54 protein-coding genes (2 of these 54 cut by a window edge) are annotated in these 57,671 nt (G+C 44.3%); 10 read left to right on the forward strand and 44 right to left on the reverse strand.

Annotated elements, in window-relative coordinates; all coding sequences use genetic code 11:
- A protein-coding gene (locus BLT91_RS09560; protein ID WP_090820134.1) for an alpha/beta hydrolase crosses the window boundary here: on the forward strand, positions 1 to 368 show its 3' portion. 364 nt of this gene lie to the left of the window's left edge; the window shows 368 of its 732 coding nt (coding positions 365–732); the start codon falls outside the window, past its left edge; the stop codon is at positions 366 to 368.
- A gap of 57 nt (positions 369 to 425) precedes the next feature.
- On the opposite strand, the gene BLT91_RS09565 is transcribed toward BLT91_RS09560, so the two are convergent.
- Positions 426 to 1,253 carry a lipoate--protein ligase family protein gene (locus tag BLT91_RS09565; protein ID WP_090820138.1) on the reverse strand — a complete coding sequence of 276 codons (828 nt, stop codon included), beginning with the start codon at positions 1,251 to 1,253 and terminating at the stop codon, positions 426 to 428.
- A 194-nt stretch (positions 1,254 to 1,447) separates the two neighbouring features.
- Between BLT91_RS09565 and BLT91_RS09570 the strand changes: the two genes are divergently transcribed.
- Entirely contained in the window at positions 1,448 to 2,716 is a 1,269-nt protein-coding gene (locus tag BLT91_RS09570; RefSeq protein ID WP_090820141.1) for an ATP-binding protein, read from the forward strand.
- Here BLT91_RS09570 and BLT91_RS09575 read toward each other — a convergent pair.
- The 15 genes from BLT91_RS09575 to BLT91_RS09645 form a co-directional block, all read right to left on the reverse strand.
- Complete coding sequence (locus BLT91_RS09575; protein WP_090820144.1) at positions 2,702 to 4,516, reverse strand: peptidoglycan D,D-transpeptidase FtsI family protein; 1,815 nt, start codon at positions 4,514 to 4,516, stop codon at positions 2,702 to 2,704. The two genes, BLT91_RS09570 and BLT91_RS09575, sit on opposite strands and share 15 nt — an antisense overlap.
- A gap of 142 nt (positions 4,517 to 4,658) precedes the next feature.
- On the reverse strand, positions 4,659 to 6,812 hold the full coding sequence (locus BLT91_RS09580) for a methyl-accepting chemotaxis protein (RefSeq protein ID WP_254776863.1): 2,154 nt from the start codon (positions 6,810 to 6,812) through the stop codon (positions 4,659 to 4,661).
- A gap of 191 nt (positions 6,813 to 7,003) precedes the next feature.
- On the reverse strand, positions 7,004 to 8,287 hold the full coding sequence (locus tag BLT91_RS09585; RefSeq protein ID WP_090820147.1) for a peptidase U32 family protein: 1,284 nt from the start codon (positions 8,285 to 8,287) through the stop codon (positions 7,004 to 7,006).
- A 25-nt stretch (positions 8,288 to 8,312) separates the two neighbouring features.
- Entirely contained in the window at positions 8,313 to 9,242 is a 930-nt protein-coding gene (locus BLT91_RS09590; protein WP_090820149.1) for a peptidase U32 family protein, read from the reverse strand.
- Positions 9,243 to 9,280: 38 nt separating this feature from the next.
- A complete protein-coding gene (gene mltG, locus BLT91_RS09595) occupies positions 9,281 to 10,378 on the reverse strand; it encodes an endolytic transglycosylase MltG (protein ID WP_090820563.1) in 1,098 nt (365 codons plus the stop codon).
- 127 nt (positions 10,379 to 10,505) lie between these two features.
- Positions 10,506 to 10,802, reverse strand: a complete 297-nt coding sequence (locus BLT91_RS09600) for a DUF1292 domain-containing protein (RefSeq protein WP_090820150.1) — start codon at positions 10,800 to 10,802, stop codon at positions 10,506 to 10,508.
- Positions 10,799 to 11,107, reverse strand: coding sequence for a DUF1292 domain-containing protein (locus tag BLT91_RS09605; RefSeq protein ID WP_056610485.1), 309 nt, complete (start codon positions 11,105 to 11,107; stop codon positions 10,799 to 10,801). Before BLT91_RS09605 ends, BLT91_RS09600 begins: the two co-directional genes overlap by 4 nt.
- Positions 11,108 to 11,113: 6 nt before the next feature.
- On the reverse strand, positions 11,114 to 11,530 hold the full coding sequence (gene ruvX, locus BLT91_RS09610) for a Holliday junction resolvase RuvX (RefSeq protein ID WP_090820151.1): 417 nt from the start codon (positions 11,528 to 11,530) through the stop codon (positions 11,114 to 11,116).
- Between the two features lie 18 nt (positions 11,531 to 11,548).
- On the reverse strand, positions 11,549 to 11,809 hold the full coding sequence (locus tag BLT91_RS09615; RefSeq protein WP_028555746.1) for an IreB family regulatory phosphoprotein: 261 nt from the start codon (positions 11,807 to 11,809) through the stop codon (positions 11,549 to 11,551).
- A gap of 112 nt (positions 11,810 to 11,921) precedes the next feature.
- Positions 11,922 to 14,549, reverse strand: coding sequence for an alanine--tRNA ligase (alaS, locus tag BLT91_RS09620; protein WP_090820153.1), 2,628 nt, complete (start codon positions 14,547 to 14,549; stop codon positions 11,922 to 11,924).
- Positions 14,550 to 15,269: 720 nt separating this feature from the next.
- On the reverse strand, positions 15,270 to 16,340 hold the full coding sequence (locus tag BLT91_RS09625; protein ID WP_090820564.1) for an AI-2E family transporter: 1,071 nt from the start codon (positions 16,338 to 16,340) through the stop codon (positions 15,270 to 15,272).
- Positions 16,341 to 16,494: 154 nt separating this feature from the next.
- Complete coding sequence (locus BLT91_RS09630) at positions 16,495 to 16,695, reverse strand: hypothetical protein (protein ID WP_090820155.1); 201 nt, start codon at positions 16,693 to 16,695, stop codon at positions 16,495 to 16,497.
- Between the two features lie 10 nt (positions 16,696 to 16,705).
- Complete coding sequence (locus tag BLT91_RS09635; RefSeq protein WP_090820157.1) at positions 16,706 to 17,227, reverse strand: PRC-barrel domain-containing protein; 522 nt, start codon at positions 17,225 to 17,227, stop codon at positions 16,706 to 16,708.
- Positions 17,228 to 17,255: 28 nt separating this feature from the next.
- On the reverse strand, positions 17,256 to 18,404 hold the full coding sequence (locus tag BLT91_RS09640) for a cysteine desulfurase family protein (protein WP_090820159.1): 1,149 nt from the start codon (positions 18,402 to 18,404) through the stop codon (positions 17,256 to 17,258).
- A 9-nt stretch (positions 18,405 to 18,413) separates the two neighbouring features.
- Complete coding sequence (locus BLT91_RS09645; protein WP_090820161.1) at positions 18,414 to 18,833, reverse strand: cysteine metabolism transcriptional regulator CymR; 420 nt, start codon at positions 18,831 to 18,833, stop codon at positions 18,414 to 18,416.
- A 313-nt stretch (positions 18,834 to 19,146) separates the two neighbouring features.
- On the opposite strand from BLT91_RS09645, the gene mnmA reads away from it, so the two are divergent.
- The 3 genes from mnmA to BLT91_RS09660 all read left to right on the forward strand — a co-directional run bounded on the left by mnmA (position 19,147) and on the right by BLT91_RS09660 (position 21,488).
- Positions 19,147 to 20,235: a tRNA 2-thiouridine(34) synthase MnmA gene (gene mnmA, locus BLT91_RS09650; RefSeq protein ID WP_090820163.1), complete on the forward strand. Its 1,089-nt coding sequence runs from the start codon at positions 19,147 to 19,149 to the stop codon at positions 20,233 to 20,235.
- 40 nt (positions 20,236 to 20,275) lie between these two features.
- Positions 20,276 to 20,968: an AlkZ-related protein gene (locus tag BLT91_RS09655; protein ID WP_090820165.1), complete on the forward strand. Its 693-nt coding sequence runs from the start codon at positions 20,276 to 20,278 to the stop codon at positions 20,966 to 20,968.
- Positions 20,969 to 21,125: 157 nt separating this feature from the next.
- On the forward strand, positions 21,126 to 21,488 hold the full coding sequence (locus BLT91_RS09660; RefSeq protein WP_175532205.1) for a DUF3889 domain-containing protein: 363 nt from the start codon (positions 21,126 to 21,128) through the stop codon (positions 21,486 to 21,488).
- Here BLT91_RS09660 and BLT91_RS09665 read toward each other — a convergent pair.
- The 6 genes from BLT91_RS09665 to BLT91_RS09690 form a co-directional block, all read right to left on the reverse strand.
- Positions 21,483 to 22,802 carry a replication-associated recombination protein A gene (locus BLT91_RS09665; RefSeq protein WP_090820169.1) on the reverse strand — a complete coding sequence of 440 codons (1,320 nt, stop codon included), beginning with the start codon at positions 22,800 to 22,802 and terminating at the stop codon, positions 21,483 to 21,485. The genes BLT91_RS09660 and BLT91_RS09665 overlap by 6 nt on opposite strands.
- Positions 22,803 to 23,435: 633 nt before the next feature.
- Positions 23,436 to 24,191 (reverse strand): tRNA threonylcarbamoyladenosine dehydratase, encoded by a 756-nt coding sequence (locus tag BLT91_RS09670; protein ID WP_090820171.1) that lies wholly within the window; start codon positions 24,189 to 24,191, stop codon positions 23,436 to 23,438.
- Between the two features lie 25 nt (positions 24,192 to 24,216).
- Complete coding sequence (aspS, locus tag BLT91_RS09675; protein WP_090820173.1) at positions 24,217 to 25,998, reverse strand: aspartate--tRNA ligase; 1,782 nt, start codon at positions 25,996 to 25,998, stop codon at positions 24,217 to 24,219.
- 185 nt (positions 25,999 to 26,183) lie between these two features.
- Positions 26,184 to 27,449: a histidine--tRNA ligase gene (gene hisS, locus BLT91_RS09680; RefSeq protein ID WP_090820176.1), complete on the reverse strand. Its 1,266-nt coding sequence runs from the start codon at positions 27,447 to 27,449 to the stop codon at positions 26,184 to 26,186.
- A gap of 68 nt (positions 27,450 to 27,517) precedes the next feature.
- Positions 27,518 to 27,724 carry a hypothetical protein gene (locus BLT91_RS09685; RefSeq protein ID WP_141224967.1) on the reverse strand — a complete coding sequence of 69 codons (207 nt, stop codon included), beginning with the start codon at positions 27,722 to 27,724 and terminating at the stop codon, positions 27,518 to 27,520.
- Between the two features lie 166 nt (positions 27,725 to 27,890).
- Positions 27,891 to 28,196, reverse strand: coding sequence for a winged helix-turn-helix transcriptional regulator (locus BLT91_RS09690; RefSeq protein WP_090820180.1), 306 nt, complete (start codon positions 28,194 to 28,196; stop codon positions 27,891 to 27,893).
- A gap of 495 nt (positions 28,197 to 28,691) precedes the next feature.
- Here BLT91_RS09690 and BLT91_RS09695 point away from each other — a divergent pair, with 495 nt between their 5' ends.
- Positions 28,692 to 28,973: a hypothetical protein gene (locus BLT91_RS09695; protein ID WP_090820183.1), complete on the forward strand. Its 282-nt coding sequence runs from the start codon at positions 28,692 to 28,694 to the stop codon at positions 28,971 to 28,973.
- A 96-nt stretch (positions 28,974 to 29,069) separates the two neighbouring features.
- Here BLT91_RS09695 and BLT91_RS09700 read toward each other — a convergent pair whose 3' ends face one another.
- From BLT91_RS09700 to BLT91_RS09740, 10 genes are all read right to left on the reverse strand, one after another.
- Positions 29,070 to 31,016 (reverse strand): FAD-dependent oxidoreductase, encoded by a 1,947-nt coding sequence (locus BLT91_RS09700; RefSeq protein WP_090820185.1) that lies wholly within the window; start codon positions 31,014 to 31,016, stop codon positions 29,070 to 29,072.
- A gap of 202 nt (positions 31,017 to 31,218) precedes the next feature.
- Positions 31,219 to 31,392: a hypothetical protein gene (locus tag BLT91_RS31445; protein ID WP_175532206.1), complete on the reverse strand. Its 174-nt coding sequence runs from the start codon at positions 31,390 to 31,392 to the stop codon at positions 31,219 to 31,221.
- An 85-nt stretch (positions 31,393 to 31,477) separates the two neighbouring features.
- The gene (gene dtd, locus BLT91_RS09705; protein WP_090820187.1) at positions 31,478 to 31,918 is read right to left on the reverse strand and encodes a D-aminoacyl-tRNA deacylase; all 441 of its coding nucleotides are present in this window, start codon (positions 31,916 to 31,918) and stop codon (positions 31,478 to 31,480) included.
- 35 nt (positions 31,919 to 31,953) lie between these two features.
- Positions 31,954 to 34,140 carry a RelA/SpoT family protein gene (locus tag BLT91_RS09710; RefSeq protein ID WP_090820190.1) on the reverse strand — a complete coding sequence of 729 codons (2,187 nt, stop codon included), beginning with the start codon at positions 34,138 to 34,140 and terminating at the stop codon, positions 31,954 to 31,956.
- Between the two features lie 200 nt (positions 34,141 to 34,340).
- On the reverse strand, positions 34,341 to 34,853 hold the full coding sequence (locus BLT91_RS09715; protein WP_090820191.1) for an adenine phosphoribosyltransferase: 513 nt from the start codon (positions 34,851 to 34,853) through the stop codon (positions 34,341 to 34,343).
- Entirely contained in the window at positions 34,850 to 37,297 is a 2,448-nt protein-coding gene (gene recJ / locus BLT91_RS09720) for a single-stranded-DNA-specific exonuclease RecJ (protein WP_090820193.1), read from the reverse strand. The genes BLT91_RS09715 and recJ overlap by 4 nt, the downstream gene beginning before the upstream one ends.
- 105 nt (positions 37,298 to 37,402) lie before the next feature.
- Positions 37,403 to 38,356 (reverse strand): cation diffusion facilitator family transporter, encoded by a 954-nt coding sequence (locus tag BLT91_RS09725; RefSeq protein WP_090820195.1) that lies wholly within the window; start codon positions 38,354 to 38,356, stop codon positions 37,403 to 37,405.
- Positions 38,357 to 38,421: 65 nt separating this feature from the next.
- Entirely contained in the window at positions 38,422 to 39,348 is a 927-nt protein-coding gene (secF, locus tag BLT91_RS09730; protein ID WP_090820197.1) for a protein translocase subunit SecF, read from the reverse strand.
- Complete coding sequence (gene secD, locus BLT91_RS09735; RefSeq protein WP_090820566.1) at positions 39,338 to 40,570, reverse strand: protein translocase subunit SecD; 1,233 nt, start codon at positions 40,568 to 40,570, stop codon at positions 39,338 to 39,340. Before secD ends, secF begins: the two co-directional genes overlap by 11 nt.
- Before the next feature lie 99 nt (positions 40,571 to 40,669).
- Complete coding sequence (locus tag BLT91_RS09740; RefSeq protein ID WP_090820199.1) at positions 40,670 to 41,020, reverse strand: post-transcriptional regulator; 351 nt, start codon at positions 41,018 to 41,020, stop codon at positions 40,670 to 40,672.
- A 164-nt stretch (positions 41,021 to 41,184) separates the two neighbouring features.
- On the opposite strand from BLT91_RS09740, the gene spoVB reads away from it, so the two are divergent.
- Positions 41,185 to 42,750: a stage V sporulation protein B gene (gene spoVB / locus BLT91_RS09745; protein ID WP_090820201.1), complete on the forward strand. Its 1,566-nt coding sequence runs from the start codon at positions 41,185 to 41,187 to the stop codon at positions 42,748 to 42,750.
- Between the two features lie 38 nt (positions 42,751 to 42,788).
- Here the strand turns inward: spoVB and BLT91_RS09750 are convergent, their stop codons facing one another.
- Both BLT91_RS09750 and BLT91_RS09755 read right to left on the reverse strand, forming a co-directional pair.
- The gene (locus tag BLT91_RS09750; RefSeq protein WP_090820203.1) at positions 42,789 to 43,481 is read right to left on the reverse strand and encodes a DUF421 domain-containing protein; all 693 of its coding nucleotides are present in this window, start codon (positions 43,479 to 43,481) and stop codon (positions 42,789 to 42,791) included.
- 105 nt (positions 43,482 to 43,586) lie between these two features.
- Entirely contained in the window at positions 43,587 to 44,927 is a 1,341-nt protein-coding gene (locus tag BLT91_RS09755) for an ArsB/NhaD family transporter (protein ID WP_090820205.1), read from the reverse strand.
- A gap of 109 nt (positions 44,928 to 45,036) precedes the next feature.
- Here BLT91_RS09755 and BLT91_RS09760 point away from each other — a divergent pair, with 109 nt between their 5' ends.
- Together BLT91_RS09760 and BLT91_RS09765 are read left to right on the forward strand one after the other, a co-directional pair.
- Positions 45,037 to 45,417, forward strand: coding sequence for a TIGR04086 family membrane protein (locus tag BLT91_RS09760; RefSeq protein WP_254776864.1), 381 nt, complete (start codon positions 45,037 to 45,039; stop codon positions 45,415 to 45,417).
- Positions 45,418 to 45,512: 95 nt separating this feature from the next.
- Positions 45,513 to 46,349, forward strand: coding sequence for a phosphatase PAP2 family protein (locus BLT91_RS09765; protein ID WP_090820207.1), 837 nt, complete (start codon positions 45,513 to 45,515; stop codon positions 46,347 to 46,349).
- 63 nt (positions 46,350 to 46,412) lie between these two features.
- Here the strand turns inward: BLT91_RS09765 and yajC are convergent, their stop codons facing one another.
- The 8 genes from yajC to BLT91_RS09805 form a co-directional block, all read right to left on the reverse strand.
- Positions 46,413 to 46,727 (reverse strand): preprotein translocase subunit YajC, encoded by a 315-nt coding sequence (yajC, locus tag BLT91_RS09770; RefSeq protein ID WP_090820209.1) that lies wholly within the window; start codon positions 46,725 to 46,727, stop codon positions 46,413 to 46,415.
- A gap of 15 nt (positions 46,728 to 46,742) precedes the next feature.
- Complete coding sequence (tgt, locus tag BLT91_RS09775) at positions 46,743 to 47,882, reverse strand: tRNA guanosine(34) transglycosylase Tgt (protein WP_090820211.1); 1,140 nt, start codon at positions 47,880 to 47,882, stop codon at positions 46,743 to 46,745.
- Between the two features lie 41 nt (positions 47,883 to 47,923).
- Positions 47,924 to 49,003, reverse strand: a complete 1,080-nt coding sequence (queA, locus tag BLT91_RS09780) for a tRNA preQ1(34) S-adenosylmethionine ribosyltransferase-isomerase QueA (RefSeq protein ID WP_090820213.1) — start codon at positions 49,001 to 49,003, stop codon at positions 47,924 to 47,926.
- A 10-nt stretch (positions 49,004 to 49,013) separates the two neighbouring features.
- Positions 49,014 to 51,212, reverse strand: a complete 2,199-nt coding sequence (locus BLT91_RS09785; protein WP_090820215.1) for a SpoIID/LytB domain-containing protein — start codon at positions 51,210 to 51,212, stop codon at positions 49,014 to 49,016.
- A gap of 199 nt (positions 51,213 to 51,411) precedes the next feature.
- A complete protein-coding gene (gene ruvB / locus BLT91_RS09790) occupies positions 51,412 to 52,419 on the reverse strand; it encodes a Holliday junction branch migration DNA helicase RuvB (protein ID WP_090820217.1) in 1,008 nt (335 codons plus the stop codon).
- Positions 52,420 to 52,532: 113 nt separating this feature from the next.
- Positions 52,533 to 53,165, reverse strand: coding sequence for a Holliday junction branch migration protein RuvA (gene ruvA / locus BLT91_RS09795; RefSeq protein WP_090820219.1), 633 nt, complete (start codon positions 53,163 to 53,165; stop codon positions 52,533 to 52,535).
- Positions 53,162 to 53,665, reverse strand: a complete 504-nt coding sequence (ruvC, locus tag BLT91_RS09800) for a crossover junction endodeoxyribonuclease RuvC (RefSeq protein WP_090820221.1) — start codon at positions 53,663 to 53,665, stop codon at positions 53,162 to 53,164. The genes ruvA and ruvC overlap by 4 nt, the downstream gene beginning before the upstream one ends.
- A gap of 121 nt (positions 53,666 to 53,786) precedes the next feature.
- A complete protein-coding gene (locus tag BLT91_RS09805; protein WP_254776865.1) occupies positions 53,787 to 54,461 on the reverse strand; it encodes a BofC C-terminal domain-containing protein in 675 nt (224 codons plus the stop codon).
- Positions 54,462 to 54,944: 483 nt separating this feature from the next.
- On the opposite strand from BLT91_RS09805, the gene sigW reads away from it, so the two are divergent.
- Entirely contained in the window at positions 54,945 to 55,556 is a 612-nt protein-coding gene (sigW, locus tag BLT91_RS09810) for an RNA polymerase sigma factor SigW (protein ID WP_090820223.1), read from the forward strand.
- 60 nt (positions 55,557 to 55,616) lie between these two features.
- Here the strand turns inward: sigW and BLT91_RS09815 are convergent, their stop codons facing one another.
- Together BLT91_RS09815 and pheA are read right to left on the reverse strand one after the other, a co-directional pair.
- Positions 55,617 to 56,885, reverse strand: a complete 1,269-nt coding sequence (locus BLT91_RS09815; RefSeq protein ID WP_090820225.1) for a LysM peptidoglycan-binding domain-containing protein — start codon at positions 56,883 to 56,885, stop codon at positions 55,617 to 55,619.
- Positions 56,886 to 57,111: 226 nt separating this feature from the next.
- Positions 57,112 to 57,671, reverse strand: partial view of a prephenate dehydratase gene (gene pheA, locus BLT91_RS09820; RefSeq protein ID WP_090820227.1) — the 3' portion only. Its footprint extends 304 nt past the window's final position; only the last 560 of its 864 coding nucleotides appear in the window; the start codon falls outside the window, past its right edge; the stop codon is at positions 57,112 to 57,114.

Raw genomic sequence — 57,671 nt, forward strand, 5'->3', positions numbered from 1 at the left:
AACGGACTGAGCGCGTTGTGGCAGGTGATTCCCTAGGGGGGACCGTATCCTTGCATCTCGCCTTAGATTATCCTAGCCTTTTTTGCCGTGTTATATCCTTATCGGGCGCATTTTTCGACATTACCAGAGAACGCATCAAAGCGGAGAACGATTTGTCATGGCTAGAGATGTACATGCTAATTGGTTTGGACGAAACAGATGTAAAAACGGAACGCGGAACTTTTGATTTCGTCAGAGAAAATCGCTTAGCCAAAGAGGAGCTAGTAAACAAAAATACCACCCTTCACTATATGGAGAAGCCAGGAAAGCATTTATGGGGATTCTGGCAAGGGGAACTGGACGCGGCTCTGCATTATTTTCTAGGATGAATCGATATAAAAAAAGCGGTCCACTTTCGTCTCATGACGAGATCTGGACCGCTTTGCTTACTGTATAATCGCGTAGCGATGCTTTAACAGCTCCATCATAGTGTGAATCTGCACTTCGTCCGGATACCCTAGGATATCCCTAGGGCTCTGCACTTGCAGCCCTCTGGCGCCCAGTATCTCTACTAAATTTTCAGTGAAACGCTCAGACGTTAACGGTAAATTTAAACACTCAGATAGGCTTGCCATACTTCCTGGAGCCACTATTGGATAATCGCTTGGCGATGCTGAGCCTGCCGCACGCTCGTAGAAACCTCTAGCTAATGATGCTTTCTCCTCACCTTGGCCCTCCACGATAATAAACGCTTGAACGGATAAAGCTAACTGCTGCCTGCGCTGCGCAATACCGCAAAACTTACGCCCATCGACACTTAGATCGAATTCCCCAGGACAAAATGAACCCATAACCTCACCCTGATCGATGCGATTGGTAAGTTTACTCATAACGTCACGTATTAACGCCACCATCAAATCAAAGTCCTTGCGGTGCTCCATATCACCAACTTCTTTAGGTAATAACAGCGAGACATTCACGACACCCAAATCCAGTGGAACTGCGGCCCCCCCAGAGTTTCTAACTGCCGTATCATAACCTTGCTTTAGTAACCATTCATTAGCTATGGCTGCTTCCGGGAGACGACTATCTCTTAATCCCATCACAAATGCTCGCGGATGCCTCCAGATGTGCAGGATCGGTGGTGCTATTTTACCAATTGCCCGGCAAAGGAGTTCTTCTAGTGCGAATGAATAAAGGATATGTTGCGATTCGGTTTCACCGGATCGATCAAGAATGACCATAGAAGAAAATGAAAGTGGTAACATTGTCATTTGCTTATTCTCCTGTGCTTACGATTTGAGTAGTCCATCTATAGAATTGTAAGCCATACAAGCTTAAGTCACAATGCTGAAATCGATATCATATGTCAAAAAACATCGAAATTTTGGAAAGAAATCAAAGGAGTTTCATACTTTCTGTCGAAATAAAAAGAAACACCAAATTTTTAATTAAGTAGGCGAGATCATTGAATGTATTTGACGATTTACTACTCAACATGCTTGTTTTAACCACACCCATCTTACTTTGTCATATCGTATGGCTGGATAGGCCAGGTCCCATTAACTTTAATGGTTTAGATCGAGCATTTATCGGGCTCATTTGTTCACTAATCGCCATATTTTGTATGTCACATCCCTTTTTTACGATAACAGGCAACCATTTTGATCTACGTATTATTCCCTTACTGGTCGCTTTCCTCTACAGCGGCATACGTTCAGGACTCGCAGTCTCCGCTATCATACTGGTCTACGCCTATTACATCGATGGTCCCGATTTCTTATGGATTGTTACCTTGTCCGCTCTTCTTGTGCCCTTCATCCTGGCTTTCATTGTTCTCAGCAATTGGAAGCACTTAACCCCAAAAGTAATGTTTCCGAGTCTACTTGCCTTCATTAGCGCTCTAGCTTCCTTCTGTATGACCATGCTTTATCGTATTGGTTCTTTTGTCTCTATAGATAGCACCTTTGTGCTTTACGGCTTGTTATTCTGTATCGTTCATATGCTCACAATGTGGTTGTTAAGTTATTTAATTGTTCGTATCCGTGAAAATATAGCGATGCGCCAAGAAGTCCAGCGCTCCGAGAAGCTTAATGTGTTAAGTGAGTTGGCTGCTTCTGTTGCCCACGAAATTCGTAACCCTATGACCGTTGCCCGCGGCTTTATGCAAATACTCAGCCAATCCCAAGTTACAGAGGACAAAAAGCTCGTCTATACGACCATGGTCATTGAAGAAATTGACCGAGCGCAAAATATTATTACCAACTATTTATCCTTCGCCAAACCACAAGCCGAGAAGCTCGAAGAGCTGGATGTATCCTCCTTATCTCTCAAATTAAGCAATCTCATTAAACCTTACGCGTCTATGAGAGGTGTTGAAATTAATTTCGACTTGGAGCCACTGCTTATGATCAAAGCCAACAACGAAAAAATGATTCAATGCTTAGTTAATTTAACAAAAAACGGCATTGAGGCAATGCCTAGTGGCGGCACTCTACAAATATCAGGCTTCAAAAAAAGCTCAAAGGTTATTTTGCAAATTAAAGATAATGGTATTGGCATGACTGCCGAAGAAGTAAATCGTCTCGGAACACCCTTTTACTCAACAAAAAATAAAGGCACGGGTCTTGGCATGATGGTCTCCTATAGAATCATCAAAACCTTCGGCGGCCTTATAGAGGTAACGAGCCAACCGGATCAAGGAACATGTTTTACAATTTCATTACCGTCCATTTGAATCGCTTGCTAGTATATCCATTATCCCTTTGAACAAAGGAATGGCCTTGTTGCTTTCGGAAGGATCGGTATTCTTAATAACGACAGATACGGCATATTTCGGAGAAGCAGCAGGTCCATATCCAATGAACCATTGATTAACCTTCTCCTGCTTTCCGATCTTTATTTGAGCTGTACCGGATTTCCCTGCCAGCTTCCACTTTGCATCCTTTAAACCTTGGCCAGTTCCATCGGTTACAACCTCTTTCATCCAGTTTACTAATGTGCGGCTTGTCGCAGCAGATACACGCCCCGACCCATCATTTAATTCGTGGGCAGGAAATTTCTCCATCACATGATCCGTCTGATATCGAATTTCTTGAACAACTCTTGGCGAATACCCCTGACCGCCATGCAGCAAAGTTACAATCATATTCGACGCCTGCAAAGGGGTCATCATAACATCTCTTTGACCGATGGCTGTCTGCATGAGTACTCCCTCATCGTTATGCGGGGTATGGGCTCCAAATAACTGTCCGCTCTCTTCTGCATCTAATTGATGGAGGATTTGCTTAGTGTCCGTCTTCCCTGTCCACCCAACCTCGTTCAATACGCCAAGCTTATGTGCATAACTTTCTAATTGAACTGGTGTCAAACGCTGCATTACTTTTGCAAACACAATATTACAGGATTGTGCATAACCCTGTTCTAACGTTAAAGGCCCATGGCCATCTTTTCTCCAGCATGTAAATCCATACTTCCCAAGAGCCCCTTCACAGTTGAAAGTCTCTTTGGGGTCGACTACTCTCTCATCCAATGCTGCTGCGGCTACAATTGTTTTGAAAATGGAGCCAGGTGCTGTCGCCTTTACCGCATAATTGCTCCAGCTATTGCTTGCAAGATCCACTTGCGTTGGATCATAATTAGGTCTGCTCGCCATCGCGACGATATCGCCTTGTTCCACCTCCTGAACAACAGTGGCACCTTCCCGAATATTCAGCTTATCCATAAGCCTTTCAATTTGCTGCTGCACACTTAAATCCAGTGTTGTAACTAATTTGACAGGATAGAAGGTGTTATCGGGCGCGATCATGCGTGCATCCAGGCCAGATAGCGGTCTTTTCCCTGCATCTGTAAAATAAGAGATCGATGTCTCCCCTATGCCGCGAAGCCACAGATCAAAAGTTTTCTCCAGTCCTGCCCCTCCAATCTTCGAGGTGAGTGAAACCTTTCCTTTCTCCAGATCAGCACCGTAAATACTCAACACTCTGTCCGGATTTTGCCCGATGAACCCAATCAGTTGACGCGCAGTCATTCCTGAAGGGTAGCGATCTTCCATCTCTACCACTTTCAAATTCGGCAAGCCGATCGCATTAATTTGCTCTTCTTGTTGATCGCTTAACGCTGCCGGCTTCCCGCTATCCGAGGTGCGCCAAACTTGTGGCTCTTTCAAATCATGAGTGAAAGCCAGCCAATTGTCTTTATTAGTTCCTAAAGTGCGGGCCAACTTGTTGACTTGTTGCGGTTTTAGTCGTAAGTCGCTATTAATAGGAAACACAACTAGGGATTTAATGATCTTTCCCGTCATCGGCTTTAGATTGCGATCCATAATTTCCCCACGGCCGCTATCCAGTACAAGTGCGCGCTGCCTTTGTACCACCGAGTTTTTAAGCAAATTAACACCTCGTGAGGAGTAGCTTTCCGTTGCGGCTATTTGTATCCAAAAAAGCTTGCCAACGATCCCCATAAATAAGAACAAGATCGTGAAGAGTACAAGAAAGATACGACGCTTTTCAAGAGAAGACAATTGTTTGATCTTCATGCCTATAACTCCTAACTACACAATGACTGCTTTTGCTTTCAGTATAGTCATTCCTGTTCTTGGGCAAACCGTCAAATTACCTTCAACAGAACAAAAAAATCCACCCTCCTTTATAGAGAGTGGACTACGAATATTATGTAGGCTAGACTTCGAATTTAGACAATGTATCGGTGAGCGATTTGGACAATGAATCCAGCTTGTCCGACAGTTTAACTAAGCCATCGCTAATGCTAAGCTGTTCGGAGCTCAAGGAAGCAACTTCTTCCGATGTAGCAAGGGATTCCTCAGCAACAGCGCTGACATTCGTCATTGCATCGGATAGAACAACTTGCGATTGCTCCAATGTGGAGATCGAATCACTTACCGTGCTGAGTTGTTCAATGAAACCACCCATGTGATTCGTTACTTGTTTGAAGATGGTGTCGGCTTCTTTTACCGCTAAAATTTGTTCTTGGAAAATTGGTGTTGCTGTCGAAAGAACTTTCACTGTCTCATCGATTTCTTTCTGAATGGTTTCTGTAATTTGACCTACGACATCAATCGATTGTCTGGACTGATCCGCTAGCTTACGAATCTCATCTGCAACGACCATGAAGCCTTTACCGGCAGCGCCAGCACGCGCAGCCTCAATTGTCGCATTCAAAGATAAAATATTGGTTTGTTTCGTCATGTTATTTAGAACATCCAGAATTTTACGGATAGAACGGGTACTATCTTTCAAATTATCAACTTTATCCACCATCGAGCGGATCATTTCCTCTGTAAGGTTCGTTTTTGAGATAAGCTCGGACATATACTTCGTACCTTGCTCACTGGAGCTTTGAACATCCGCCGCAGCTGTTCCCATTTCGAGGTTGGCTTCGATAACCTGTTTCATTTGTTCGCCAATATGATAAGTCAACTCATTGCCTCTCTCAGACTCCGTCGCCAATCCTCCGGCACCATTGGAAATCTCATCCGTAGCCACAGCAATTTCTCTTGCAGCTGTTGCTGTTACCTTCGAGGAATTCGTTAATTCTTGAGCGGTTTCGAATACAGCTTGTGCAGATGTACTGGTTTGTTGAACCAGGGTCGTAATCTGCTGCATCATCACATCAAAGCTTGAACCCAGCTGTCCTATTTCATCTTGTGTTTTGTAGTTAGCACGCACAGTAAGCTTCCCTTTTGCACCTTGCTGCATCAGGTTACGAAGATTAATCAGAGGACGTCCTATCATTCTAGCTACAAATAATCCGATTAGTACGGCTGCAATAGCCGCAAACAAAGCGATTAAAAGCGTATAATTGAAAATTTTCTTAGCATCCTTCACAAGCGAGCTCACAGGGATATCACCAACGAGATTCCAACCGGATATCGTTGATTTATAATAGGCAACCAAGTGATCGTCTTTGGTTATAAAAGAGCCATGTCCTTCATCTTGTTGATCTTTCGTCAATTGAATAGCAGCATTTTTCTCAATTTCCGCAGTATCCTTAATAGCAATATTTTTGTTCACTGCATTCGTAATGACAACTTTACTATCATCACCTAATGACATCCCATTAAGTTCTTTATTCAGAATATCTGTACTCAGTTCTATTAATAGAATAGCTGAAGAGCTATTAGATATTGTACTCAATACACGGCCAATGGCAAATGTATTCGTCGAGTTGCTGGAATATCCTTTGATCTTACTATCCAACCAAACCACTTTCCCGCGATTGTCTACAATCTTCTTAAACCATTCATCCGCGATTGAGTTGTCGCTCAATGTGCTTCCACCCGAGCCCGTAATGACGATCAGCTTACCATCTGGTCTGTACAGATGAAGCGTTTTAATTGACTTGTTCGAGAACGTTATCACATTCAGTTTCTCTGTCAATTGGCGAGTAACCTCAAGAAATTCATAAGAGGAAGGATCTAATGTAGGGACTTTATCAATTAGATTTTGAAATTCCTTATTAAGCATTATTTGTAAGGATACATCATCAAAAGTTTGATAAAGGAAATCTAGTTTTTGTCCCGCCTGCGTTACGGTTTGGAGACTAGATTCAGACACTTTGTTCTTTATCACATTTTTGGATACCGTGTAGGAAATCATACCCACGATAAGAACGAAAAACAAAATACTTGCAAAAAACATTAAAAACAGCTTCATTCCTACGGATTTCACTGGATTTTCCAGCTTAACTTGCTTCATTTCTTTAAAAGCACCCGTACCCATTTGCTTAGATGTCTTGCTAGCTGAGCCAAATGCTTGAACGAAAGATTTGACTACTTTGTTAAAAGCGAGAATACGTTGGAGTCTTTTTTTCATTTTGTCACCGCCATTAGTTTCTTCTTCATGTACGCAACCTGTTTTAAGACTAATATGAAAAGGGTTACACTTGAAGTTTTTAAACAATTTCGACATACTTAAACAATTTCCTTTAAAATTCGATCTAACTTAAATAAAAAAAATAGAAACTTTCTCCAATATACCTGAGTCTGGAGAAAGCTTCCATGGTACTATTTACCTGTTTTTTTACGCATCATATCCCATTTTTTTACAGGTAAGTCGGTTTTTATTTTAATTAATTGAAGCGGATGTCTAGCAGCTTCTAACTCTTGGTCTTCCTCATTCCATATCACGCCAACCTCTTGCTTGAAATGCGTACCTTGCGGTCCGAAAAACTCAATTTCTTGCCCAGGCTTAAAATGATTTCTTTGCTGTATGAGCGCGATACCCGATTCAGCATCATATGACATAACCAAACCGACGAAATCAAAACCAACGACTTTGTCCTCTGGTTCGAAAATATGATCCTCATGTCCAGGAGCTTCATAGAAGAAACCGGCGTTCAAAGGACGATTTGCGGCTTTATAAATTTCATCCTGCCACTCAGGATTGAGCTCAAAATGCTCTGGATCTGCAAAGTAGGCATCAATGGCTTGGCGGTACGCATTCACAACCGTAGCCACATAATGAATACTTTTCATACGCCCCTCAATTTTGAAGCTGTCTACACCCGATTCGATCATTTCCGCAATATGTTCTATCATGCTTAGATCCTTCGATCCCATCGTGAAAGCATCATCTTCCTCATTAAACATTGGCAGGTCTGTGGCCAAAGGGGATGAGAGAGGTTGATCCTTTGCAAACAAATCGTATTTCCAGCGGCATGATTGCGAGCAGCCTCCGCGATTGGAATCACGATCCGTAAAATGATTAGAAAGCACACATCTGCCCGAATATGAACTGCACATTGCCCCGTGAATGAATGCTTCAATCTCCACATCGACATGAGCCTTAATTTGATCAATTTCTTTCATGCTGACTTCGCGGGCCAGAACAACTCGTTCAATGCCTTGCTCTTTCCAGAACTTAACGGTTTGCCAGTTCATGGCGGACTGCTGCGTACTTACATGTACCTCCAGCTTAGGCGCAACTCTCCTACAAGTCTCCATGATAATGGGATCGGCCGCGATAATAGCAGTAATTCCAACCTCTTGAAGCCCCCTTAAATAATCGTCAAGGCCTTCTATATCCTCGTTATGAGCATAAATATTCGTCGCAACGAATACCTTTGCCCCATATTGATTGGCAAACTCTACCCCTTCGCGCATTTCCTCCAGTGAAAAGTTATCCGCGTTGGATCGAAGTCCGTACTTCTGGCCACCAATGTATACCGCATCCGCACCGTAATGGATCGCGAATTTAAGCTTTTCTAAACTGCCTGCAGGAGCAAGTAATTCCGGCTTTTGCAGCCTTACACGCTTTCCTCTAGCTCGCGCTTCTAATGCTGTCGTCATCTCGGAGAGCACCTTCTTTCATCTATCAATATACCTGTTCTTTGTAGAAAAATCCGTAAGATAATTCACGTTCAGGGTCTTGTAACCGGGCTATTGCATCCAACCATTCTTGTTGGAACACATAGCCATCAGGATCAGCCGCATAAGCGTCAATAACAGCACGATAGCTTCTCACTACTGTTTCATTATACACAGAAGACTTTAAAAGACCTTCGATTTTCAAGCTATCTATGTGACCATCCATTAGCTCAGGCAAATTTTCCAACATACATATATCTTCGGAACTCATAATGTGCGTGCCATTGCCATCTTCATATACCGGATAACGCTGATCACGGCGTTCATGCTCAATCAAGAAAAGCCCGCGCTCTATGGAACGATCCTGAGGAGCTGAATCTTTTCCTTGGTGCTCGATATAATTTTTCACTAACTCTCGCTTTGAGTGATAAATATTGGTGATGCCATGTACTTGAACTTCAACAGCCAGCTCTGCATGCTCTTTAAAAGCCAAAACCTGCTCCATATTCAGCTCTCTCGCAAGCACGACACGGGTAGCACCTTGTTTGGCCCAATAATTCGCAGTCGCGTAATTGGTTGACGTCATTTCTGCATTCCAATGGAGCGGCAACGGTTTAGATAAACTACGGGAAGCCATTAGCACAGCGGGATCACCGAATATGACCGCATCCACACCGTATTCCTGTAATTTTCTCAAATATTCGAATAGCCCCTCTAGAGACTCATTATCGAAAATTTTGTTTACGGCAACATATACGTTTGCCTTCTTTTCGTGCGCCCAGACTACAGCTTCCTGAATCTCGTCCAGCTTAAATTCTCCTGGAAGACGCATGCCATAGCGCTCTTCGCCAATGATGACAGCATCTGCGCCTGCTTCAATTAATCTTTTCACTTCAGTTACCGTGCTGCAGCTTACTACTAACTCTGGTTTTTTCACTTGCTTACCCTACCTTCTGTCTGCTTCCTATCGTGGTTCTAATTAACAGCTTTCTTACTTTCCGCAATATTCTTCTTGTGCTCTTCGAAGGTCTCAGCGAACAGATGCCCTTTTGTCCCATCCTTCTTAGTAACATAGAACAAATACTTCGTCTCTTCCGGATAAATAGCTGCTTTCATCGAGGCAAGGCTCGGACTCGCTATCGGCCCCGGAGGTAAACCTGTGTTTAAATACGTATTATAAGGGCTTTGTATTTGTAGATCCTTCTCCAGCAATCTCTCTTTGGACTTATCGAATAAATATTGTACCGTTGCGTCAATTTGCAAGGGCATGTTCTTCTTCAGCCGGTTTTGAATGACGCCGGATACCAGAGCACGCTCCTCGTTTACTACAACTTCACGTTCAATTAACGATGCAATCGTCAGCATCTGGTGCACGTTAAGTCCACGTTCCTTGAGCTTGTCCTTCCAGTCCGGAGGAAGAGTTGCTAACTTCTTATCGAGCTGCTGCAGTGTTCGCTCAATGAACTCTTGTTCCGTTGAGCCCTTCTTGAATTCATAGGTTTCTGGGAATAGATACCCTTCAAGTCGGTGTTTAAGGTTCTTATTATCCGGAATCGTTGCAATCGTTTCCTCCTTAAATCCAGTCGGTGAATCTGCCATCTGAAGAAAAACATCCCTATTCCAAGGCGTCTGCTCACTCAGTTTAGCTGCAATTTGATCTATAGTATAGCCTTCAGGGATCGTGATCCGGATGACTTCTTCCTTAACGGTCTCGCCTTTATTTAGTTTATCAATCATCTTATCGAACGTCATGCCCGGCTTCATACTATACTCGCCTGCTTGAAGCCTGGAGCCTTGTTTCTTCAATTTTAAATAATACATAAAAATCGATGAGTTCTTAATAAGCCCCTTCGTTTCAAGCTGCTTGGCGATTTGCAAAGATCCAGTGCCTTGTGGAATTGTAACTCTTACTTCTTGCTCAGAGGCAGCTACAGGTTGCAGCGCATTAGCAATATACAATCCTAAACCACCTGCTGTTCCGATGATTATGAGCAGCAATAGACCAATAATAAGAAGTGTGAGCTTAAGCTTACTTCGTTTAGGCTTATTCTGTTCATTTTCTTGTTCAAGCATGTTGTTCACAATAATCCTCCTAAGAGTTTTCGCAAGAAAACTAACGTCGTAAGCATAAGCTTTGAGATTTGCTTTACCCCTAAGCAAACAAAAACGAGCGGATGCAATCCGCTCGGTTGTATGCCTCTTACAAGTCATCCTGTTCTGGAAATACCATCTCGTCGTAGAGCTCCGAAACAGTTTCCCATTCGTCGTCATCTTCGATGGTTTCCAATTCATACTGCCCTTCAGCATCCGTCGTCACTCGGAAAACAGCAACCTCGTCTTCCTTCATGAGCTCATCGGATTGGAGAACAGCATACGTATAATTTCCATAAACGAATTCTTTAAGAAGATGATACACCGTTGATTCGTCTTGCTCATCAAACAAGATAATATCATCCCCGTAAGTTTTTCGCAATACGTCAGAAGGCGTCGTACTCATGCTTCTTCTTCCTCATCGAATTCTGCCATTAACGTATTGAATGTTTCTTCAACAATATTCCATTCTTCTTCATCATCGATGGTAAACAGCTTCAAATCCTCGCCGTCATCATCTTCTTCATAGCGGAATGCGTACACTTCATCGGATTCTTCATCTCCTCCGTCTGTAGGCACCACCATCATGTACTTCTTATCTGAACCGTCCACTTCGAATTTCATGATAACCTCGAACTCTTCTTCGTTGCCTTCATCGTCCGGGATGTAAATGATTTCTGGTTCTTCTTCACGCAATTCTTCTTTGGACATGTTCGTTCACCTCTTCAAATTGGCATCCATATACCCTTGTAGGATGAGCTGTGCGGCCATTTTATCGATGACCTGCTTCCGTTTCTTCCGACTCACATCAGCTTCAAGAAGCGTGCGTGTCGCAGCTACGGTTGTTAACCGCTCATCCCACAAGTGGACAGGTACACTTAGTTTTTGTTCTAATTCTTTCGAAAATTCGATTGCAAGCTCGCCTCGAGGACCTATTGTGTTGTTCATATTTTTGGGTAAGCCTACGACAATCTGAGTAACATCATACTGTTTGACAATGGCCTCCAGCCGCTCGATGTCTTCCCCAGGCTTACGTCGATGTATGACTTCTAGCCCTTGGGCTGTCCATCCAAGCTCATCGCTCATTGCTACACCAATCGTTTTGTCCCCATAATCCAAGCCTATCCATCTCATGCCGGTTCACTTTTCCTTCTATTTGTGTTGACCCAGATAAGCACGAACTAATTCTTCAATAAGTTCGTCCCGTTCCCGTTTGCGAATGAGGCTCCGAGCATTATTATGCCGTGGAATATAAGCAGGATCTCCGGAAAGCAAGTACCCGACAATTTGGTTGATCGGATTATAGCCTTTTTCCTGAAGAGCATCATACACCGCTAATAACACATCTTTGGGCGATGTCTCAATTTCTTCTGCCTTCACGTTGAACTTCATCGTTTTATCCATGGAACTCATCAGGAGCACCCCGCTTTCCTTTTGATACCTTTGTACTATATTTGAAAAATGGTCCGTGTATACTGGTTATATTCTCTATGGGATTAAAAATTCCTGTCCCACAGAAAAATAATTATGCGAATTGGGAAAGATGACCTTCAACTCCAGACAACGCAGCCTGCAATTTGGATGCATCCTTACCGCCTGCTTGCGCCATATCCGGACGACCGCCACCGCTACCACCTACGGCCAGAGCCACTTCTTTTATGATTTTGCCAGCATGGTAGCCTTTAGCCACAAGATCTGGTGTGACAGCAGCAACCAAATTGACTTTGTCATCAGCAACGGCGCCGAGCACGATAACAGCAGAACCTAACTTCACCTTCATCTCATCCACAATGTTGCGAAGAGAATCAATATCCGCTGCATTCACTTGGGCAGCTAACAAAGATACTCCGGCAGCTTGCTTCACTTGATCTGTAAGTGAGCCTGCTTCAATGCGTCCAAGTTTGCTCCGCAACGACTCATTCTCACGCGTCAGCTCCTTCATTTGCTGCAGCGTGGCTTCCAGACGCTTAGGAACATCTTGAACATTCGATTTAAGCATGCCTGCAGTTTCTTTGAGCAATTGCAACTGCTGGTCTAGATATTCATATGCGCTGCGACCCGAAACTGCTTCGATCCGGCGTACACCGGAACCAATACCGGATTCGCTAACAATTTTGAACAAACCTATTTGGCCCGTATTCTGAACATGACAGCCTCCGCATAGCTCTAAGCTGTAATCGCCTACTTGCACGACGCGTACGATATCACCGTATTTCTCGCCGAACAAAGCCATAGCTCCCATTGCTTTCGCGTCTGCGATTGCTTTCAATGAAATATCTACATTCGTGTTATTCCAAATCTGACGGTTCACACGTTGTTCTACATCCTGAAGCTCTTCGCTGCTAATGCTGCCGAAATGCGAGAAGTCAAAACGCAGGCGATCTGGTTCAACAAGGGAACCCGCTTGGTTAACATGCGTGCCTAGCACTTCTTTCAGCGCTTTATGCAGCAAATGTGTTGCTGTATGATTTTTAATGATATCCCCACGCTGAGCAGCTGCTACGATCGCTTCTACCGAATCACCTTTACGCAAAACACCCGACTCCACTACAACCTTGTGAACGTGCTGACCATGAGGCGCTTTGATAACATCTTCAACCTTCAATGTTACTTGGTTGCTGCGAATTGTACCATAATCACTCACCTGACCGCCGCTCTCAGCGTAAAAAGGTGTGCGGTCCAATACAACCTGACATGTCTCACCAACACCGACAATGTCTACGAGTTCGTTCTCATGAATGATCGCCGCGATACTAGCAGTAACTACCAATTCATTATATCCAACAAATTCGCTTTTAATCGTCAAATCAGACAGCGGTCCGCCTTGTACCTTCATTCCGCCTTCTTTATTGCTAGCAGCTCTTGCTCGGTCGCGCTGCTCCTGCATGGAGGCATCAAATCCTTCGCGGTCAACCGTCAATCCCTTCTCGGAAGCAAAATCTTCTGTCAAATCGAATGGGAAGCCATACGTATCATACAGTTTGAATGCGTCCGGTCCACTGATCTGATTCGTACCTGCTTGACGTGTCTTTTCTACCATCTCGGCAAGAATAATCAAGCCATCACTTAGCGTTTCATGGAAACGTTCCTCTTCTGTACGGATGACTTTCTCGATAAATTCACGTTTATCTACAACTTCGGTGTAGTAAACTCCCATGATTTCACCTACAGTAGGTACGAGCTTATGAAGAAAAGGCTTATCAAGTCCAAGTACTTTACCATAACGCACAGCGCGTCGCAGCAAGCGACGGATGATATAACCTCGTCCTTCGTTTGAAGGCAGCACCCCATCGCCAACGGAGAAAGCAACTGTCCGGATATGGTCAGCGATTACTTTAAGCGCCACATCGTGCTCTGCGTTCACATGATATTGCACGCCGGTAAGCTCACAGGCTTTATCAATGATTGGCTTAAACAAATCTGTGTCAAAGTTTGAGTCCACATCCTGCAAGATTGAAGCAAAACGTTCAAGCCCTGCGCCTGTATCAATGTTTTTGTTAGGAAGCGGTGTATAGCTGCCGTCTTTATTATGGTTGAACTGCGTGAAAACAAGGTTCCACACTTCAAGGAAGCGCTCATTTTCCCCGCCAGGCCAGCATTCCGGATCAGATAAATCACCGTATTTATCTCCACGGTCATAGAAAATTTCTGTACAAGGACCACATGGACCCTCGCCAATATCCCAGAAATTATCTTCCTTGAGCTTATAAATACGCTCTTCAGGAATACCGATTTGTTTGTTCCAAATCTCAAAAGCTTCCTCATCATCTTCATGCACAGTGACAGATATACGATCCGGATCAAAGCCGATCCATTGCGGATCAGTCAAGAACTCCCATGCCCAAGGAATAACTTCTTTCTTAAAGTAATCTCCAATGGAGAAATTCCCTAGCATCTCGAAGAACGTATGATGACGGCGCGTTTTTCCTACGTTTTCAATATCATTGGTACGAATACATTTTTGAGCATTTGTAATTCGCGGATTTTCAGGAATTTCGCGTCCATCCAAATAAGGCTTTAATGGTGCAATTCCCGCGTTAATCCAAAGCAATGACGGGTCATTATGTGGGACGAGTGATGCACTTGGCTCTACCTTATGCCCTTTACTTGCAAAGAACTGCAACCACTTGGAACGAATTTCACTTGCTTTCATCTCTCTCAAGCCTCCATATTTATGAATATTGTCAAGGTTGGTGCGAAGCTAAAGTATAAAACTTTACTTTTCTTATCAACTCGAAAACAAACAAAAAACGCCCCTGTAACATACAGGGACGAATCATCGCGGTACCACCCTGGTTATTGTGTCTGGCTCATCTTGCCTGTGGCAAGAGGAAACAAACCCAATCTCCTTGTGCGGATCTTTAACGGGTCCAACCGGTGGAGTTCATCCACACTCCGAAATTAGCATTCAGCCATCCTAGCACCGAAAGGTTCTTCCAGCCGGATAAGCTTATGAAAGCTGCATTCCGGAACCTTTTCTCTGACAGTGGACTATGGCTTACTAAAATTTCATCAACGTTTTTGCTGCAGATCTAGATAAGGCAAATTATAACTTTATGCTGGTACACTGTCAATATTCCTTCGACTATATCAGAGGTCAAACTTCAATAGAATTTCAAGAAAACATAAAAATTAGTGTTGACAATCATTCTCAACGGAAGTATACTATGTATATTGATAATGATTTTCATTATCGAAAACGAAACAAGCTTTAAAATTCAGTATACTTATTCCGTAGCCCATTCGATGGTTTACGTATGGCCACACCTTTCATATCCTCAACCCTCGTACAGAACCCCTATGGACCATGATCCCGCAAGTCATGGTTCACAGGGGTTCTGTGCGTCTACCTAGTCTACTCCTAATTGAAAAGTTATGTCGTTGGCTTATGAACATAGTTAAGGAAAACATGTTGAATAATAACCTTCAATACGGCAAAAAAAGGTACGGCTAAAATTAAGCCCACAATACCCGCTACTTCCCCGCCTACAAGTAACGCAAAGATGATGAACAACGGATGCATATGCAGCGATCTACCCACCACTTGAGGTGAAATGACATTACCTTCTAGAATCTGAACGGATAAATTCACCAGTGCGACGAATAACACCATTTTCAAAGATATCGTTGAAGCCATAATGATTGCCGGTGCCGCTCCAAAGAAAGGCCCCAGATAAGGGATAATATTAAATATCGCCACAACACTCGCGAGCAGCAGAGCATAAGGCATACCAACTAACCAATATCCAAGATACGCAAGACCCCCGATAATCAAACAAACTAACAGTTGTCCGCGGATATAATTACCAAGCGCTGTATCAATATCAACCAGTAGTTTGATTGTTTTCTTACGATGCTCCCGCGGTACAATAGCTAAAGCCGTTTTCTCAATAATTTGGAAATCCTTCAAGATGTAAAAAGCAACGAACGGAACGATAAAAGCAATAAACAGCATATTGATCGTGTTGCCAATTTGATTCATGTAGTTCGAAATGGCCATAGAAATGCTATTTTCTAGCTTTGTAAGTGAATGATTAAATCCTGAGCGCACACTTTCGGGCAGCAGTTGATTTTGATTAAAACCATCGACAAGAGATTGAGCACGCATAGCCATTTGGGGCATATGCTCGTTTAGTTCTGCAATTTGAGTTATAAACATCGGCGTCATATTCATAATAATGACAGTGAGCGATGAGATAAATACACTATAAATCAGCAGTACAGCTATCGTTCTCGGTACTTTCCGTTGGTTAAGAACATTTACAATGGGGTTCAATATGTACGAAATAATCACAGCTATAAAAAATGGCGTTAAGATGGCTTTGATAAAGGTAAATAAGTTAAACAGGATAGGCTTTATTTGCAAAAGCATATACAAAATGCTCAAGGCAAGCAGTGTGTACACTAACCCGACAAACCATCTATTTTTCCAAAAACGTTCCATTCCTTTCACCTCGGTAATTCCAAATAAGTTTTCGCTCATACAGTATATGTACAAGCTGGCCAAATTAACCCTTGGAATAAGGACCAACAACAAAAAACGCCACTCTTCAAGCACGAATTATGCTCAAAAAGTAACGTTTCATAAATTATTATTGTTAATTTGCGTGCTCTTGGATAAGAGGAATTTCTTCCTCAAAAAATAAATCATCCAGAGAACTCAGTGTACCGTCTTCCTCTACTTGAAACACGGACATTTTCTCGCCGTTAACGCTGAGTTCAATAAAGCAACCCCAGCAGTAAAATTGATGGGAACCGATTTTTCCAATGTCTTTGGAATTACAGTTTGGACAACGCATCTAACTCACCCTATTCTTCTTTGGATACGAAGAGTTCTTCTACTTCCTGAGCACAATGTACAGGCACTATAATGGCGTCTTCCCCTTTGGTTGCCGAATCCGGCATGGGTAGCCATCTACGCCCTTCCTTTAAATCAGAAATAAACCCTTCGGACAATTCATAACCTATTATTTGTTTACCCCAATCCTGGTTTAAATAAACATCTTCTACCACGCCTAATTTGTGTCCTCCCACTGTAATGACGGGAAGTCCTTTAAACTTGCGGCTTCCTTCAAGGAAAGAATAACATTCTTCCACCTGCTCAAACTCGCGAATGACACTTTCGTTCGGTATGGTAATGGCATCTTCTCCGGCTGCAACGATTCCCTCCCACGGTATGTAGCGTAAGGCAGAAAACCAATTCTTTACTTCGAGCACGATGCCTCGTATATGCCATTCAGGGTCGACTAACAAATCTTTAACTTGACCTATTTGCTTACCGGAATCTACCGTTAGAACGGGAAGTCCGATCAAATCATGCGCTTTGCGCAAGCTTTATTCCTCCTAGAACCACCCGGTACTAAGTAGTACGCAACCGCTTGACGATGGTTGCAATTTTCTGGGCAGCTGTTTCGATTTGTTCTTTAGAATTCCCCATTCCAAAGCTAAATCGAACTGCGGAGGCTGTAACATTTTCTGGGAGCTTCATGGCTTGCAATACATGAGATACTTCATGCGAACCGGAAGTACAAGCAGAACCGCTTGCAGCAGCCACATCTTCTAAATCAAGGCTCATAAGGAGTGTTTCTGTTGAGATACCTGGGAAGCTGATATTCAGAATATGTGGGATGCACTGTTCCTTGTGGCCGTTAATTGTAAAACCCTCATAGCCTAAATGTTGCTCCAAGATATTTATCATCAGAAGACGATACTCAGTGGCTTTGGATTGCAGACTTTCTATCATCGGTAAAATAACTTCCGTTGCTTTGGCAAAGCCTGCGATTGCTGCTACGTTTTCGGTTCCTGGGCGGCGCTTTCTCTCCTGTGCACCGCCATAGACGTGAGGAATTAACCTTGTGTTCTTCGAAACATATAAAGCTCCTGTACCTTTGGGCCCATATATTTTATGAGCCGACAAGCTAAGCAAATCGACAGGAAGCTCATGAAGGTTTAGAGGTAATTTACCTAAAGCCTGCACAGCATCTACATGAAAAGGAATTTGACGACTGCGCGCTAATTGACCAACTTGCTCGATTGGCTGAATCGTACCCACTTCATTATTCACATACATGATGGAGATGAGAGCCGTATCGGGACGAATAGCCGACTCTACATCTTCTATTTGAATAAGACCAGTCGGACCTACTGGAAGGTAGGTCACCTCGTATCCGAGGCTCTCCAATCGCTCACAGGGATGTAAAACAGCATGATGCTCGATCTCCGATGTGATAATATGCTTCTTGTCGTCCTTGTTCGCATTCAGGATCCCAAAGATCGCCATATTGTTGCTCTCGGTCCCACCGCTAGTAAATATCAGCTCAGCAGGTAGACAGCCTAATGATTTTGCCATTGCGTCACGAAACCGATTGAGCGCTGTTCTTGACGATCTACCGAAGCTGTGTGTACTCGATGGATTACCAAAAAATGCTGTATAGAAAGGAAGCATCGCTTCCAAAACGTCGGGATGCACTGGCGTTGTTGCCGCGTGATCAAGATAAATAGGATTCATAGGACACCCTTAAATGTAAAACATATAGTTGTCATTCTTGCCTTTATCTTCGAAAGAAATCAAGCTCGCAAGTGTTGTTGAATCAAGCACGTCCGCAATACTATCGCGAATACGAATCCACAAGTCACGCTTTGCTGGATCATCTTCTTCTGTAAAATCAACAGGACTAATCGGTCCTTCCAGTACACGAATAACCTCACCTGCTGTCACTTGTTCAGCAGATTTAGAGAGAATATATCCACCATAAGCTCCACGAATACTTTTGACCAATCCCGCATTACGCAAAGGAGCGACAAGTTGTTCCAGATAATGCTCAGAAAGCTGATGCTTTTCAGCAATACTTTTGAGTGAAGTCGGTCCTTCACCAACTCGATTGGCCAGCTCCATCATGATCGTTAAACCATAGCGGCCTTTTGTGGAAATTTTCAAAATTACACCTCATTCAACATTTATGCCATCAAGGAGTCTGATCGATATCGCTAAAAACTTCTGTTATGCCTACCATCTATTTTATCCATGTTCGAACACCATGGTCGTCCCTATCTTGGTAAACAGCGTTTCCATTTTTCGCAAAAACATTCCTAAACATCCGTATAACGTATCTATGTTAACATAGATTCCTTGTTCTGTGGGGGAAAAACAATGACATTCTCATGAAATATTTTAATTTTGAACAATAGAGATGTATAATAGTGATAGTTTTTTAAAAAAGTCTTGCAAGATGGAAAAGAGGTTCACAGCTATGAGTAAAAAAACACGTGTCATTCTAGGAATGTCCGGAGGTGTCGATTCTTCCGTTGCTGCGCTGTTGCTTAAGGAACAGGGCTATGAGGTTATTGGCATTTTCATGAAAAATTGGGACGATACCGATGAGTTTGGCCATTGTACAGCAGAAGAAGATGCAGAGGATGTCAGAAGAGTGTGCGATCAGCTCGACATCCCTTTTTATACAGTTAATTTCGAAAAACAATATTACGACAAAGTTTTCGCTTATTTCTTGGACGAGTATACCAAGGGACGAACACCGAATCCGGATGTGATGTGTAACAGAGAAATTAAATTCGGTGAACTGCTCCAAAAAGTCATTGACTTAGGGGGCGATTACATTGCAACCGGTCACTATGCACAAGTGAAAGAGCAGGATGGCGAGTATGTGCTTCTGCGAGGCAATGATGCCAACAAAGATCAAACGTACTTTCTTAATGTGCTCAATCAGCAGCAGTTGTCCAAAGCTATGTTCCCGATTGGCCACTTGCCGAAACCTAAGGTTCGTGAGATCGCCGAAGCAGCAGGTCTGGCTACAGCGAAGAAGAAAGACAGTACCGGTATTTGTTTCATTGGTGAACGTGACTTTAAAGAGTTTCTCAGTCAATACTTGCCAGCTAAACCTGGCAATATGGTTGATATTCGCAACGGAGAAGTTAAAGGTCGTCACGACGGTCTGATGTACTATACGCTTGGTCAAAGACAGGGACTTGGAATTGGCGGTTCAGGCTCGGGTGAACCATGGTTCGTTGTAGATAAAGATTTGGAAAGCAACGAACTGCTTGTCGTTCAGGGCGAGCAGTACCCTGGACTATACTCCAAGGGCTTAACAGCTGCCGATGTGAACTGGATTTCACACAACAAACCAGAGGGCGCGTTCGCCTGTACAGCTAAATTCCGCTACCGTCAACCGGACCAAGGTGTTGTCCTTACTTTTACTGAGAATGGTACGTGCGAGGTCGTATTTGATCAACCTCAGAAAGCAGTCACTCCTGGGCAGTCCGTTGTTTTCTATAATGGAGACGTGTGTTTAGGCGGCGGAGTTATTGATAAGGTTCATAAGTAAGGTAGTTTAACGTATATGGATCAAGGAAGGATGATAATTTTTGGTTAAAGTGAATGAAGTTACTTTGAAAGCTGCTGCTTACGAAGATGTTAAGAAGATCGTGAAAGAGGTCGGTATTCTTCCTCTCTCTTCGTTCATACCGGATCATCCTTCGCTTGAATCCATAACCGAACATGAACAATGGCATACTGGCTTAGAGACAGATCCCTGGTTATGGCGAGATCGTCTCCCAGGTGACGGCGTTGCCGCTTATGGTCGTTTTTTTGCAAAGAAGCCCCTGTTGATTTCCGCTGAGCTCTTTCCCTTGATTAAGAACCTGTTAGAAGAACCTTATTCCGTAGAAGAACGTTATGAGGATGGTCAGCTTCCCAAATCAGCTGTCGAGCTCTATCAAGCGGTTGAGGATAACGAAGGGATTGATGTGAAAGAGCTTCGGGCAAAGGTTGGGATGAAAGCAAAAGAGTCGAAAAGTGAATTCGACCGCTCACTCATTGAACTACAAAGCAAAACGGATATCGTCATTGCAGGGATTAGTGAGCGTTTGAATGCTAATGGCACCAAGAATGGCTGGAACAGCACCTGCTATATGACCGCCGGGCATTGGATGGAGCTTCATGGGATTAAGACGAATACACTTCCAACTCCGGAAGCGAAAAGTCAGTTTAGAGATCATCTCCAAGAATGTTACAGCTCTGCCGCGGGTGTTTATCTGGGGAAGGTTTTTAAATTGTAGTTTAGTTAATAATGATAAATAATAGGAGCTTTTGGGGCTCCTATTTTGTTTATCCAGTTATCTATCTATGTACTTTTTGGTTGCAGAAATTACCTCTTGCCTTTCGAGTATGCAGGCTACCCTGTACGCAAACGATAATTGCGAAAGGTGTGAGCGAATGGGTAAAATCTCAGCCGTACTTCTCATTATAGGACTAGGTTGGTATGGAAGTGTACAATCCACCATCGAGGCAAGCACAAAAGAAGTATTGGCAAGTTATCAAGAGCGTGATCCCGAATATGCCAAATGGAGTCGTCTTGCCTTTCATGAGGCGGGCAAAGTATACACATTACTAGATTACAAGTATTTAGGACGTGCTGATGTAGCACCAGGTGTTGCTCAGCAACAGTTTCGTTTTTGGGTGAAAAAGAATGGTGTCGAATTTCCGCTTATCGTATCTATTCGGTACGATCCCATCTCAGAGAGAGTTTTCACCATTGATATGGAACAAGAAAAAAGAGGGAACTTACAGATGTTATGAATCTGTAGGCTTCCCTCTTCTTTTATGCTGATTGAGCTTCATCTTCTCTTCCGTTCCCTGTTCACTTGCCGCAAAGATAACTTCATTTTTGATTTCGTCGGGCAAATATTGCTGCCGCACAAAATGACCTGGATAATTATGTGGATATAGATAGCCTTTATGCCCAAGCTGCTCGGCACCCTTATAGTGAGTATCTCGCAGATGCAGTGGGACGTCTGCAGATTTCACCTGCTCCATCAACTGCTCGGCACGGGAGATCGCTATCGGAATAGAATTCGACTTCGGACTCTCCACAGCGAATAAAATTGCCTGGGAAATGATGTACTTCGACTCCGGCCAGCCAATCTTATGGTAGGCGTCCATGGCCGTCACAGACTGCACCATCGCCTGCGGGTTGGCAAGACCAATGTCTTCGCTGCTTGCGACGATTAGACGCCGCAGGAACGTCATGGGATCCATGCCGAGCTTCTCGACGGCATATAAGAACCAGAACAGCGCGGCGTCACTGGAGCCGCGCAAGCTCTTGTGAAAAGCGGACAAGACGTCGTATTGCGTCGACTCGTCCGCTTTCACGATCGGGCGCCGGACCGACTCTTCCGCCACCTCGAGCGTGATCTGAACCGTCCCATCCGGTTCAGGTGAAGTCGTCAGCGCTGCAAGCTCCAGCGCGTTAAGTGAACGCCGGATGTCGCCAACGGCCATCCGCGCGATGTGCTCCAGCGCCTCCTCGTCCACGTGGAGGCGCATAAAGCCGAGCCCCTTCACGGGGTCGGCGATGGCTCTTCGCATGGCGATGAGCGCATGCTCCGCCGTGAGCGGCTCAAGCTGAAACAGCGTCGAGCGCGACAGCAGAGCCCCGTTCACATGGTGAAACGGGTTCTCTGTCGTCGCCCCGATGAAGATGAGGATGCCCTGCTCTACCGCAGGAAGGAGGGCATCCTGCCGCGAGGTATTGAATCGGTGCACCTCGTCCAGGAACAAGATCGTCTTACGACCGTACATGGCTTTATTGGTCTTAGCTAACTCAATAATTTCTCGCACATCTTTGACAGACGCATCTACGGCGTTCAACTTCATGAACTCACCCTGTGTTCGGTTTGCAATGATGTTGGCCAATGTCGTTTTACCTGTTCCCGGAGGTCCATAGAGCAATATAGAGCTCACCTGATCGGCTTCAATAGCTCGCCTAAGCAGCTTCCCTTTTCCGACAATTTGCTCCTGACCAATATACTCATCGAGTGTTGTTGGCCGCATACGGTCAGCTAGGAGTTTTCCCGTTGGTTCTTGTGAAGAGGCATATGTAAACAAATCCATAAGTTAGTTATCCTTTGCTTTGCGTTGAAAGCCATATGCTTTATTATAACTCTCATCGGAAATCATGTCATGTTTTGTAAGAAGATATCTTTTCGAAGGAAGCCGGTTGGTGGATTAGGAGTAGTATCATTCCAAAACATGTATTTTGTACAGCAAAATAGTTGAGAAAGGCACCTTTTCACTCAAAGTAATGCATTTTCTACAGTAAATTATCGCTGATCTAGGTCAAATCGAGAAAAATCCTTGATTTTGCTGCACTTTATGCAGGATCAGCTAAGAAAATAGGGCTATATATATAAATTTGATGTATTAAATACAGTAACTACTTGTAAGGGGGTATTGGGGTTGGGTTGGGTTGGGTTGGGTTGGGTTGGGTTGGGTTGGGTTGGGTTGGGTTGGGTTGGGTTGGGTTGAGTCGGGGTCTACTCTGGTCTGGTCTGGTCTGGTCTGGTCTGCTCTGGTCTGATCTGGTCTGGTCTGGTCTGGTCTGGTCTGGGTTTAATCTTGTTCTTGCTCTTTTCTTAGTTAAACAGGGGCGTAGGCAGTTTTCAGATTGGGACCTGGACTGCGGTCGGCGCGAGGTCTTTACAACGAAACACGAAAAAACGGATGCCCACAGGCATCCGTTCATTCTTACTTCTTCTTCAAACCAATCTCAAGCAGCTCTTTCACTGCAACACTCACCATGATCAGTCCAGCCACAGGAGGAACGAAAGCATTGCTCGCTGGCGGTTGCTTCGCCTTGCGAATTTCAGGCGCATTTGCAGGCACGATTTGTTGCGTTACGTCCTCGCGGGGTTTCATTGGCTCTTCGGTCGAGAATACGACCTTTACGCCTTTCTTGATTCCTTCCTTACGCAGCTTTTGGCGCACAACACGTGCAATAGGATCCATGCTCGTTTTTGAAATATCAGCTACTTTGAATTGAGACGGATCCATTTTGTTTGCTGCACCCATGCTGGAAACGATAGGAATCTTCCGCTCCAAACACTGCTTAATCAGATGAATTTTATAGGAAATGGTATCACTCGCGTCCAACACGTAATCAATTGGATATGCGAAAACTTCCTCGTACGTTTCCTCTGTGTAAAACATCCGGAGGGCGATCACATCACATTCCGGATTAATTAATTTAATTCGATCTCGCATCAGATCAGCCTTAGGTTGACCAACTGTCGTCGTAAGCGCGTGAATCTGACGGTTAATATTCGTGATATCAACAACATCCTTGTCGATCAGAATAAGCCTTCCAACCCCAGTTCGAGCTAAGGCTTCAGCAGCGATAGCACCTACACCGCCGATACCTAATACGGCAACCGTACTGTTTTTCATGATTTCAAGCCCCTCAGGGCCAATTGCTAGTTCCGTTCGAGAAAATTGGTGAAGCATAGAAACACTTCCTCTTTCAATGTTCTTAGGCTTTAGCAGCAGGCTGCTTAAGTGCTAAGCGAATCGACAGCTGTTCAAGCTGTTTGTCGTCTACAATACCAGGTGCATCGCTCAACAAGTCGGTTGCGCTTGCTGTCTTCGGGAATGCAATCGTTTCTCTCAAATTGGTACGTCCTGTTATCAACATCACCAAACGGTCGAAACCAAAGGCGAAGCCGCCGTGCGGAGGTGTTCCATATTCAAAGGCTTCAAGTAAGAAGCCGAATTTCTCAGCAGCTTCTTCTTTGGAGAAGCCCAGCGCACCAAACATTTTCTCCTGTACATCACGTTGGTAAATACGCATCGAGCCGCCGCCTACTTCATAGCCATTCAAAACGAGATCGTAAGCTTGAGCACGAATCTGACCTGGGTCTGTATCAAAGAAATGAACATCTTCTTCATTAGGACGAGTAAACGGATGATGTTCAGCAACATAACGTTTCGCCTCTTCGTCATACCCGAGAAGTGGGAAATCTACAACCCAAGCATATTTGAACTTGGAGTCATCAATAAGTCCAAGCTGACGACCGATTTTTAGACGAAGGTTACCAAGTACATCGGCAACAACTTTTTTCTTATCAGCGGAGAAAAGAAGTAAATCCCCGTCTTCTGCACCCAAACGTTCTGTTAGGGCTGCAATTTCTGCTTCATTGAAGAATTTCACGATAGGCCCTTTGAATTCGCCGTCTTTCACTTGAATCCAAGCTAAACCTTTGGCACCATAGCGCGCCGCGAATGGCAGTAGGTCATCAATTTCTTTACGGCTCCATGTGCCGCAGCCTTTAGCGTTCAAGGCCTTTACTTGGCCCCCGCCACTGACTACACTTGCAAACACTTGAACACCTGAGGTTTGGACGATATCTGAAACATCCTCCAATTCCAATCCAAAACGAAGGTCTGGCTTATCTGAACCATATTTAGCCATGGCATCTGCGTACGTAATGCGTTGGAATGGACGAGGGATTTCAACTTCAGCTGTTTCTTGCATTAATTTGACTACGAGCTCTTCCAATATCTCAAGCAGTTGATCCTGGGAGATGAAGGAAGTCTCAATGTCGACTTGTGTAAATTCAGGTTGACGGTCTGCACGAAGATCTTCATCACGGAAACAACGCGCGATTTGGAAATAACGCTCTAAGCCACCAACCATCAACAATTGTTTAAAGATTTGTGGGGATTGCGGCAGTGCGAAAAATTCGCCTGGATGCACACGGCTTGGCACCAAGTAATCGCGAGCGCCTTCCGGTGTGCTTTTCGTCAAAATCGGCGTTTCTACTTCAACAAATCCTTGGTCGTCTAAGAAATTGCGGAAAACTTTGGATGCTTTGGAGCGAAGCATTAAAGTTTTTTGCATTTCGGGACGGCGCAAGTCGAGATAACGATATTTCAAACGGACAGCTTCATCCACTTCAACGCCGTCTTCAATGAAAAACGGTGGTGTTTTGGCTGCGTTCATGATTTCAATTTCCGTCACTTGGATTTCGATTTCACCTGTCGGTATATTATTGTTAACAGTCTCAGCATCACGTTCTACAACTTTCCCTTTAACCGCAAGCACGTATTCATTACGGGCACGTTCAGCAATGGCTAGAGCATTACCTGAGAAATCGGGGTTAAATACCGTCTGTACAAGCCCGCTGCGGTCACGAAGATCGATGAATAAAACGCCACCTAAGTCACGTCTTCTTTGCACCCACCCGTTTAATGTTACTGTCTGTCCTACCTGGGCTTTCGTAAGCTGCCCGCAATGATGTGTTTTGAGCATCATAATTATTTTTCCTCCTAATATAGGGATCTTTGAGCGTAGGCTTAAAGTCTCTCCGCTTTGGGATCTTTGAGCGTAGGCTCTAAGTCTCTCCGCTTTGGGATTTTTGAGCGTAGGCTCAAAGTCTCTCCGCTTTGGGATCTATGAGCGTTGCTCAAAGTCCTTTTTGTTATAGTTCCTAAAGCTCTCTATTCGAATAGTGTTTTTGCAGCGTTCGAGGCAAGATCCGCTAAACTTACTGTCAGTTGACTGCCTGTGTCCATTTTTTTCAGCGTAATTTCGCCGCGTACCAATTCGTCATCTCCGAGGATCGCCACATATGTCGCCTGGAAGCGGTCTGCTGATTTCATTTGCGCCTTCATCTTGCGACCTTGGTAGTCCTTCTCCGCTTTGAGACCTTGTATTCTAAGCTGGTGCAGCAGCTTCGTAACTTCTTTCTCCGCCGCCTCACCTAAACCGATCAAGTACACATCCAGTGGTTCCGGCTTAGGAATTTCGACACCCTGTGCCTGCAGCACAAGTAGAATTCGCTCGAGCCCAAGCCCCAAGCCGACACCCGGCTGATCGTTACCATGACCGCCGATTTGCTCGACTAAACCATTGTAACGTCCGCCTCCGCCAATCGTATCAATAGCGCCAATCCCGGCTGCTTTGTACTCAAAAGCTGTATGCGTGTAATAATCAAGTCCGCGTACGAGGCGAGGATTAATCCGAAATGGAATCCCCATCGCTGTTAAATGCTCTTGAACCCGTACAAAGTGTGATGTACATTCTTCATCTAAATACGCAAGAATTTCAGGAGCGCCTTCGCCATACTTTTGATCCACTTTGCAATCAAGAATACGCATTGGATTACGATCATAACGGGACTGACAATCTTTGCAAAGCTTTTCTTTCACAGGTGCGAAGAACTCCTGCAGTTTTTCACGGTAAACCGTTCTAACCGATGGTGTTCCGACAGAGTTAATTTCAACGGTTACTTCCTTAAGACCAATCTCCTTATAGAACGTATAACCAAGCGCAATCACTTCAGCGTCAATGCTAGGATCAACGGATCCAAAGGCCTCAATACCGAACTGATGGAATTGACGGTATCTCCCAGCTTGTGGCTGTTCATAGCGAAACATCGGTCCAACGTAATACAGCTTCGTGAGATCAGGTATGCCGTAAAGCTTATTCTCAACATAAGCCCTAACTACACCCGCGGTCCCCTCAGGACGAAGCGTCATGCTGCGATCCCCTTTATCGAGGAAGGTGTACATTTCTTTTCCCACAATATCTGTCGTTTCTCCGACGCCTCTAATATACAGCTCGGTCTCTTCGAAAATTGGCGTACGGATTTCTTTGTAATTAAATCTTTGGCACAGGTCTCTTGCCTTGCTCTCGAGGTACTGCCACTTCTCCACCTCGCCGGGAAGAAGATCCTGTGTTCCTTTTGGCTTTTGAATACTCATGTGTTCAACCTCCTTTTATCTATCGTTCATACACATACAACAAAAAAATCCCCCACCCCCGACTAACGTCAGGGACGAGAGATTTGATTAACAAAATCACCCGTGGTACCACCCACATTCAGAAATACTGAATCACTTGCCAGAAGCAACGAAACAGATTTCTGCTCTTTACGGTTAACGCCCGCTATACGCACAGCTGCTACTAGGCCTGTCGACACATGTCGATAAGCGGTTCCCAACCGGTCCTCAGGGAGGTCTTTTCGTTCGCTCATCATAGGAAGCTTGCAGCCTAGACTTCCTTCTCTGCTTATGTGGGGGCGACTTACTTTTTCCCTTCAACGAATCACAAAAGTATCAAAATTACATTTTTGTTTATTGTAAACATTGGCAGAAGTAAAGTCAAGAGATAGGAGTCTAAACACCTACATCTCTATATATTATTTAATGTAAGTCCGCCCACTTTTGCAACTCATCCATAACAGGCTTAAGACCTTTTCCTTTGGGGGTCAATTCGTATTCGATCCGAACCGGAGTTTCCGGGTAGACATGACGGATAATGATTTCTGCAGCCTCGAGCTCTTTGAATCTCTCCGAAAGCATGCGATCACTCATACTTGGGATAAGTACTGATATGTCTTTGAAACGCTTCGGTCCAGATAGCAAGACATGAACGATAAGACCTGTCCATCGCTTTCCGAGAAGTTCAAATGCGGTCTCGAATTTTGGGCACAGTTGATAGTCTTCCATATAAATCATCTCCTTATCAGCAATTTTACCATAGTCGCTTGATAAAAGTAAGTACTTAGTAGTAATATACTAACATTAAGTAAGTAGTTAAACAAAATATATATTTAAAGAATAGTTAATAGTTATCCTTAAAGTTCACACCAACAATGGTTTTTATGTAACTTACAATGGTTTTGAATATAACCCTAGGATATTTTGAAATAAAAAAGAAACAAAGCCGTCAAGCCAATGCTGTGGCGGTTTTTTATGCAAGAAAATAGCCTGCAGCACAAAGGCTGCAGGCCTCAAATAAATATATATTTTAAAGGGGGTCGACTCTTATTATATCCCCACTTCATTAAAGAGATATGATAATTAAATTACAATTTCATTACAGCGATTTTTCCGCATTTTCATTCATTTTCATTTATTTCTCCTCGTATATTCAAGCAATTTTCACATATAGATGTACAACAAGGCAGATGGCCTTGAATTTATCACCAGGAGGCTGTAACAATGACAATACAAAACGAGTTTCAAGAGGAACGGCAGGATCTAGTGGTGCTCTTCTCTGAAGAATCCGAAACCGAAGCAGAAGTTCAAGAAGAAGTAGACGAAGAAGCAGCCGAAGAAGAGGCCATTGAAGAGTCTGATGAAGCTGTGGAAGCGGAAGAAGAAGCAGTCGATGAGGAGGTCGTCGAATCTGAGGAGGAAGCCGAGGTAGAGAGTGAAGAAGCAGCCGAAGAAGAGTCGGAAGAATCTACCCAAGCAGAAGAGGATGCTGCGGAAGCTGACTAAAGAATGTAAACGCCAACAAAACATTCCCATTCTGGCTAAAAGTTAAGAGCCTTACCGCCACATCCATGTGCGGCAATAAGGCTCTTATTTGTTGTTCTATGGCTTGCCTGTTACTCCAATTTTTAAATCTTTAATTAGCAAATACGTGTCAGCATTCGTTAACTTTTGCTTGTCAGCAATTAGGTTCAAAGAAGCTTCTGTCAGCAGTTTATTCTCGACTAACTTGGCCTGCGCCTCGTTAGCTGCAGCTTTCAGCCCTAGCGCTTGAGTAATCGTGAAGCTTGCTTGTTCAAGTGACAGAGGTATTTTATCTGCGTTTTCCAGCTTCGCAATAGCCTGTGTTACATCACCACTGAAGGCTTCAGGTTTCATCTTCTTCGCTCCGCTCACGAGATTGACCATCCGCTTTGGATTAGCTGGGTCGTCCAAGTGGAAATTGTTATCATAAGCCCCTGAAGCTAAGCCTAGCAGAAGAGCTGATTTCAAGCCCTCATACTCTTTGTGTTCCATAAATGGTTGAGGTTTAAGTGTGATGGGCTGTATCTCCATGCCTTGTTTATTCAACTGCTCTTGCAGCTTTGAAACAACTTCTTTGGATGCAGCTATTTGGCGGAACGTCAGCTTCTCCTTTTTAGCGAACATGGCGGCAGCCCCTGCTGCTTCACCTTCAGCCATTCCTGTTGGGATGACTCGTGCACTTCCATGTGGTAGTGTATCATAACTAGCCGCTCTGCCAACAACAAGTAATCCATCCACCTTTTGCGGTACGAGGCTTCGGAAAGGAATGGCATACTGCTTCGGTTTACAAACTACGTTACCTGAGTCCGTGGGAGCTGTCCTTTGAATATCTACAGGATATGAGCCAAAACCAATGCGGTCCCATTGATCATTGTTCGTACAAACATCGATAATGTTCAATCGGTATTCCCCTTGCATATGGCGTGTTTCCCTTACATAAAGCTCTGGCGCTGTGCCAGCAAGCTCGAGGCTTGCAAATTCGGGGAACGACTTTTGCATATAAGCTACGACATTTGGCAGTTCCTTTTTACCAATCTCAAATGCTTCTTGAACGGATTTCGGATCGAACGTATCCACACCAAAAATTTGCAAGGAATTAATAAGTACCGTATTATCATTTTCTCTACCCATGTTGAGCCCTCTCATCTTGGCTCTTTCTTTGTTAAGAGGCGGATAATTACTCATTTCTTTATATCCGTAAACACTCACTTCATTGACACCGGAACCGCTATCGTTGTCGCCATTCAATCTTTTGGCCATCAGATTCCACACTTCTGGCGTTACATTTTTAAGACGAAAAGCTAGTGTAACGGCCATTTTTGATTTCGGGTCACCTATATCTTCATGCCCTATTGTAAATGGAACACCTGCTGCCGCTGCGAAATCTCCATCTTGTGTCGCATCGATCACAGAGGAGGCTTTCACCACTTGCGTGCTGCCGTTCTCAAGTGTGATTGTAGCACCCTGTACCACATTTTTACCTTGCAGCAGAATTGGTTCTATCTTTTTAGTTTTAAGCAGTACGTCAATATTTTTTTCCTTTTTAACTAGCTCATAGAAAGCATTCGCAGCTGTATTGACATCGAACGAATCACCTTCAATTTTGGCATACCATTCGGAGAAAAATCCTTTATTAAATACATCGTCTTTCCCCAGAATATTTTTATTAGAGGAATAATTCATATCAATAGAGTTAATCCATCCGAGGGTCATTAGCCCCCCCAGAATCTCACGATTCCGCCCATCAACGAGCAGTGTAGTCAATCCATTACGAGCAGCAGAAACGGCCGCTGCAACCCCCTCCGGATCCGTCCCCACTACAATGACATCGTAAACCTCTCTCGCTTTCTTCACGGACTTCACTTCTTCAATTTCTTGCTTGGCTAAGCTATGTCCACCATGTGCATGGTGTTTATATTGATAATACAAGGATGCCGCTGTCGCTAGCACCGCGAGTACAATCAAAGTCCCCATCAACCAAAGCCAACCTTTGGATGAGGAAGTGTCACGATTCGAATTTGCCATAGAACGAAAGCACCCACCTTGTCTCCTGCTTTTCACGCTGCTTACCGGTTAAGGTTTGATAAGCTTCCTTTAGCAGTTGAATTAATTACTAGCCAAAAACATCACTTGTTAGTTTACCACATTTTGAAGATGTAGAGAAATAGTGTCGAATGAACAAATAAAGCCTCACATGGCTGAGTAAACAGCACGTGAGGCCTTATGGTTAACGATATGATTTTTTCGGAATGCTCTTCATCTTTTCTTGTTCAGATGTAAATTCAGCACTAATTTCAACATCAGCAAGCGCTGGAGCTTGACTCATTCGCTCAGCAAGAGTGGTATGGAGCAGTTGCTGCTCCGGTGCCGTCATGGCTTTGTGTTTAATTGATTGACGCATCTGGTTGCTCCTAACTGCAAGTATATACAAAAGTAGTATATCCAGTCAGTTAGCTTATTATCCTTTTCCTATACCGCAGCAAGTTTTATTTACTGTCGATAATCAATGTCACAGGTCCACAATTCGTCAAGGAAACATCCATCATTTCACCAAATGCGCCAGTTTCCACTTGTAAGCCTTGGGAACGCAGCAGCTCATTCAATTTATCATAAAGCGTCTCTGCAAGCTCGGGTCTTGCCGCTGACATGAAGTTGGGCCGCTTCCCTTTGCGGCAATCGCCATACAAAGTAAACTGCGAAACAGATAAAATTTGTCCTCCTGTCTCCAAGACAGAAAGATTCATTTTGCCGGTTTCATCTTCAAAAATACGCAGCCCCGAAATCTTATCCGCCAAATACTTCGCATCCTGCTCGGTATCCTCATGGGTAATGCCAACTAAAAGCAGCAGACCCTTTTCAATACGACCAATGGAGGTACCGCCAACAGTTACTTCGGCACGCTTACATCGTTGAATAACTACTCTCATAGCCTTCTGAATCTCCTTAATTACATAAGCATCGGTTAGCTTTGCATAATCCGCTGTACGGAATATACATCTTTGACACGTTTTATTCTCTCAACAACAAACTGCAAATGATCAATATTTTTAATTAAAATCGTCATATGGATCGTTGCCATCTTGTTTTTATCCGAACGTCCGGACACAGCTGAAATCATTGTTTTGCTTTCTGAAACAGCTTGAAGCACTTCGTTTAAGAATCCACGGCGGTCATGCCCAGTGATCTCAATTTCGACATTGAAATTGGATTCAACGGCTTCAGCCCAATCTACTTCAATAACCCGTTCCTCTTCACCCATACTCGTCGGAATATTCGTACAATCAGAACGGTGAACAGACACTCCACGACCTCTTGTAATGTAACCTATGATCAAATCACCTGGCACCGGATTACAACAGCGGGCAAAGCGCACAAGCAGGTTGTCGACGCCTTTGACACGCACACCGTTCGTAGGGCGGCTCTTCCGCTCAGTAGCCGTTTGTGATTTGACCTCTTTGACCTCGCTGGTAAGCTGCAGCGCCTGAGCCTCTTCCGCTTCCTTACGCAGCTTCTCCGTTAACTTCGTACAGATTTGTGCAGCAGTAATACCGCCAAATCCGACGGCCGAAAGCATATCTTCAATATCGTTGAAATTGAATTTCTTCGCGGCTTCGAGCAGTTTATCGTCGCTCATTAGTGTCGGAGGATCGATCGCCAATCGTTTGAGCTCGCGCTCAATCATGTCTTTCCCTTTTTCGACGTTCTCTTCGCGTTTCTCTTTCTTAAACCACTGCTTGATTTTGCTGCGAGCATGAGATGATTGCGCGATTTTAACCCAATCCTGACTAGGTCCGTAAGAATGCTTAGAGGTCAGAATTTCAATAATATCTCCTGTTTTCAGCTTGTGGTCCAAGGGAACAATACGGGAGTTTACTTTGGCACCAATTGTGCGATTACCGACTTCAGTATGAATGCGATAAGCAAAATCCAGAGGCACAGATCCTGCAGGAAGCTCGATGACCTCCCCTTTTGGCGTAAAGACGAAAACAAGGTCTGAGAAAAAATCCATCTTCATGGATTCCATAAATTCGGACGCGTCATTTGTTTCGTGCTGAAGCTCCAGAATTTCACGGAACCAGCTCATTTTGTCCTCAAAGGTTTCCGAAGGTACAACTGAACCTCCTTCTTTGTAGGCCCAGTGCGCGGCGATACCGAACTCCGAAGTCCTGTGCATCTCCCATGTACGAATCTGTACCTCTAACGGCTCTCCCTTAGGGCCAATCACCGTTGTGTGCAAAGACTGATACATATTCGGCTTCGGCATCGCAATATAATCTTTGAACCGTCCAGGCATTGGCTTCCACAAAGTATGAATAATACCCAAAGAAGCATAGCAGTCCTTGATGCCATCAACAATAACGCGAAGCGCCATGAGATCGTAAATCTCATTGAATTGCTTGCCGCGAGAACTCATTTTCTTATAAATACTATATAAATGTTTAGGTCTTCCGGAAATATCTCCCTGAATGCCCATCTCATCTAACTTCTCTTTAATACTGTGAATTACGTCCTCAATATACTGTTCACGCTCGGTTCGCTTCTTCTGCATGAGATTAACGATCCGATAATACTGCTGCGGATTCAAATAACGGAGGGCAATATCCTCCATCTCCCATTTAATCGTAGAAATACCGAGTCGATGAGCAATCGGACAGAAAATCTCCAGAGTCTCTTCCGCAATGCGCCGCTGGCTCTCTTCGGATTGGTACTTCAACGTACGCATATTGTGCAGACGATCCGCCAGTTTAATCAATATAACGCGAATATCCTGTGCCATCGCAACAAACATTTTGCGGTAATTCTCGTTCTGCTGCTCTTCTTTGGACTTGAACTTAATACGTTCAAGCTTCGTCAAGCCATCTACGAGCATCGCGCAAGTTTTCCCGAATTTATCTAGAACAGTTTCCAGTGAAACTGTTGTATCTTCAACAACATCATGCAGAAGCGCTGCTATCACGGAAGTGACATCCATCTGCATATTCACCAATATATCTGCAACAGCGAGTGGATGCAGAATATAGGGCTCCCCCGATTTGCGCACTTGGCCATGATGGGCTTCATCCGCGAATTCATAGGCCTCCCGAATCCTCTGCAAATCATTCTCTTTCAGATAGGTGGCGGCCTTCTCAAGAAGCTGCTCTATACCCATGCATCTACCCATTCCCTTTAATCGATTTTTTACCATTATGCCTGCAAGGCAGGCTCCGCGTCAACTATTCGCTTCCACTCTTTCGACAAAAAACATCATTTTCCCGCAAATCGTTGGAAGTATTTATCAAATGATAGTGATTTATTGTATAAAAAAGAATCGAATAATACAAATTCGATTCTCAGCTTAATTATTTAAATTTAATATTGAACTAACGAAACAACATCTATGCCATCAAACTTATTTCTTCCTTCAAGATAGGACAACTCAATCAAGAATGCAGCTCCTACAACTTCTCCACCAAGCTGTTTAATCAAATCAATAGACGTTTGAATCGTTCCGCCTGTAGCAAGTAGATCATCCGCAATTAGCACCTTTTGACCTGGTTTAATTGCATCCTTGTGCATAGCTAATTTATCCTTGCCATATTCAAGGGCATAGTCAGCCTCAATCGTCTCGCCAGGCAATTTGCCACTTTTACGAATCGGAATAAATCCTACGCCAAGAGTGTAAGCCAATGGAGCGCCGATAACGAAGCCACGAGCTTCCGGACCTGCAATAACATCGATTTGTTTCTCTTTAATTAACGCTTTCATCTGGTCAATAGCTTCTTTATAAACGGGTCCATTTTGCAGCAACGTCGTGATATCCTTGAAACGAATACCTGGTTGTGGAAAGTCCGGGATGACGCGAATGTAGTCTTTGAAATTCATATGATTTCCTCCAATAAGTGATTTTCTCTTTTCATTTGTGCGGCTATCCATTGCTCCAGTTCTTTGGCAGAGGAATACATCACAATGGATTCAACTTCCTGACGATGCAATCTATGTTGATACAAGCGGGATGCCGTAAGATCTTTCTTAGCCGGTGACGCATGCAGTTTAACGAAGGTGCCTTGTCTTTCAACAAACCCTAATTCCTCAAAGACCGATAAAATAAATTGAATCATAGCAGGTGAAAGACCTGAACGTTTACTAAATGAGGTCATTAATCGAACATCCTGCACATTTAGCGATCCTTCTTTTTGCAAAGTGCCATACAGCATCTTGAACATGTCTCGAGATGGCAGTGTACTGCCGCTGTCAGGTCCAAGCTCGGTAAATACAGGATAACAACGCATCATACCGCAAGCTTGATGAAGAACACTCTGCAAACTAGCTATGCTGCGCGGGATCGTATACAGGATTATATCCTGCATACTGGCAAAATTCAGCTGGCTGGCTTTTTCATTACCTGGCTGCAACTGATCCGTGTCTTGAACAATCCAATATGGCACAGAACCGCCTAATTGAAACGCAGCAGAAGCGAACGATGCCGCATCCGCCTCGTCAAACAAAACGATAGCTGGAGCAATCACACGGCTTCCATTACCCGATGTTAAGTTATTTTGAAGTGCGCTTACCTTCGCGCTCAATTGCACAGCTCCACGCCAATCAAAGAGTTGCATATGCGTAATCCGCAGATCCTGCATCACGATTTGCGGCTTGCGCACGCCGTTCCACTCATTGATGGAAAGTTCTCCTAGCACATCTACTTTGGCTGCAGGCGCAATCAGACCGGCTAGGCTTCCTTTACCAAATCCGACGGCTTCCACCGAGCAGCTTACTTCTTCCTTCGCTTGGGAGAGGGCTAGCTTTAGGTGCTGCTTCTCTTTGCCCATGGTACGAATTTCACCGAGCAATAAATCGGTAAACATGAACCTCGGAGCCGGATTGCCCATGCCGAAAGGCGCGAGCTTCTCTAACTGCTCAATACTAGCAATCGGAACATCCGGCAAGCTGCACACCGCATCAGCCTTCAAAAGCGGTATGAAGTCCTGCTCGGTTAACGATGCCGCTGCTAATTCATTCAGTTTATGTGTGAACGCCTCCAGATGGATACTGTTCAGACTCATGCCTGCTGCCGCTTGATGGCCTCCGTAATGGTCAAGCCACTCTTCACAAGCTGTCAGGGCTTTGTATAAATCAAACCCAGCAATCGAGCGAGCAGATCCTTTAGCAATACCAGTCTGTGGATCTATGCTTAGCACTAAGGTTGGACGGTAAAATTTCTCCACTATTTTGGATGCTACAATACCGACAACACCCACGTTCCACTGTTCTTTTGCGACAACAATCACTTTATCTAGACCGGTGGCTTGCTGCTGCTCAGCTAGAACAAAGGCTTCTTTCACCATGTCCTCTACGATATGTTGACGTTCTTTATTCAGCATATCCAATTCGAAAGCAATTTGCTCCGCTTCTTTCTCATCCGTTGTTGTGAGCAGCTTCACGGCAATATCAGCCGCTTCCAATCGACCGCTGGCATTAATTCTAGGCGCAAGCGAGAAACCGATGTGAGATGCGGTCACTTCTTTGCGTTCAATACCCGATACACCGATGAGTGAACGAAATCCTGCGTAAGCAGAATCCTGCATGCGTAATAATCCCTGCTTTACAATTAACCGATTTTCACCCGTAAGAGGCATTAAGTCAGCAACCGTCCCTAGCGCTGCAAATTCAAGCAGTTCTTCAGGCAGCCGTTCCAACAAAGCATGCGCCAGCTTAAAAGCAACGCCAACACCTGCTAGATGTTTATAGGGATATGGACAGCCCGGCTTCTTCGGATTAATGACGGCAAAAGCCTGGGGCAGTATCTCCGGAGGCTCATGGTGATCCGTTACGATCACATCAATGCCTAATTCCTGACTATAGGCTATTTCTTGAACAGCACTAATGCCTGTGTCAACAGTAATTAATAAGGTGACGCCTTGCTCTTTGGCTATGTCAATAGCAGAACGATTCAGCCCATAGCCTTCTCGAATGCGATGAGGGATATACGTATCGAAACGTGCGCCAAGACCTTTTAACAAATGAGCCATCAACGAGGTGCTGCTGACACCATCAGCATCGTAATCACCATATACACGAATAAATTCATCATTTTGGATTGCTTCCCGGATACGTTCCACAGCTGGAAGCATCCCGTCAAGCAGAAACGGGTCAAAATAATAGTGAACTCCACCATGCATAAATTGTTCGGCATCTGGCACGGTGCGAATGTCTCGAAGAACAAGCATTCTGGCAACGAGCGGGTCTATCTGAAGCTCACGCGCCAATGTCTCTACGAGCATTTCATCCGCATTTCCTATGCTCCATCTTGCCTTCGGTTCTAGCACTTGGTGTGTCCTCCTTAGAGTTTTGCTTTTGCAAAACTTTCTTCGATAGCGATACTGAGTTTTGCTTTTGCAAAACTTTCTTCGTAAGCATAGGCATAAAGTTTCTTAATGAAAAACGGACGGGAATTCGTTAAGTTCTGTATCCGAATTATTTTTGTAAGGATACCCAGCATCATAGGGAGCTACATGAACAAAAACATCAGAAACATGATGAAATCGTTTCATCAAATGCTGTTTGACCTTTTTGGAGACTTCATGCCCTTCCCATACAGATACCCTTGGATTCACACTAATTTTGATATCGACAACAACATAATGACCATGTTCTCTTGCCCGTAAGTCATCAACGGTGATAACACCCTTAACCGCTTGAACAGCAGCAATTAGGTCGGCCGCATCCTCTTTCTGAAGGACGTAATCCATCTTCGTATGTAAGGCTTCCTTCACTAATAAATACCCCATCCTCAAGACGAATAAGGATACAAATAGTCCTGCTAATGGATCCAAATAATAAAGGAAAGGTAGGCTAAGATAATTGCCCATCAAAGATCCAAAAATACCAATGAGAGCTACAATAGATGAGTATATATCGGAACGATGCCCCCATGCATTGGCAATTAATTCCTTGGAGCCTAACCGCTTGCCCAGCCTGTATGTATATTGAAACATAATTTCTTTAACAAAGAGAGAAATCCCAATTGCAACGAGTGCATAAACCTTTGGAGCATGTTCCACATCAAACCATATAGATTTGATGGCAGAAATGCCCATCTGAGCACCTACGACCATAATAACAATCGACAGTAGGATGGTTGCAGTAGAAACCTTCTTTCCTTGACCATAGGGATACGTTTCTTCAGGCGGCATCTTTGTTGTTCTTAGTCTGATTAATGCATCAGCTGAACTTAATGCATCCGATGCCGAATGCGCCGCGTCAGCGAGCAATGCATTACTTTGCGCCATAAAGCCAACAACACCTTTGAGACACGCAAGAGCTACATGGAGGGCGATACCGACCCATACAGCGAGTTCTGTCTTTTGAAAACGCTCGTCATTCACGTTGACACTCCCCCTGAACGGATACAAAGGCCGCGCAACATTCACGCGGCCGGTTATTATGGTTATTACGCTGCAGCTTTCTTTTTAGAACTAGGTAAAGATTTTCTTTTCAATAAGTACCAGAGCGAACATGCGATAAAGACGGAAGAATAAGCTCCACTCGTTAAACCGATTAACTTCGCAAGCGCGAAAAGCTTAATCGATTCGCTTCCGAAAATATACAAACATCCTGCGGCTAACAATACCACGAGTACGGTATTAATATTCCGAGCCATCGTCTGCCAAATACTATTATTGACCAACGCGACGAGATCTTCGTCCGTTTTGAGTTTAGCAAATCTTAGATTTTCACGAATACGGTCAAAAATAACGATTTTATCATTGATGGAATAACCAATCGTGGTCAAGACTGCCGCCAGAAACGGCAAGTTCACCTCAAACCGGAAAATCGCAAACATCGCGATAACCATAAATGCATCATGAAGAATGGCAATAATTGCCGCTATCGCAAAACGCCATTCAAAACGGATACTCACATACAAGCAAATCAAAACACTGGAAATGGCAACGGCATAAACGGCCTTAAGCAGCAATTCCTTTGCTAATTGAGGATCAACCGTATTAATTTCTTTGGAGACCTCCGTACCATAAGCAGTTGCGAAAGCCTTTTGGATCTTATTTACTGTTTCATCGTTTAAAACATCGTCGAATCGGATAGAAACTCGATCACTGTTATTACCGCCGATTGTTGGATCTGCATAGTTCGACTTCACGTCGCCGTTTGTTGTAAGAGTATGCAATATCTCTCCTACCTTAGCCTTATCCAGTTGTTTACCCACAACAAGATCTATATTCGTTCCGGCTTTAAAATCAACACCGAAATTCATGCCAGAGAATAACATAACGGCCAAACCAATAACAAGAATAGCAATCGAAACGATAAAAAATTTATTGCGATTTTTTACAAAATCAAACTGTTTCTTAAAGCCCACGAATGTCTGCCTCCTTCACACCAAAATAACTTGGCTTTTTCAGCAAGTTGCCTCTTATGATAAGATGCAACAGCCATCTGGAGAACAATACGTTCGTTAAGATACTGATAATAATACTCATCATCGTAATAACTGCGAATCCGCGAATGGCACCATTTCCGACATAGTACAGAACAATACCAGCGATCAAATTCGTTACGTTAGCATCCATAATCGTACGGAATGAATGTTTGGTGCCTGCTTTCAAGGATGAAAGAATGCTCTTCCCCGCACGTATTTCCTCGCGGATTCTTTCGTATGTGATAATGTTCGCATCCACAGCCATACCTGCACCCAAGACGAGGGCCGCAATACCCGGCAGAGTAAGTGTCGCGTTCATAAAGTCAAATATCGCTAAGAGTAGCCATACATAAGAAATTAATGTAAAAGCGGCCACAAGGCCTGGTATACGGTAATACAGCACCATGAAGATGAAGATCAGGATCGAAGCAATCAGTCCAGCTCTGGCTGTTTGTTGCAGCGATGCTTGTCCTAAGGTTGCATCAACACGTTGAATATATTTTTCTGTTAACTTTAACGGCATAGCCCCTAAGTTAATCATCTTCGCTACTTTAGTTGCTTCCGCTACACTCGTTTGGGTAATGATTGCGGAATCACTGTCAATTGGAAAATTAACAGATGCTGTAGACTGCACTTGATCATCCAAGTAAATGGACAAAGTGCTGCCAACTAGCTTAGTCGTTACTTCTTTGAATTTCTCTCTGCTTTTCATCTTGATTTCTACAATCGGTTGCTTCGTATTTGGATCGTAGCTTAATTTCGCTGCGTTTTCTACGAAATCTGTTCCATTCATGTAGATCGTTCCATCCGGACCTCTAAACGTAAGAACAGAAGGCTTGGACATTAAGCTTCTAACTTCTTCCTCGTTTTCCACACCCGCAAGTCGTACACGAATGCGATCTGTTCCTTCCGGATAAACCTCAGGTTCAGCTACACCAAGGGTGTCAGCTCGTTTGGCAAGACTTTCTGCCGCTTGCGTAAGCGTTTCCTTCGTCAGTGGTTTACCAGCTGCCAAGGGTTCTGCGGTATACAAAATTTCAAAACCGCCTTTTAAATCCAATCCAAGCTTGATTCGTTCTACAAGTCTAGGGCTTGTTGCCGTGATCGCTCCAAGTACAACAACAACCGTTAGAAAAAAGAACGAGATTCTTTTCCAATCCAACATCTCTTGCTTGTCTCCCTTCGATACTCAATATGCCTATTATACTCAGGTCTGAAAATCGAGTCAATTTAAGTCGTTTCATGAAAAATAAGCCCTATCCTAGAATTGGGCTCCTTTATACATACTAATCGTCATCCAGTTCATAAACTGGGTCGATTTAAGCGATAAAATGTCGTTCACGATTTGATGAAGAGAAGGGATACCTGTTTTACGATATTTGTCGCTAACACAATCCCATATATCTTTACCACTCACGTGTTCATAGCCAAGCATGACAAATTCTTCAACTTTACTTAAACAAAGGCTTTCGATAAGTTCATTGAGTTCATTATCGGAAAGGACAATCTCATCTCCCTCGGCGTCTAGGGATTCTATCTCGCTTTCTTCTATCTGGTCTTTCTCTTTATCCTCAGGATGATGAGGGACTTGATCGTTATCTTCTCCGTTCATAGGGAGAACCTCCTAAGGTTTGATTTACCTTTACTGCTTGAATAATTCGATATTCATCCACCATATTCCTGCCAAGCTCTAACCTGTCCACAAAATGTTAGCATGAGCTTGGCCAGCCCTCGCATATTCATAGAATATGACAAGTATCGGAAGAGGGAATAGCATTGACCAAGCAGTCGTTTATTAGAGGCACGATGATTCTGTTAGCCGCGGGTATTCTGAACCGAATTCTTGGCTTCATACCTAGAATTACTTTACCGCGTGTCATCGGTGCTGAAGGCATCGGTATCTATCATATGGGCTGGCCATTCTTGTCTGTCATCCTAACGATTATAACAGGCGGGATTCCTGTTGCAATTGCCAAACTAATTGCAGAAGCGGAGGCAGAACACAATGAAACGAGGATCCGCAGTGTCCTAAGAATTTCCGTAGCGATAACCATCGGCCTCAGCGCCCTATTTACAATTGTTTGCATCGCAGGAGCCTCGTGGATTACATCTCATTTGTTAACAGACTCACGTGTTTACTACACATTTCTCTGTATGAGCCCAATGATACCGATCATAGGTATCTCCGCTGTTTATCGCGGTTATTTCCAAGGTAGACAGAATATGATCCCTACTGCCACTTCTCAAATAATGGAGACACTTATCCGCATAGTGATGGTCCTTGTTTGTTCGTATGTAATGATCCCATATGGGATCGAATATGCAGCTGCCGGTGCCATGATAGGTGTTCTAGCAGGTGAAATTGGCGGTCTTGTTGTCCTAGCTATCCATTTCAAGTACGATAAAAAAACATCTTTGAAGGCCCCCCTCGCACAGATTGGTACGAATAAAACAAATGGCAGACTTGCAAATTTCAGCAGAATCATGCGAATAGCAATCCCAATTACAGGAAGTAAATTGATTGGGGCAAGCTCTTACCTATTCGAATCTATCCTAATAGCTCAAAGTCTAGCTATAGCTGGTATTTCCACTTCACTTGCTACAGCTCAGTACGGTGCTTTACAAGGGATGATTATCCCCATCATACTTCTTCCCAGCGCACTAACGATGTCATTATCAGTCTCACTCGTTCCATCCTTAAGCGAAGCGGCCGCCCATAAAGATATCAAAACGATTCATATGCGTCTGCACCAATCATTAAAGTTGGCCTTAGTAACCGGTGCTCCATTCGCTGTCCTTATGTTCGTTCTGGCGGAGCCTATCTGTACGTATATGTACAATCAACCTGATGTAGGTATCATGTTGAAAATGATGGCTCCTATTGCTATATTTATTTATTTCCAGGCTCCCCTGCAGTCTACCTTACAAGCTTTGAACAAGCCCGGGGCTGCTTTAATCAACACCTTGATCGGCTCAATCGTTAAGCTAATTCTCATCTATTTGTTAGCCAGTAAACCGGAGATGGGGATTCACGGAGCCGTTTTCGCCATCAATGTGAATATCGTCTTGGTTACGCTTCTGCATTGGAACAGTGTTGTGCGCTTGTTGAAATTCCGCATGGAAGGCAGCGATTTCGGCAAAATTGGAGCGGCTATGGCACTTTCCGGCCTTTGTAGTTACTTTGTCATGTATACACCTTGGACTTCAACAGATTGGCTCCGTTTTGTAACATCTTTTATCATTGGGTTTATTGTCTATTTGATCTTCATCACGGTATTCCGTCTTATTAGCTTGAAAGATATAAGCCGTGTGATGAGTATGGGCAAAAAGATCATACGATGAATCTAGGCAGCAGAAGATCCCACAGTTAGCCCCGAGTCTTATCTTTTGCGATCCAAAAACATTCGCCCTCTATGATCAATGGAGCAATAAAACACTTCTTTGAAATCACGGGCTCCTTTGTTTTGGAGTTGATTTTTCAACCAAAATCGCGTTTTACCTATTTTCTCCAAATTATCATCCTGCACTTTACCATCCATAATGAGAGGCAGCGGAAGTCCTTCATAGCGAATCGTACCCTTAGGTACGTCTTCATTTACACCTGTCATTATCTCTGTCTCTTTCTCTACTCTCTCCAAGACACTTAATTTCCCCGAAGGCTCTAGGACTGCGAACTCCACATCTGCCACATTTAGGATCTTATTTTGTCTAAGCTGCAGCATCAAATCATCTAAATTGTAGCGATTCTTCTTCATTTCCTCGCGGTTGATCTTTCCCTTATCGATTAAAACGCTTGGCTTACCGTCAAAGAGAACTCGGACAGTTCTACTTTTTAACGTAACAAAGGCGATTAAGATTTGGATCAGGACCAACGTTAACATGGGGACAATCCCATCCATGAGGGGTTTTTTGGTATCCTCAATTACAAAAACCGCAATTTCGGCAATCATGATCGAGATCACGAGATCGAATATTGACAATTTACCAATTTCTCGTTTTCCCATAAGTCGCAGAATGAGAAAGACGACAAAGTAGATCAGCACGGTACGTAAAAAAATGATCAAAATATCCATTGTTAGCCTCCCTGATCTAAGCTCTTGCTTGTTCTCGGAGTTCAATGGTATTCTGACCGCTGATGCACTTCATCATGCAGAAATTACGTATTCAATTGTTGGCAATTACAACAGAAATAACTTGAAATAAATCGTAGCTACTAGGAATAAAAGTAGGGAAATCGGCGCCGCCACGATAAAATAATTACGTTGCGTCAACCCTCCCCCTTCACGCTCTGAAAGAGCAGCAGCATACATACTTGTAGTGGAGCTGAGAAGAGTAACACCGCTTCCAATCGCCGTACCGACAATTAATGACCACCATAGAGGCGAAATCGTCACGTGGGAAAGATTAAGCATGACTCCCCCCATATGTTCGACAACAGGTATCATGGCCGCTGTATACGGAATGTAGTCCATCATGGCGGAGCCAAAGCCAGTCAGCCATAAGAGAAGTATGGATAAGAATGGGACACTCCCTTGGCTAATTTCCAACCCTCTAGCGGCAATAAAACCTGAAATGCCTGAATACGTTAACCCACCCACCATGATGAATAACCCTAGGAAAAATAGCAGTTGTGTTTCCATCAAACCATGCCAAACGGAACGATAGTCTCTTTTTTTCACGAGTTGGACTAGTTCTTTATAGTTTAACGCCAATAAGGCCAGTGCCCCAAATGCAGCTATATACGAGGCTTTAAAGCCCAAAGCACCCTGTAATAATAAAGCCAATAACGTTAGTCCAGTGATTAAGCTGCTGCCAATAAGAAATCCTCGATCCGCTGCCAAGTAAGAGGCCGGTTGTAAACTAAGCAGCTCCCGCTTGTGCGATTCCGCTACGAGCATTTTCTTTCCGTAGATCATCCACATCACGAGGTACACAATAGCTAACAACATAATAACAAGTGGTGCGATCTTTATTAGTATTTCCCCCGATGATAAATTCACTGATGCACTAATCATACGATTTGGCAAATTCCCGATAAGCGTTGCAGCTCCGCCAATGTTTGCAGATAAAAGAACTGAAATCAGAAAAGGAACAGGCGACAATTTCATCAACTTCGTCGTTTTCAGCAGAATAGGAACGATCACAGCTATAGCTAGTAAACCATCCCACAAGGCCGAAGTTACAGCCGCAAGGACTGACAGGCTCAATAAAATTGTAAATGGCTGTAACCGAAACCTTCGTATAAGATAACTTGCCGAATAAGCAATAAGTCCTGTTTTCTGAAAGAGTCCGGCAATCAGATATAGACTTGCAAGAAGTAAAAGAACATGCCAATTCGCATAGGTTGTAACCGCCATACCTAAAGGAACAATCCCCAGCACAACCATCAGTACGGCTCCACCTAAAGCTGTATACATACGATCCCATTTCTCAATCAAGATACAAACATAAGCCGCGGCAAAAATAAGGAGGGCGAGGATGGCTTGCCAAAAGGCTGGCCCTTGAGAAAATTCCGTCATAATTATTCACTTCTCCTTTGAACAGTCTGTACTAATTCTATGTGCTTGGCCATACAATGATGTTAATGAAAAGAACGAATATATGAAAGGATTGGTGCCTGTGAACCCCATGAAGACGGTTAGTCAGGTTCGAATAACATCTCCATTATTTTCCGGACTTGCTTATTCACTATGTATGATGACAATTGGAACAATAGTGACTTCATTGTTCTTATTGTTAACAAGCACACAAGAGAGCTCCCTGCACACATTAACTACGATTATTCATGCGGCATCTCTGTTTATAGGAGGCTGGGTGTCAGGCAAAAGAGCAGGAACCCGCGGCTGGTATCACGGGGGGATCGTTGGTTTTGTTTATTTTATCCTCATCTTTTTGGTTGGATTTCTTGCTTTCGATGCAGGGCTGAATCTTCAATCCCTTCAATTGCTCGTCATCTTATTCGTATCCGGTGCACTTGGAGGTATACTCGGCGTAAACACGAAAAAATAAGACGTTTCCGTGAAAACATCACTTTCCCCCTAAGATTGTGGTATAATATCAGAATTGTTGCCGCAAATTATTTCCATTATTAGGGGGAAAACACCATGAGCCCGTTTCAGTCGATGACGCATGCAACGGTCTATATAGTTATCACCATCTTTGTCTTTCTCATTGCCGCCACACGCAAAAGTCCGTTCAGTATCGCAGGAAGTTTTGTTCAAGAAATCTTTAGTTCACGTAAATATCTAATTCACTTCGCGGCTCTTATCACAATCCTTTTTTTTAATAAAGTAGAGATGTGGGTTGAAAATAGGATTGATTATAAAGCGGATTTCACCAAATCGATATATTTCATTGAAGGTAACTTTGTATCATCTATTCAGCACTTTTTCCACCAAGATACGCTAACCTTTGTTAGCAGTTATTTCTACGTTGTTGTGTTTCCAGCCGTTATGATTGCCTCCATAGCCCTCTATACGTACCAGAAGAATTTTAAACTATTCTACGCCATTTGTTATGCATTAATGTTCAATTATATGATTGCCATTCCATTTTATCTGTTTTTCCCAGTCAACGAAGTTTGGTCATTTCATCCCAATGTGAAGCTGTTGATTTTGGATGTCTTTCCAACATTCGAGCAAGACTATCGTCCACTTTCTGGGCTTGACAATTGTTTCCCAAGTCTACACACATCGATCTCGGTATCGATGGCTGTGATCGCAGTGAAAAGTCGCAATACTTTTTGGAGAATATTCGTACCCTGCTCCTCGGCGTTTATTATTTTCACGATCTTTTATCTGGGCATCCACTGGTTATCGGATATGTGTGCCGGTGTTGTGCTCGGTGTCGTAGCAGCAAGAGTCGGACTACGTATCTCAGAAGGGCGTCTCGTTCTTGGCGAACAAGCTCTGCTTAAACCTTTAAAGAACAATGAACTCTAATCCCCACTTATAAAAAGCCAAACAAAAAGCGAGAACCTGATTGAAGGATCTCGCTTTTTGTTTTTATTCCTTTGCTGCCGTTTGAGAAACAGCATTGATAGCGGAACGATCGAATGTCATTTTCGTTGCATCGTTGACACGAAGCACACAAATGTCGTCCGTGATTTCCATAATCGTTCCGTGAAGCCCACCAATCGTAACGACCTTATCCCCTTTTTTCAATCCTCCAAGCATTTGACTACGTGTTTTTTGTCTTTTTTGCTGTGGACGAATAAGTAAGAAATAGAGCACTACAAACATGAGCACTAGGGGCCCGTATGTATACAAATATCCTACCGCACCTGTATTAGCAGCTGCAGTTTCAGCCAATAGAAACATAGGTATCCTCCTCTCTTAAAATCCTCTTTCATTATCATTCAGCCCATAAGCTGCAAAGAAGTCATCGCGGAAATCAAGCAAACGATCTTCCTTAATAGCTTCTCTGACTTCACGCATAAGCTGTAGCAGAAAGTGAAGGTTATGAATAGTAGTCAATCTGATTCCGAAGGTCTCATCCGCTTTAATTAAATGACGAATATAAGCCCTGCTGTAATTCGTACACGTATAACAAGAACATTTGGGATCCAGCGGACCAAAGTCGGTCGCATGTTTAGCATTGCGAATAACTAGACGACCTTCGCTTGTCATACATGTCCCATTTCTGGCTATCCTTGTAGGCAATACGCAATCGAACATGTCTATACCACGGATAGCGCCTTCAATTAAAGCATCAGGGGAACCAACGCCCATAAGATAGCGAGGTTTGTTCACAGGCATAAGAGGTGTTGTGTAATCTAGCACTTCATACATCAGGTGCTTAGGCTCTCCAACACTCAGTCCACCAATAGCATACCCCGGGAAATCCATGGAAGTCAACTGCTCCGCGCTCAACCTACGAAGATCCTCGTGCATGCCACCTTGGATGATCGCAAATAATCCTTGATCTTCCGGTCTGCTATGACTTTGCAGACAGCGCTCTGCCCAACGTGTCGTACGCTCCAGTGATCTCTTCACATAGTCATATTCTGCTGGGAAAGGCGGGCATTCGTCAAAGGCCATCATAATATCAGATCCAAGTGCATTCTGAATCTCCATTGCCTTCTCTGGGGAGAGAAACAGCTTGTCCCCATTCAAGTGAGACTTGAACTGAACGCCTTCTTCTGTAATTTTACGCATATTACTCAGACTGAATACTTGAAACCCTCCGCTATCTGTTAAAATAGGTCGATCCCAATTCATGAATTTGTGCAGGCCGCCAGCGGCTTTCACAATCTCATGACCAGGACGAATGAAAAGGTGATACGTGTTACTCAAAATAATTTGAGCATCCATCGTCTTTAATTCCTCAGGGCTCATTGTCTTCACAGTGGCCTGTGTGCCAACTGGCATGAAGGCTGGGGTTTCAACCACTCCATGGGGAGTGTGAACTCGACCTAGTCGGGCTCCGGATTGCTTACACGTTTTGATCGGTTCGTACGTAACTGCTGCTGCCAATACATCCACTTCCTATTCTAAGCTTCCTCTGTAATCAATCTTTAGTAAATCAACATCGCATCTCCAAAGCTGAAAAAGCGGTACTGTTCGCGAACAGCTTCTTCATAAGCTTGCATCACATTCGTTCGCCCAGCCAATGCGCTAATCAGCATAAGCAAGGTTGATTTCGGTAAGTGGAAATTCGTTAACAAGGCATCCACCACACCGAAAGTGTAACCAGGATAAATAAAAATACTAGTCCAACCCTGTGAGGGCAATATGTCAACTTGTTCGCCAGCTCCAGCAACGGCATGCTCAAGGCTCAACCCAGCGGCTGTTTCCAATGTGCGCGCAGACGTCGTGCCAACCGCGATAACACGCTTGCCATTCGACTTTGTTTCATTAATTAAAGCTGCCGTTTCAGGTGATAGCACATAATACTCCGCATGCATTTGATGTTCTTCAACCGTATCCACGGACACAGGACGGAATGTCCCTAATCCGACGTGCAGGGTGACAAACGCAATTCGAACACCCTTGGCTTGTAGTTTATCCAAATAAGCTTCTGTAAAGTGCAGCCCTGCCGTTGGTGCAGCAGATGACCCTTCATGCTTCGCATACACGGTTTGATAGCGTTCCCGCTCCGAGAGCTGCTCCTTGATGTAAGGAGGAAGCGGCATTTCACCTAACCGGTCTAGAATTTCATTGAAAATGCCGGTATAGCTAAATTGAAGCACACGAGCCCCCATATCTCCAACTTCCACAACTTCCGCTGTTAACAAAGGTTGTTCTGCGTCAGCGGCGTTAAATCCAAATATGGCCACAGCCCCTAGCTGCATTCTTTTTCCAGGCTTCACCAAAGCTTCCCAGCGATCCTCTCCTAGAGGCTTCAGGAGCAAAATCTCTACTTTTGCGCCGGTGTCTTTTTTCACGCCAAAAAGCCGTGCTGGAATGACCCGTGTGTCATTCATCACGAGCAAATCCCCGGCTTCCACATAATCAATCAGTTGTTCAAATGTCCGGTGGCCAATTTCACCTGTTTGTTTATTGAGCGTAAGCAGCCTAGACGCCGTTCGATTAAGCAACGGCGTCTGAGCAATCAATGATTCAGGTAGTTCAAAGTCGAAAGCTTGTACATCCATGATAGTATATTCATTCCTTAGTTATGTTGACTCCAGCATAGTATGTCTGAAGTATCTTCTTATAATCGTACCCTAATTCGGCGTACCCTCTTGCTCCCCATTGAGACATGCCAAGTCCGTGCCCGTAGCCTGTGCCGCGAAAAACGAACTGTTTGCCTTGACCTGCTGTTTGACCACTAGGAGGAGGCACGTGGGTTACAGGCGTATCCGCTGGTTTAGACAATCCCGCAGTGCCTAGTGCCATTATATCAGCTTTCTTCAAAGCTGTTGGGACCGATTGTCCACCGGATAGCACATAGACCGGATCAGAGCCAGCACTACTTGTCTCGGTAGCTGCTGCACCAACAATCGCTAGGCTAACAGTAATTGAATTATTACCAGTATAACTTCCTGCTTCTTCAATTTCAAACCGGGTGCTGGGTAATCCGCCAAGTGCCGAGCGTAAGGCATCGGGATATTGTACCTTCACCACCATTCCGTTCGCCTTGAGTTCCGTTACTCTACCAGATGGTCCGCGTTTCGATATTTCAAGCGATTGCAAATCTCCGCTCACGGCTACTCCTGCTGCTGTTAATTTACTCTTGATATCACTAGCTGTGTATGGTCCTCTTATCCAGGAATAGGCATTGGATTCTTTTTCTTCGCCTAATACGAGCACTTTTTCTTTCACAGAAAGCTGAGCAATCGAAGGATTAACTATATTATCCACATAGGGTGCCCTGCGCACATTAACGCCTTGTTCCGTGGCCTCATAGTAGGAAGCACCTTCCTTCTCCTTCTGTCCACTGTCTTTCAGGTACATATGATGTACGTAACCCGCACGTCCATCCGCTAACTGAATGCGATACCAGGTGGCTTTCCCTTTTTCGGCACCTTCATCCGGACTTGGCACACTGCGCAAATAGGCTACTGGATTCCCCCAAACCTCCGATGGATCAGCTGTCATTCCTCCTGAATTGGATGAAAACACAGGCGAAATTAGACCGTTATTATCGGATAACACTTCGTCTTTCGTCGCATCAACAGCTTGTGTGCCTGCAGCAAATTCCTTTTGCATGCCGAAGTAAGCCTGATCCAAGGTGGTATCAGTTACTTGGGCGATCTCATATTTATTTCCTTGTTTGATTGCAAAAGTACGAGCAGCGACAGCCTGTGCCTTCAAAGCCTCAATCGGCCAAACCGAACTAAGCTCCGAGCCTAACACAGCGTATAGATATTGCTCCATCGCTACTTCATTCACCAAGGCTAACTTATCATGATATGTACTAATCTCCATGTCTCCGCGGTAACGACGGTCAGCCCGCTCTTGGATCGCAATACCCTCACCCTTGGAATGGACCAGCGTTCTTTGCTCACCTGCAGCCGCTGCGTAATGAGGTACAGAAACGGTACCGTTCGAGGACGACGTTACATCCGATCTACGGACCAAATAGGATGACTTTGTATTCACCGCTTGCAAAGAAATGCTGGGTGCCACTCTTAACGCTGTCTGTTTTACAGCTTCTAATTGCCCTGCTGTAGCTTCACTGCCTACCCATACGCTATAAACCAGTTGGCCTGTCAGATCTTCTTGGAGTGCAAGATCCGCTTGGAGTCCAGATTGTGTATACACATCTAATTGCTGCAAAGCAGCTGCCTCTGTAGCATAAGTGCCCGCACTCCAATGCAGCGGACCTGTTAATACGGGGGGAGCCGATTTCGTTAACGACGCAACCGTTGTATCTTTTAGCGCCTGCGCTCCAGCGCCCTCCGCTGCCTCTTTTGAAGGGAAGCTGCCGTAAAAGACTTGATAAACCGTTCTGCCTTGCTTCACTCTACTTAACACATAGCCGTCTCCTGGCAATGTTGCAAGCTTAGCATGTAACGCTTTGGCCGCTGCAAAGTCCGTCGTTTCCAACAAAATCACACTGTATTGGTCAAGAGACAAGCGAATGGAAGACTCTGGAATCGACAGCCACGGTTTAACGAGCGTACCCGCTGAGCTGCGCACACCTATATCCATCCCATCTGATGCGGAAAGTGTAACTGCCGGTTCTACCAGTTTATATTTCGATGAATCTATAAAAAGAGCAACACGAATCTGATCCAGATGCTTAATCCCCTCTGCATAAGCATGGGGCTCCATCACAGGGAAGGTTCCAAAGGTTAAAACAGCCGTCGTGATAAAAGCCATTGTGTTGGGGGTAAGCAGCTTTTTTGTCCATTTCATCCGACAATATTTCCTTTCTTTCGCAGTATTCTACTAAGTTAGACTCTACGAACAGGAAGAAGTTTTGTTTGATAGAGTTTATTTAAGCAAAAAAAGAGACGAACATTGATTCCAATGTTGCATAAAGTAAAACGAGCGATTCTGCGAAACTCAAAAAAAGATCTTTTGCCCGCTTTCAGCAGAGCAAAAGATCAACTAATTACCGGTGTTCTGGTACTGGTAAGCCCAAATGATGATAGGCCTGAGGTGTTACGGTCCTGCCTCTCGGAGTTCTCTGCAAAAATCCAATTTGCAGCAAATAAGGCTCGTACACGTCTTCAATCGTCTGACTCTCTTCGCCGATTGTCGCAGCAATCGTCTCGAGCCCGACAGGGCCGCCTTGGAAGCTCTGTATAATCGCTCGCAGCATCTTATGATCGATCTCATCCAAACCAAGGTCATCGACCTGAATGAGCTTCAGCGCCTCTCTGGAGATGTCTAGTGTGATGATGCCATCGCCCTTCACCTGTGCGAAGTCACGCACCCGCTTCAGCAAGCGGTTCGCGATTCGCGGTGTTCCGCGTGAGCGCATGCCGATCTCGCGCGCGGCTTCACCGACGATGCCGACCTGCAGGATGTCGGCAGTTCGGCTGACGATGAAGGTGAGCTCCTCCACCGTATAAAACTCAAGCCGACTGACGACCCCGAAACGGTCGCGCAGCGGCGCAGACAGCAATCCGACGCGCGTCGTCGCGCCGATTAAGGTAAACGCCGGCAAGTCCAGACGCACCGAGCGTGCGCTCGGCCCCTTGCCGATGATAATGTCAAGGGCATAGTCCTCCATCGCCGGGTACAGCACCTCTTCCACCGTACGGTGGAGGCGGTGGATTTCGTCGATGAAAAGCACGTCGCCCTCCTGCAAATTTGTCAGGATGGCAGCTAGATCGCCCGGCCGCTCGATAGCAGGGCCGGAGGTCGTTCTGATACTCACGCCAAGCTCGTTGGCGATAATGTTGGACAGCGTTGTTTTGCCTAGCCCAGGCGGACCATACAGCAGCACATGATCAAGTGCTTCCTTACGCATCTTGGCGGCTTCAATATAGATCTTAAGGTTCTCCTTCGCCTGCTTCTGGCCGATATATTCGGCCAAATAACGGGGACGCAGGCTGTACTCAATCGCGTTGTCCTCCATCATCAAATTAGCCGATATAATCCGGTCATTGTCCATGGTGATCCTCCTAAGAGTTTTGCTTTAGCAAAACTGACTTCGTAAGCATATACTGAGTTTTGCTTTAGCAAAACTCACTTTGTAAGCATGAGCTAAGTCATGCCCAATTTCTTCTACTGCATCGTATACAAAGCTTGCAGTGCAAGCTTCATCAACACATCGACAGAATCAGCCGCATTCGCTTTTGGCTTCACTTGCAGCCAAGCACGATCAGCTTCCGCTTCAGTGTATCCGAGCGCCATCAGGGCTTCCTTCGCTTCACTCCAGGCATGGCCGCCTTCACTAAGCTGCGCCGATCCAACCACACTTAAAGCTACCGCAGCTTCCGGACTTGAGAAGCTCACAGAGCCTAATTTATCCTTGAGGTCTAAAATAATCCGCTGAGCGGTCTTTTTGCCAATGCCAGGAAGCTTCGTTAAAAAAGCCAGATTCTCCTGGCTAATCGCCAAAATCACAGCCTCCGGTCTTCCACCGGCAGCAAGAATGCCGAGCGCGACCTTCGGCCCAATACCTGTTACATCAAGCAATAAGCGAAACAAAGACTGCTCATCACGTGAGAGAAAGCCGAATAGCAAGTGAGCGTCTTCACGCACGTGATAATGAATAAACATCGTCACATCCTCATCTTCCTTATGCGAAATCGCATAGGGATTCGGACAAAACACACGGTAGCCTACGCCATTTACATCCAGCACTGCATAGTCGCTCTCGCGCAGCGCAACTTTTCCTCTTAAGAAATCTATCATCGTTTCCCGACCTCATTTATCCTAGATTGCAAAGCAGAAGAATGCGCATGACAAATAGCAATCGCAAGCGCATCCGCCACATCATCAGGTTTAGGTATTTGCGAAAGTTTAAGTAAAATTTTGACCATTTCCTGGACTTGATGTTTCTCGGCATTCCCATAGCCAACAACCGCTTGTTTCACTTGAAGGGGGGTATATTCAGCAATCGGCAGACCCGCTTGAACACCCGCAAGAATCATGACACCACGAGCTTGCCCTACGGTGAATGCCGTCGTGACATTCCGATTAAAAAACAATTTCTCTATCGACATCGCGTCCGGTTTATACTTCTCTATCAATTGCGTCGTAGCATCATAGACATCTTTCAGCCTGATCCCAGGATCCGTATGTGCTTCGGTCTGTATCGAACCATATTGCACAGGAATGAGCTTACTGCCAATTTTATCAATAAAGCCAAAACCTACAATCGCGATCCCTGGATCAATTCCCAGAATACGCACAGCATTTCTCTCCCATCCATAAAAAAAGCGAACATATGTAGTCATTTCCATTATAGCAGATAACAAAAAAAAGAGATAGACTCGGGAATCTCCCTAATCTACCTCATCATTTTCTAACCATTTAAGGTCTTGTCATTGCACGCTCAGTCTCTTCTACGGCATAATCGCTGAATGTCGATAATACGCTATTATACTCCTCCAAATCGGAAATACGAATCCCTTTGCGAAGCTGCTGCACCGTATCGCGCGGTAAACTGCTTTCTAAATGCTTGATATTTAATTGAAAAAATGTCCGAATCACGTTATCTTTCGCGGGAGTTCCGTTAAACAGGGAGAGATTGCTGCTGCCATCAATACCAAATACCGCCTTCTCCTTACAGGCCGGTGATAAATCATCGATGCTTTCGGTAAAAGTGACCTCTCCATTCGCACTTAAGCTCAATAACCAATTCGGATGCTTCATTTGCATATTTAGTAATTGCTCAGGAGTTTGCAGACCCAGCTGACTGCGTTCCTCCCCACAAACATAGGACTTAAGCAAATAGCTTTCTTTGCTATCCGTTAAACGCTTTAACGTCGTAATCGCTTCTTTATAACGTTCATCGTCTTCCGGTGTTAGAGCAGCCAAGGTTGATCGAACCGCTCCTATCGGGCTATCACCAGCATGTGTAAAGCTGCCTGTTGCATATAAAACCCAGCTGGCCATACCTACAAGAAAGAACATCCCTAAAGTCAACCAACTGCGTTTCCAACGCAGCCTTCTTTTCCAATGCTTCAAAAATTGTTGTACATCCACCGATATCCCCTTCTATTCTCTTTTTCCGTATTGTTTCCATTTGCATGAGACACTATACATCATTTACCATAGAGAGAGAAGTCTGAGACCAATCAAGACGGATGGTGAAGCCCAATATGAAAGGTAGAAAACGGATCAAACGTACAACACTCTTAATTATAGGAGTTGTCCTGTTATGGGGGGCTGTCGCCATTTGGAACGAAGTACAGAGAATTGAAACTGGTGTAACCTCACCACGTTCAACTTCAGCCTCCAAACCATCTCCTACTCAGAAAAGTAACCAAACCTCCATAAATTCGGTAACAAATGGGTATAAAATGAGCGCTAAGTAGTTTTAGAATTTGACTGTTGCCACAGAAATGATATAGTCAGAAGTAGATGAATTATTCTCATACTTATTCAGGGAAAACGATATATATTTGAAAAGGCAAATTGCTTACGATGAAAGTTTTTCTAGCGAAAAACTCTGAGGAGGGAAACATCATGAATGTGGCAGAACTTCAATTAATTCAATTATCCAGACGGGGCGACCGTAACGCTTTTGTGGAGCTAGTCGAGTTATACCGTAATAAAATACAGAAACTTGCTTTTCGTATGCTGCATAACAGGCCTGATTCGGAAGATATTGTCCAAGAAACGTTTATCCGCGTTTACTTGAACTTAAACCACTATGATGAGAGCCAGAACTTCTCAACTTGGATTTATCGGATTGGTAAAAATGTCGCTATTGACTTACTGCGCAAAAAAAGACCTGTTCAATCTTTAGATGCCGAGTTGAACGATCATGACGATGACTATAGCTATTACAGTAAGCTCGCAAGTCAAGATCAGTCACCTGAGCACGCTGTACTCCAAACAGAAGTTCAGGATCATATGCATACATCTATTAATAAATTAGCAGACAAATATAGAAGTGTGATTACACTTTACTATCTCGAAGAGCTCTCTCTTCAAGAAATTAGCACTAAACTGAACCTGCCTATCACAACTGTCAAAACCCGCTTACACCGCGGACGTGAGCTGCTTCGCAAAAAATGGGGCATGAATTTCGTCGTTGGCTTAATGGTCTTTTTCACAATTGGTATGATTGCATAATTCAAAACATAAACAAGTTAAAGAAGCCTCCTGTTTGTTTAGGAGGCTTCTTCTTCATTTTCAGAAGTTAATCCAAGGTACATTCGGTTTGGCATCCTGCTTTTCAGAAGCTCTCTTTTGACGTTTCAAGAAAGCGTCGAGCGCTGATGTGCTTGACAATTTCACTTTTTTGGAAGAGCTGCCACTGTCTTTTGACTTCTTCCCCTTATCAGAACGAATGTCAATTTCTACGACTTCTTCTGTATCGGTTTCTTTCGCAAGCTCATGCGTATGGACTTGTGGAAGCATGGGCGACTCATAAGGAGCCTGGTAATGAGCTCCAGCATAAGGAATGCCATAAGGATCCTGCTGATAGGCATATGGGGTATGAGCCATATGTTGCATGTCGAAAGGCGAAACCGGTGGATATAAGCCCGGGATTGTAGGAAATCCCTGCTGATAGCCATCCCATGGACTTTCTACGGAACCAGTCGGATAACCAGCGGGGAATGTCGTCCACGGTTGTTCCATCGTCGAATGACTGCCACAGCCGCAGCCATCTTCGCTAGCCTGGTAGGAAATAGGCTCTCCGGCATACGGAAATTGCTCCCATGGCGTCTGCTGATAGGGTGAAAAAGCCGGGTAAGTTTTTGCCTCTGGTTGATCGGAACCTGGATAAGCAAAAACCTCCGTCGCCGAAATGTGAAATTGCTTGAAGGGGTGAACCGCTTGTTCGTATGGTTCTTGCAGACCAATGACCCCAGGCTCAAGGGCAGGGGCAGGAATAACTGGCGTTGAAGCCATCGGCGAAGAGGTACTTGGCTGCTGCTCCATGACAAACGTTGTGTCTTCAGCCTGTGAAGGTGCCGCTTCGCTCATTGGTTCTTCGGGAATTGGCATAAACGGCTGTTGGTTCGATTCAACCATTGCCCATGGCTGAGCAGCAGGTGCTAGATTAAATGGTACAGTCGATGGTTTAGTCGTGGATAAAGGCTTAACCCCTATCTGCCCATGATCCATTTTGGGAATATAAACAATTTCTCCTGTCATAAGTACATTGGGATTCTTAAGCTGAGGATTCGCTTGAATCATCGCTTGGAGAGGCACATCCCAAGCTTTCCCAAGTTTCCATAAGCTATCGCCCTGTTGAACAATGTGCTTATAAACATACTCAGAAGCAGACGGTTCAACGGGCTTCGCTTTGGAAGGTATTTTCACCTTAGTCCCGATGTCAAGATGATCTGGTTCTGCAATTTGCGGATTGAATGCGATGATCTGGTCCAGTGTGATTTGGTGTTTTTTTGCAAGCTCGTACAGGGTGTCTCCCTTTTTGACAATATGGATTTTCAAAACCATACCTCCTTAGAGTTTTCGTTAGAAAACTTGCTTCGTAAGCATAACCTTAGAGTTTTCGCAAGAACTTGCACCGTAAGCATAATCTCAGTTTCGCAAGAAAACTTGCATCGTAAGCCTAAGCTTATTCACAATGATATTACATCTTATGCACGTTCCTAGGCTTTTGCCCCTTTTGGACAAAAAAATTCCCTCGCGTCATGAACGCCAGGGAACAGCTAGATCAACTTGTATAAGAATAACTTGGATAACAGCCCAAAATTCGAACTTGACAACCAATCGCTTCAATTTCTTGAATTGCAGATAGCAAGAGCACCGAATCCATGGAGCCAGCAATATCGATATAAAAGTAATAATTACCAAGTTTCTTCTTCGTAGGCTTGGATTCAATCTTTGAAAGATTAATTTTGCGCCACGCGAAGGCTGAGAGTACCTGGTGAAGGGCACCTGGATAATCTTCAGGCAAAGTGACAAGAATCGTTGTTTTCATGTCTTCCGAAGATCTCAGCTCTGAAGCCTCTGAACCAACTAACAAGAAGCGAGTCATGTTGTCTTTATGATCCTGTATTTCCTTCTCCAGCATAGGAACACCATAATTCTTCGAAGCGATAGCTGTTCCGATAGCTGCTACCGTCGGGTCCTGCAGCGTCGATACAATACGTACACCTTCTGCTGTAGAGCTCACCTGATCAAACTCCGCTCCACTTAAATACAGCTTCATAAATCTGCTGCACTGTGCAGGAACGACATGATGAGATAACACCTTGCGAATATGACTGTAAG

This window comes from Paenibacillus sp. yr247, assembly GCF_900103825.1.
Lineage (GTDB): Bacteria > Bacillota > Bacilli > Paenibacillales > NBRC-103111 > Paenibacillus_E.

Excerpts from the sequence above, each read along its gene's own strand:
- BLT91_RS09565 (WP_090820138.1), bottom strand. The coding sequence starts at position 1,253 with ATGACAATGTTACCACTTTCATTTTCTTCTATGGTCATTCTTGATCGA.
- BLT91_RS09575 (WP_090820144.1), bottom strand. The coding sequence starts at position 4,516 with ATGAAGATCAAACAATTGTCTTCTCTTGAAAAGCGTCGTATCTTTCTT.
- BLT91_RS09580 (WP_254776863.1), bottom strand. The coding sequence starts at position 6,812 with ATGAAAAAAAGACTCCAACGTATTCTCGCTTTTAACAAAGTAGTCAAA.
- BLT91_RS09585 (WP_090820147.1), bottom strand. The coding sequence starts at position 8,287 with ATGACGACAGCATTAGAAGCGCGAGCTAGAGGAAAGCGTGTAAGGCTG.
- mltG (WP_090820563.1), bottom strand. The coding sequence starts at position 10,378 with ATGCTTGAACAAGAAAATGAACAGAATAAGCCTAAACGAAGTAAGCTT.
- BLT91_RS09600 (WP_090820150.1), bottom strand. The coding sequence starts at position 10,802 with ATGAGTACGACGCCTTCTGACGTATTGCGAAAAACTTACGGGGATGAT.
- BLT91_RS09605 (WP_056610485.1), bottom strand. The coding sequence starts at position 11,107 with ATGTCCAAAGAAGAATTGCGTGAAGAAGAACCAGAAATCATTTACATC.
- ruvX (WP_090820151.1), bottom strand. The coding sequence starts at position 11,530 with ATGAGATGGATAGGCTTGGATTATGGGGACAAAACGATTGGTGTAGCA.
- BLT91_RS09615 (WP_028555746.1), bottom strand. The coding sequence starts at position 11,809 with ATGAGTTCCATGGATAAAACGATGAAGTTCAACGTGAAGGCAGAAGAA.
- alaS (WP_090820153.1), bottom strand. The coding sequence starts at position 14,549 with ATGAAAGCAAGTGAAATTCGTTCCAAGTGGTTGCAGTTCTTTGCAAGT.
- BLT91_RS09625 (WP_090820564.1), bottom strand. The coding sequence starts at position 16,340 with ATGGAACGTTTTTGGAAAAATAGATGGTTTGTCGGGTTAGTGTACACA.
- BLT91_RS09630 (WP_090820155.1), bottom strand. The coding sequence starts at position 16,695 with ATGCGTTGTCCAAACTGTAATTCCAAAGACATTGGAAAAATCGGTTCC.
- BLT91_RS09640 (WP_090820159.1), bottom strand. The coding sequence starts at position 18,404 with ATGAATCCTATTTATCTTGATCACGCGGCAACAACGCCAGTGCATCCC.
- mnmA (WP_090820163.1), top strand. The coding sequence starts at position 19,147 with ATGAGTAAAAAAACACGTGTCATTCTAGGAATGTCCGGAGGTGTCGAT.
- BLT91_RS09660 (WP_175532205.1), top strand. The coding sequence starts at position 21,126 with ATGGGTAAAATCTCAGCCGTACTTCTCATTATAGGACTAGGTTGGTAT.
- BLT91_RS09665 (WP_090820169.1), bottom strand. The coding sequence starts at position 22,802 with ATGGATTTGTTTACATATGCCTCTTCACAAGAACCAACGGGAAAACTC.
- BLT91_RS09670 (WP_090820171.1), bottom strand. The coding sequence starts at position 24,191 with ATGCTTCACCAATTTTCTCGAACGGAACTAGCAATTGGCCCTGAGGGG.
- aspS (WP_090820173.1), bottom strand. The coding sequence starts at position 25,998 with ATGATGCTCAAAACACATCATTGCGGGCAGCTTACGAAAGCCCAGGTA.
- hisS (WP_090820176.1), bottom strand. The coding sequence starts at position 27,449 with ATGAGTATTCAAAAGCCAAAAGGAACACAGGATCTTCTTCCCGGCGAG.
- BLT91_RS09685 (WP_141224967.1), bottom strand. The coding sequence starts at position 27,724 with ATGATGAGCGAACGAAAAGACCTCCCTGAGGACCGGTTGGGAACCGCT.
- BLT91_RS09690 (WP_090820180.1), bottom strand. The coding sequence starts at position 28,196 with ATGGAAGACTATCAACTGTGCCCAAAATTCGAGACCGCATTTGAACTT.
- BLT91_RS09695 (WP_090820183.1), top strand. The coding sequence starts at position 28,692 with ATGACAATACAAAACGAGTTTCAAGAGGAACGGCAGGATCTAGTGGTG.
- BLT91_RS09700 (WP_090820185.1), bottom strand. The coding sequence starts at position 31,016 with ATGGCAAATTCGAATCGTGACACTTCCTCATCCAAAGGTTGGCTTTGG.
- BLT91_RS31445 (WP_175532206.1), bottom strand. The coding sequence starts at position 31,392 with ATGCGTCAATCAATTAAACACAAAGCCATGACGGCACCGGAGCAGCAA.
- dtd (WP_090820187.1), bottom strand. The coding sequence starts at position 31,918 with ATGAGAGTAGTTATTCAACGATGTAAGCGTGCCGAAGTAACTGTTGGC.
- BLT91_RS09710 (WP_090820190.1), bottom strand. The coding sequence starts at position 34,140 with ATGGGTATAGAGCAGCTTCTTGAGAAGGCCGCCACCTATCTGAAAGAG.
- BLT91_RS09715 (WP_090820191.1), bottom strand. The coding sequence starts at position 34,853 with ATGAATTTCAAAGACTACATTCGCGTCATCCCGGACTTTCCACAACCA.
- BLT91_RS09740 (WP_090820199.1), bottom strand. The coding sequence starts at position 41,020 with ATGAACGGAGAAGATAACGATCAAGTCCCTCATCATCCTGAGGATAAA.
- BLT91_RS09750 (WP_090820203.1), bottom strand. The coding sequence starts at position 43,481 with ATGGATATTTTGATCATTTTTTTACGTACCGTGCTGATCTACTTTGTC.
- BLT91_RS09755 (WP_090820205.1), bottom strand. The coding sequence starts at position 44,927 with ATGACGGAATTTTCTCAAGGGCCAGCCTTTTGGCAAGCCATCCTCGCC.
- BLT91_RS09760 (WP_254776864.1), top strand. The coding sequence starts at position 45,037 with ATGAAGACGGTTAGTCAGGTTCGAATAACATCTCCATTATTTTCCGGA.
- BLT91_RS09765 (WP_090820207.1), top strand. The coding sequence starts at position 45,513 with ATGAGCCCGTTTCAGTCGATGACGCATGCAACGGTCTATATAGTTATC.
- yajC (WP_090820209.1), bottom strand. The coding sequence starts at position 46,727 with ATGTTTCTATTGGCTGAAACTGCAGCTGCTAATACAGGTGCGGTAGGA.
- queA (WP_090820213.1), bottom strand. The coding sequence starts at position 49,003 with ATGGATGTACAAGCTTTCGACTTTGAACTACCTGAATCATTGATTGCT.
- BLT91_RS09785 (WP_090820215.1), bottom strand. The coding sequence starts at position 51,212 with ATGAAATGGACAAAAAAGCTGCTTACCCCCAACACAATGGCTTTTATC.
- ruvB (WP_090820217.1), bottom strand. The coding sequence starts at position 52,419 with ATGGACAATGACCGGATTATATCGGCTAATTTGATGATGGAGGACAAC.
- ruvA (WP_090820219.1), bottom strand. The coding sequence starts at position 53,165 with ATGATAGATTTCTTAAGAGGAAAAGTTGCGCTGCGCGAGAGCGACTAT.
- sigW (WP_090820223.1), top strand. The coding sequence starts at position 54,945 with ATGAATGTGGCAGAACTTCAATTAATTCAATTATCCAGACGGGGCGAC.